Source organism: Chromobacterium sphagni (genome assembly GCF_001855575.1).
Classification (GTDB): Bacteria; Pseudomonadota; Gammaproteobacteria; order Burkholderiales; family Chromobacteriaceae; genus Chromobacterium; species Chromobacterium sphagni.
Genome location: NZ_MKCS01000001.1, coordinates 2,578,041 through 2,634,641 on the forward strand (window position 1 = coordinate 2,578,041; position 56,601 = coordinate 2,634,641).

Sequence of the window (56,601 nt, forward strand, 5' to 3'; positions counted from 1 at the left end):
CGGATTGCGGTAGCGAGTGTCAACATTTGCGTTTCCGAAAATGTCGAGAAATGTAAGTTTTTGTCGCGCTTCGATACATGAGGCCGGGAAAGGGCCGGAATTGCAGGCGTCCAGCATATGGTCATGTCTGGCGCGCGGCCGCCCCATAACGTGGCAGCTGTGCCACAATACGTTTTTTCCGTTTGCAGCAGGATGTCAGCACATGGACGCAGTCCGCCATATTCTTCCCGATCCACGCCAGTACCACCCGCAAGTTTCCCTGACCAATCGTCTGATCCATCATGCCCAATCGGTGCTGGATGCGCCCGATGCCGGCGAGCGCGACATGTGGCGCCAGGCGCTGGTCGCCGCCATGGATGAGATGCTGCAGCGCGGCGAGCTGCTGTCGATCTCGGTGGCGCTGGCGATGGTGCCGACGCAAGCCTGCTATCAGGTGGTATGGGACGGGCTGCGCCAGGCGGTGGAGGAAACCGGCGGCGCGCGCGCGCAGGTGTTCGCTATGCCGCTGGTGCTGGTGGCCGGCAGCCGCAGCGAAACGACGCTGCCGGGCGAGATCGCCGATGTGGCCGGTCTGAATGCGCTGCTGCGCCAGCATGGCGTGTTCGCCGCCGACGGCGATGTCGCCTTGTCCGGCGCATTGTTGCACCCCGACAGCGTGGTGGGGCTGGACGCCGCCACGCTGTACCAGCTGACCCGCAAGCACGAGGCGGCTCGGGATGCGCTGCCGCAGCAGGCGGCGCCGGTTACGGTAAAGGAGGAGGGGGTGTTCCTGCGCTACCTGATGGGCGTGGCGATCCAGCGGGACGGCGAGCCGTCGCCGCTGCGCCAGGGCGGCGCGGTGGGTGCCTGGGGGATGCCGGTGATGAAGTTGCTCGGCGAGCAGCTCAAGGCTGACGGCGTGACGCTGTTCCCTATCGCCCGCCCGCCGCTGCCTGTGATGCAGGCGCTGGTGGCCGGCAACTTCGCCCGCTTCGAGGTGGCGCTGCAGGTATTCGCCAGCAGCCAGATCCGCCGCCTGCGCGAGCTGGACAAGGAGCCGGTGGCCATCGTTTCCGCCCACGACAACGGCGAGCTGCATTTCACGCTGTCGGCCAGGGGCGACGAGCGCAACTGGGAAGCGTTCGTCTGGCCGCTGGCGTCCTTGGACAACGTCAAGCTGATCGAGGAGAACTTCCGCGAGCTGATGGCCGAGTGCCATGTGCGCGACGTGCATGCGATCGCCGAGCTGCAGCCGGAAAGCCGCGACGGTGTCCCGCTGTTTTTCACCGCCGACGATTTGTAAGATTTCGTCCGCCGTCCGCCCGCGCGAACCCGGCCCCGCAAGCGCGGGGCTTTATTTTTGCCTGCGCACGGCGCTGCTGGCTAGGCCTGGTCCGGGGCTGATTCCATGGCTTGGGCCCACGGCGCGCCGGCCAGGCGGATGGCCAGGTAGTCGATCAGCGCCTGCACCCGCGCCGGCCGGCTGCGGCCCGGCGGCGTCAGGATGTACAGGGCGATGGGATCGACCCGCCAATCCGTCATCGCGGTTTCCAACTGGCCCGACTGCAAATCCTGCCAGGCGAGGAACTCCGGCTGCAGCGCCAGTCCCAACCCGGCCCGCAAGGCCGGCGCCAGCGCCTCGGCGTTGTTGACCCGCAGCGGAGCGGGCATCTCCAGCGCAAACTCCCCCTGCTGTTCATGACGGAAGCTCCAGCAATGGCTGCTTGGCGAGTAGCTGTATTGCAAGGCGCGATGGCCGGCCAATTCTTTGGGGTGCCGCGGGCGGCCGTGGCGCTGGAAATACGCCGGCGCGCCAACCAGCAGGATGCGCACCGTGCATAGCCGCCTGGCCAGCAGGCTGGAGTCGGCCAGCGAGGCGATCCGCAGCGCGATGTCCAGCCGGTTCGCCAGCAGATCCACCTTTTCGTCGCTGAAGTGGAAGTCCAGCTCCACCTCGGGGTGCCGCGCCATGAACTCCGGCAGCAGCGGCGCCAGGTGGGAAATGCCGAAGGACATCGGCGCGGTGGCGCGCACCGGTCCGCGCAGGCTGCTGGATTGTTCGGCGATGTCGGCTTCCACCGCCTCGCCCTCCGCCAGGATGCGGGCGGCCCGCTCCAGCGCGGCGTCGCCGGCCTCGGTCAGCGTGATGCGCCGCGAGGTGCGGTGAAACAGCATGGTCTTCATCCGGGCTTCCAGCCGGGTGATGGCCTTGGACACCGTGGCTTGCGACAGGGTCAGCTCGGCGGCGGCTCGGGCGAAGGAACCGCACTCCGCCACCTTGGCGAAAATCGCCCAGGCTTCAAGATCGGGCAGTTTTTTCATATCGGTTCCGCAGGCAAAGCGATGAGATTGATTCCAATTTTATCATCATGGCAGTCTTGAGAGGGCTGATCATGTCAAAAGTGGAAAGGATACTATTCTTTATATCCCATTAACATGGTTTGGCGAGGCGTTTATAGTGGCTATATCCACTTAACGCCGTCAGGAGAACACCATGATTGAACACCGTCCATTTGCCAGCCTAGGCGGAGCCCATCATGGCTGGCTCGACGCCAAGCATCATTTTTCCTTCGCCGAATACTACGACCCGGCGCGCATGAGCTGGGGCGCGCTGCGGGTGTGGAACGACGACACCATCGCGCCTGGCAGCGGCTTCCCGCCGCATCCGCACGCCGATATGGAAATCGTCACTTATGTCCGCGAAGGCGCGATCACCCACCAGGACAATCTGGGCAACAAGGGCCGCACCGAGGCCGGCGATGTGCAAGTGATGAGCGCCGGCAGCGGCATCACGCATTCCGAATACAACCTGGAGTCGGGCGTCACCCGCATTTTCCAGATATGGATCATGCCGGACCGGCGCGGCGGCGAGCCGTCCTGGGGCGCCAAACCCTTTCCCAAGGCCGACCGCTCCGGCGCGTTCGTCGCGCTGGCCAGCGGCATGGACGGCGACGACAACGCCTTGCCTATCCGCTCCCATTCCCGCGTGCTCGGCGCCACCCTCAAGGCCGGGGAAGCGGCGGAGTACCGGCTGGGCGAGGGGCGGCGCGGCTATCTGGTGCTGGCAAGCGGTCTGGCGGAAATCAACGGCATTGCGCTGCAGGCCCGCGACGGCGCGGCCATCAAGGACCTGGAGCGGCTCCGCGTGGTCGCCAGCCAGGATGCGGAACTCATTCTGGTCGATACCCGCGGGTAAATACCGAGGCGGGCCTGCCCGCATTCCATCGCATGGTTTCACCTATTGTCCCAACCCTTCCCACATAAAAACGAGGATCACACCATGACCATCACCGCTGCCGCCACCGCTAGCCCGCTGCTGCTGACCCCGCGCGACCATACCCTGATCCTGATCGACTACCAGTCGCAGATGGCCTTCGCCACCCACTCCATCGACATCCCCACGCTGCGCAACAATGCCGGCCTGGTGGCCGCCGCCGCCGCGGGTTTCGGCGTCTCCACCATTCTCACCACCGTGGCCGAGAAAAGCTTCTCCGGGCCGATGTTCGACGAGGTGACCGCGCCGTTCCCGGATCAGCGGTTGCTGGACCGCACCTCGATGAACACCTGGGAGGACGCCGCGGTGATCGCCCAGGTCAACCGAATCGGCAAGCCGCGCATCGTGCTGGCCGGCTTGTGGACCAGCGTCTGCATCGTCGGCCCGGCGCTGTCCGCGCTGGCGCAGGGCTTTGAGGTTTACGTGATCACCGACGCCTGCGGCGACGTCTCCGTCGAGGCGCATGAGCGCGCGGTGCAGCGCATGCTGCAGGCCGGCGCGCAGCCGATGACCGCGCTGCAATACCTGTTGGAACTGCAACGCGACTGGGCGCGCACGGATACCTATGAGCTGACCACCGGCATCGCCAGGAAGCTGGGCGGCGGCTACGGCCTGGGCATAGGCTACGCCAAGGCCATGTTCGGCGCCGAGGAAGGCTGATCGTCGGCCGGTGCTGGCGCTCCCTCCGGCTGCGCCAGGCCGCCGCACCAACCGCATGATGGCCCGACAGCGACGCATCAGGAGACGCGACAATGAGCATCCGCACTGTAGCCGACGCGATTCTGCGCAACGGCCGCTTCACCACGCTGGACTCGCGCCGCCCCCGCGCCAGCGCCGTCGCCATCCATGACGGCAAGTTCCTGGCGGTGGGCGACGATCAGGAGATCATGGCGCTGGCGGGGCCCGCCACCCGCGTTGTCGATCTCAAGGGCCGCGGCGCATTGCCCGGCCTGATCGACAACCACACCCATATCGTGCGCGGCGGCCTCAACTTCAATCTGGAGCTGCGCTGGGACGGCGTGCGCTCGCTCGCCGACGCGATGGACATGCTGCGGCGGCAGGTGGCCGTCACTCCCGCGCCGCAATGGGTGCGGGTGGTGGGGGGCTTCACCGAGCACCAGTTCGTCGAAAAGCGCCTGCCCACGCTGGAGGAAATCAACGCCGCCGCCCCGGACACCCCGGTGTTCCTGCTGCACCTATACGACCGCGCGCTGCTCAATGGCGCGGCCTTGCGCGCCGTCGGCTATACCCGCGACACCCAGCCGCCGCCGGGCGGGGAAATCGTCCGCGACGCGAACGGCAACCCCACCGGCCTGCTGCTGGCCAAGCCCAATGCCGCCATCTTGTACGCCACGCTGGCCAAGGGCCCCAAGCTGCCGTTCGATTACCAGCTCAATTCCACGCGCCACTTCATGCGCGAACTGAACCGCTTGGGCGTGACCGGCGTCATCGACGCCGGCGGAGGCTTCCAGAACTATCCGGACGATTACGCGGTGATCCAGCAACTGGCCGACAGCGGCCAGATGACGGTGCGGCTGGCCTATAACCTGTTCACTCAAAAACCGCATCAGGAGAAAGAGGACTTTCTCGATTGGACCTCCAGCGTCAAATACAAGCAAGGAGACGACTACTTCCGCCACAACGGCGCCGGCGAGATGCTGGTGTTTTCCGCCGCCGATTTTGAGGACTTCCGCCAGCCGCGCCCGGACATGCCGCCGGAAATGGAGGGCGAGCTGGAAGAGGTGGTGCGCATCCTGGCGCAGAATCGCTGGCCGTGGCGGTTGCACGCCACCTATGACGAAACCATCGCCCGCGCGCTGGACGTGTTCGAGAAAGTGAACCAGGACATCCCGCTGCAGGGCCTCAACTGGTTCTTCGACCACGCCGAAACCATCTCCGAGCGCTCGATGGACCGCATCGCGGCGCTGGGCGGCGGCATCGCGGTCCAGCACCGGATGGCCTATCAGGGCGAGTACTTCGTCGAGCGCTACGGCGTGGCCGCGGCGGAAGCCACGCCGCCTATCGCCCGCATGCTGGCCAAGGGCGTCAAGGTGTCGGCTGGAACCGATGCCACCCGCGTCGCCTCCTACAACCCCTGGGTGTCGCTGTCTTGGATGATCACCGGCAAGACCGTTGGCGGCTTGCGGCTCTACCCGCAGCGCAACTGCCTGGACCGCGAAACCGCGCTGCGGATGTGGACCGAGAACGTGGCCTGGTTCGCCAACGAGGACGGCAAGCGCGGCCGCATCGCCGCCGGCCAGTTCGCCGACCTGATCGTGCCGGACCGGGATTTCTTCGCCTGCCCCGAGAACGACATTTCCTTCCTGACTTCCGAGCTCACCCTGGTAGGCGGCCGCATTGTCTACGCCGCCGGGGATTTCGCCGCGCTGGACGACAATCCGCTGCCGCCGGCGATGCCGGACTGGTCGCCGGCGCGGACTTTCAAGGGCTACGCCGCCTGGGGCGAGCCGGAGCGGGCGGGGCGCAATTCGCTGCAACGGCAGTCGGTCGCCGCCTGCGCTTGCGCCAGCGCCTGCGGCCTGCACGGCCATGACCACGCCCGCGCCTGGGCTTCCAGTCTGCCGGTGTCCGATGCGAAGGGCTTTTTCGGCGCGCTCGGATGCGCCTGCTGGGCGGTGTGATGTCGCAGGCAGGGCAGGGGCTTGGCCGGGGTGGATCCCGGCCAGCCGCGAAACCCGGCGGATAGCCGGATTTTTCCGTCAGGGAGGCGCGGCCAGACGCGCTCGCGCGCGGCCGCGGCCGCTGCTGGGCGCGCGCATGAGCCGCGTTTCGGCGGCGGCGGTTCCGGCATCTGGCGCGCCAAGAGGGGCCCGGCTTATTTGACGTCAAGATTTCATGCCGGGCATTTCGTGTAGAATGGCCCGATCGTTAACCCATTGATGGAAGAGCCAGACGATGTTTGCTGCCGACCAGACGATTGCCCAATTCGACCCCGAACTCGCCGCCGCGATTGCCGCCGAGTGCCAGCGCCAGGAAGATCATATTGAACTGATCGCCTCGGAGAACTACACCAGCCCGGCGGTGATGGAAGCCCAGGGCTCCCAGCTGACCAACAAGTACGCCGAAGGCTACCCCGGCAAGCGTTTCTACGGCGGCTGCGAGCATGTCGACGTGGTGGAGCAGCTGGCGATCGATCGCGTCAAGCAACTGTTCGGCGCCGAATACGCCAATGTGCAGCCGCACTCCGGCAGCCAGGCCAACCAGGCGGTGTACTTCTCCATTCTGAAGCCGGGCGACACCGTGATGGGCATGAACCTGGGCCACGGCGGCCACCTGACCCACGGCTCGCCGGCCAACCTGTCCGGCAAGATGTTCAACATCGTCGCCTACGGCCTGAACGACAAGGAAGAAATCGACTACGACGATATGGAACGCGTGGCGATGGAAACCAAGCCGAAACTGATCATCGGCGGCGCGTCCGCCTACGCGCTGCGCTTCGACTTCGAGCGCATGGGGCAGATCGCCAAGAAGGTCGGCGCCTACTTCATGGTGGACATGGCGCACTACGCCGGCCTGGTGGCCGCCGGCCTGTACCCGAATCCGGTGCCGCACGCCGACTTCGTCACCTCCACCACCCACAAGACGCTGCGCGGTCCGCGCGGCGGCATCATCCTCGCCCGCGCCGAGTTCGAGAAGAGCATCAACAGCAATGTGTTCCCGACCTTGCAGGGCGGCCCGCTGGAGCATGTGATCGCCGCCAAGGCCATCGCCTTCAAGGAAGCGCTGCAGCCGGAGTTCAAGGTTTATCAGGAACAAGTGCTGAAGAACGCCGCCATCATGGCCAAGACCCTGGCCGAGCGCGGCCTGCGCATCGTGTCCGGCCGCACCGAGAGCCACGTGTTCCTGGTCGACCTGCGCGCCAAGGGCCTGACCGGCAAGGCGGCCGACGCGCTGCTGGGCCGCGCCCACATCACCGTCAACAAGAACGCCATTCCCAACGATCCGGAAACGCCGTTCGTCACCTCCGGCATCCGCATCGGCTCGCCGGCCATCACCACCCGCGGCTTCAAGGAAGCCGAGGCGATCGAAGTCGCCAACCTGGTGGCCGATGTGCTGGACAATCCGAACGATGACGCGGTGATCGCCCGCGTAGCCGAACAGGCCACCGCTTTGTGTCACCGCTTCCCGGTGTATGCCAAGTAAGCTTGGCCGCGCAGGTGGAAAAGCCGCTCCCGGGAGCGGCTTTTTTTATCGCGCGCCGGCCCCGCTTCCTTGATGCGCTGGCAGCGCTCGAAATCAGGCTGGGCGCGGGCATCGCATGGAGTTTGATGGATGGCATGTCGGTCAGGGGGCGGTCTTAAGAAGCGGGAGGGCATGGCGACAGTCATGTTCGGCACGACGCTCGTCGCAGGCCTGGCCATAGTCGGCGCGCTTCCCGCCGGGATGGTTCAAGGCGATCTCGCCCATGCTTTGGGCGATGCCGCCTAGCCTTCCCTCACGCCGCAGCCTGGCGCGGATAAGCCGCTTGAGAACCTGGCGCGCTGCAAGCTGTCATATGAACGCCGATTTTATCGACATGTAAAATGACCATTGATTGATTTGGCGATATCCGGCGATGTCAGCGGCAGGCTTTGCTGATAACATTCAACTATTACAATCTTCAGGACTATTGGCATGAAATGCGCGTTTTGTGGCAACGCCGATACCCAGGTGATCGACTCCCGCGTCAGCGAGGATGGGACCAGCATACGCCGACGCCGGCGCTGCCCCGCCTGCGACAAGCGTTTCACGACTTTTGAAACGGCGGATGTGCGCATGCCGCAAGTGGTGAAAACCGCCGGTCATCGTTCTGAATTCGACATCGAGAAAGTGCGCACCAGCTTTTTGCGGGCGCTGCACAAGCGGCCGGTGTCGACCACGCTGGTGGACGAGGCGATAGACCGCATCTGCCACAAGCTGCTGCAACTGGGCGAGCGCGAGGTGAGCAGCCGCCAGATCGGCGAGATGGTGATGAACGAACTGGCGCGGCTGGATAAGGTGGCCTATGTTCGTTTCGCCTCGGTTTACCGCAGTTTTCAGGATATTTCCGAATTTACCGACGCTATCAAGGAAATCCAGAAGTCCTCGCATTGACAGTTTGGGAGAGGGCTGATTAGTCTGGCTATTTCTTTGTCATTTTAAAGATGCCATGACTACCCTCGCCCAGACACACCTTGCCCTGTTGCCGCCCGGCGTTGACCACGCCGAGCGGCTGTTCGCATTGATAGACGAGAGCCGCCAGACGCTGCGGGCCTGGCTGCCGTGGGTGGATGCCACCCGCAGCGTGGAAGACAGCCGGCAGTTTCTGGCCGGCATCGCCGATGGCCAGCGCAACGGCGCGGCCTGTACCACCTGGTTGATCGAATCTGACGGCTAGTTGGCCGGCTGCATCGATATCCATGGCGTCAGCGCGCTGCATCGTTCCGGCTGCCTGGGCTACTGGCTGGCCGACCGTTTTGTCGGCCGCGGCCTGATGCGCGGCGCGGTGGCGCAGGTGCTGGATATCGGATTCGGCGAACGGGGCCTGAACCGCATCGCCATCGTGGCGGGCGTGGAGAACGCGCGCAGCCGGGCGGTGGCCGAGCGTCTGGGGTTCAGCCTGGAAGGCGTGCAGCGCGACGGCCTGTATTTGCACGGTCGCTACCATGATGCCTGCCAGTACAGCCTGCTGGCCAGGGAGTGGAAAGGATTGCGATGCCCACGGTGACCATCCGGCCCGCCGATCCCGCTGCCGATGCGGCGGCGCTGTATGCCTTGATTGAAAGCTATCGCACCACGCTGAGCCAATGGATGGCCGGCATCGTCAAGCCGCAGTCGGCGGCGGATACCGCGGTTTTTCTGCGGCAGCAGGTTCAGGGCAATGCGGAAGGGCGCAGCGCCCACCGGTTGATCGAAGTGGACGGCGAGATCGCCGGCATCTGTTCATTGCACGGCATCAGCCAAGCGCATCGCTATGCGCGCATCGGTTATTGGCTGGCGGATTGTCATGTCGGCAAGGGCGTGATGCAGCAGGCGCTGCGGCAGCTATTGCGCCATGGGTTCGACGAGCTGGGCCTGCATCGAGTGGAATTGGGTTGCGCGCCGGAAAATGCCCGCAGCTGCAAGGTGGCGGAAAGCCTGGGCTTCCGGCTGGAAGGCGAGCTGCGCGACGCGCAGTATCTGAACGGCCGCTACTGGAATATGCGTTGTTACGGCCTATTGGCCGATGAATGGAAGAATCGAGCATGATGGATTACAGCGCCGACGATCACCTGTATATGCAGCGCGCGCTGCGGCTGGCCGAAGGCGCGACCCGCCGCGCCGCGCCCAATCCCGGCGTCGGCTGCGTGCTGGTGCGCGAAGGCAAGGTGATAGGCGAGGGCGCGACGCTGGCGGTGGGTTCCGATCACGCGGAAATCCAGGCCATCAAGGATTGCCTGGCGCGCGGCGATAGCCCGCGCGGTGCTACCGCCTACGTGACCTTGGAGCCGTGCAGCCACCATGGCCGCACCCCTCCGTGCGCGGAGAGGCTGATCGCCGAGGGCATCGACCGCGTCGTGGCGGCGATGGTCGATCCGTATCATGAGGTGGCAGGCCGCGGCATCGCCATGCTGCAGGCCGCCGGCATTTCCGCGGCGGCGGGCCTGATGGAGCCGGAGGCGCGCCGCGTGCACCGCGGCTTCCTGTCGCGCGTCGAGCGCGGTCGGCCGTGGGTGACCCTGAAAGCAGCGGCCACGCTGGACGGCAAGACCGCGCTGCTGAATGGCAGCAGCAAGTGGATCACCGGGCCGCAAGCCAGGCTGGACGTGCAGCGCCTGCGCGCCGCGCATTGCGCCATCCTCACCGGCAGCGGCACGGTGCTGGCGGATAATCCGCAACTCACGGTGCGCGAAGTGCCGGTGGCGGTCCAACCATGGAGGGTGGTGCTGGACGGCGCGTTGAAAACCGATCCATCCAGCCGTATCTACCAGGGCGGGCGCGTATTGCTGGCCAGCTGCGCCGCCGATCCGGCGCGCTTGGCCGCCTATCAGCGGCAGGGCGTCGAGGCGCTGATGCTGGCAAGAGGCGACGGCGGCGCCGATCTGACCGACCTGCTGAGGCAACTGGCGGCGCGCGGCGTCAATCAGCTGATGGTGGAAGCCGGCGCCGGCTTGAACGGCGCCTTGCTGCGGGCCGGGCTGGTGGACGAAATCGTGCTGTATCTGGCGCCGTCGCTGGCGGGCGATGCGGCGCGCGGTCTGTTCGCCTGGCCGGCGTTGACCGATCTGGCGGACAAGGTCAGGCTGGATATTGTCGATGTCGGCAAAGTTGGCGCCGATTTGCGCCTGATCCTGCGGCCTGGGCGCTGAAGGCTGGAGTTGCTTGTTGTTCCGGCCGCGCAAGGTTTGTATGCTGAAAGCTGGCGATGTGGAATGTCTGGTGTGTTGCCGGTTTGAGGCGGTTTCGGCCGGCTGGAGGGTGGGATGGCGGATGTGGCGGCTGCGCTGGAGGCGTATCTGCAGCTGATTGCCCGTCTGGGCGCGGCGCAGGAAGTGGTGGAGCAGAGGCGGGCGTTGCTGCTGCGTTTGCTGGCGCGCTTGTCGGGGCTGCCGCGCACTGTCGAAACCTATCAGGCGGTTGTCGAAGTTTTTGTCGCGGATTGCCCGCTCCAGGAGCGGGTGCTGGCGATGAGCTGTTGCCGCGAATTCTATTGCTTTTGGCTCAATGACATGAAGAAGGTGGTGGAGATCACCTCCCGCAGCGGCTTCTCCCTGTTCAACCCGGCGATTTTGCTCGCCGGCACCTTTGATGAGCTGGTGGATGTCATGCAGCGGCGGCGGTTTCGCCGGTTTCCTCCCTCGCTGGGCCTGTATTTGGGCAAGCTGTTCGAGGACGGCCATCCCGACGAGGTGATCCGCCAGCGTGGCATCCTGTTGAAGGCGCTGCTGTTTCTGCTGGATCCTCATCCATTTGATTCCACCAGCTACCGGATGGCGGTGGATGGCTTGCTGCTGCATCTGCAGGACCCTGCCGACCGGCAGTTGTTGCTGCCGGCGGTGCGTGAATATTTTCCCTATTGGCAGTCGTTTCCCTTTGCCCGGCAACGGGTGGGGACGGATAAGGGGGAATCAGCCTCTCCATAGGATTTTGAATGAGTAAAAATCATTAATTCTGGCTGGTGATCTGATTTTTTCTCTTGTTTTTCATATGATTTAATGAATTTTTTGCTTCTCATCTTATCTTGAATATCAATTATTCTCATGAGAGTATGTTTTCTTCACTATCAGGGAGAATCTCATGGGAAATCAGACGGCCTATCAGAGCCTGACCCGCACTTTTCAACGATTGCACCATTTTGGCCACCTGTCCGCCATCGCCAGCTGGGACCAGGCGGCCATGATGCCGAGCAAGGGCAATGAGGCGCGCGCCGCGGCCCAGGCTGAGTTGCAGGTGTTGATGCATCAGTTGATCACGGCGCCGGAACTGAAAACGCAGTTGGACGCCGCCGAGCAGGAGGCGCTGGACCCAAGCCAGCGCGCCAATCTGCGCGAAATTCGCCGCGACTGGCAGCTGGCCAATCTGCTGCCGGCGGAACTGATCGAAGCCAAGTCGCTGGCGGCGGCGCGCTGCGAGCACGCCTGGCGCAGCCAGCGGCGCGCCAACGACTGGCAGGGCTTTCTGCAGAACTTCCGCGAAGTATTGCGCTTGGCGCGCGAGGAGGCCGGCCTGCTGGCGCAAGCGCAAGGCGGCAGCGGCTACGATGCGCTGCTGGACAAATACGAGCCGGGCATGAAGAGCGCTGACATCGCGCGCATCTTCGGCGACGTGAAAACCTGGCTGCCGGGGCTGATTGCCAAGGCGCGCGACAAGCAGGCCGGCGAAAGCGTGATCCAGCCGCAGGGACCCTTCTCGGTGGAGAAGCAGCGCCAGCTGGGCCTTGAGGTGATGGGCCTGCTGGGATTCGATTTCGACGGCGGCCGGTTGGATGTCAGCAACCATCCTTTCTGCGGCGGCGTGCCGGAAGATGTGCGCATCACCACCCGCTACCGCGACGACGATTTCGTGCAGAGCCTGATGGGCATCATTCACGAAACCGGCCATGCCCGCTATGAGCAGAGCCTGCCGCGCGGGCTGTTGTCGCAGCCGGTGGCGCGCGCCCGTTCCATGGGCATTCATGAAAGCCAGAGCCTGTCGTTCGAAATGCAACTGGGGCGCAGCCGCGGCTTCCTGCAATTGATCGCGCCCTTGATCGGCAAGCATTTCGGCGAGCAGCCGGCTTTCGGCGCCGATAACCTGGCGCGGTTGTACACCCGGGTGGCGCCGGGTTATATCCGCGTCGATGCCGACGAGCTGTGCTACCCGGCGCATGTGATCCTGCGTTTCGAGATCGAGCGGGCGCTGATCGACGGCGAGATCGAGGCCGAGGATGTGCCGGCGCTGTGGGACGAGAAGATGATGGCTTATCTGGGGGTGGATACCCGCGGCAACTACCGCGACGGCTGCCTGCAGGACATTCACTGGACCGACACTTTCGGCTATTTCCCCAGCTATACCCTGGGGGCGATGTATGCGGCGCAGTATTTCGCCACCATCCGCCGGCAGGAGCCGCAGCTGGATGAAAAGATCGCCGCCGGCAATCTGGCTCCGGTATTCGATTGGCTGAACGCCAATATCTGGAGCCAGGGCAGCCGTTGGACCACCAATGAACTGGTGGAGCGCGCCACCGGCGAGACGCTGAATCCAGCTTACTACCGCGCGCACCTGCAGGCGCGCTACCTGGACTGAGTCCGCTTGCCGGCCGGACCGTTGGCGGTCCGGCCGGCCTATCGATGGCGGTAGATGATCGCGCCTGATCCCGCAAGTTCAGGCCGTCGTGTTGGCTTCAATGTTTTTTGCCAGCACACCCATCCCGCAGGCCGCGGCCAAGCTCAAATCCACCATCCGGCGTTTGAACTTGGCATGCACCCTCTTCCCTTCGCGGCACTCGGCCGGCTCCTTCGCCTGCTGGCAGGTCGCCAGGCGTCAAATCCCATCTACCGGTCGTGTCTTCCCAATCCTGCGCGCATTGCGTCCAGATTTTCCCATTTGTCGCGAAGAGTGCGGTCTGTCAGCGCTAGCCGCCAGCCATCGCAAGGCAGGCGGAGCGAGAGATTCCGCCATATTGCGAAAGCGCCGAGAGGATAGCGCGGGGGAGACTGCCGTGGCCTGAAGCATCGGTCTAGGCATGCCGGGATGGATGGTTGGCGCCGTGGCAGGGGGCGGGCATTCAGTCATTTGCATTGACTGATTATCCCGGTTTGTCCGGAGTGGCACGGAGGATAAATTGAATTAAAACAGTATATTTAAAATAAAAAATCATACCTTGTATTTGTATTTGCATTGACTATGTTTGCTTTAAACGTGTGCACAAAAATGACTGTTTTTGAGTGAATTGTTTAAACACTGATTGATATCTTGTTGATATTTGATGGCTTCTTGTTCAAATCTTGTTTGAACTACGTCGTTTGCATTTTAAATCTTTTTCCATATCGTACGGATGGCGGCCATGAACCTGGATCTTCCTGAAGTGACTGATGGTGCGAAGGCATGCACTGCGTTTCGCCTTGCGGGCAGGGCGTTGAATCTGAGGAGCATATGGAGCGGCGGGCTAGCTCGGGGTATTGTCATCGGCGCTGTGATTGGGCTAAGCGCACCCAGCGCGGCGTCGGCGGCGGGGGGCGTCGTGTACTTTTCGGGCGGGGTGCTTGAGCCGACTTGCGCCATGCAGGCCCGGGCGGCGACGGCCGGGGGCGTGTCTTTGCGGCTGCAATGCCAAGAGGCGGCTGCGCTGACTCGTACCGTGGATGCCAAGAATCCTGCCCAGTCGTTGAATCAACATGTTGCAAAAGCCAGTTTGCAAGCCGTGTCCAACGGCCAATCGGTGATGCTCATCGAGTATCGTTAGCCGCCGTCCCCAGTGGTACCTGTGCAAGGCCCGCCATGGCAACTGGCGGGCTTTTTCCATATCAGATTCCCTGTCGAATCGCTTGTCAGTGCAAGGCAGTTATCTATACCTATCTTCCGATTGAATTTCTTCTTCTCCCTCGATTTAAACCAGCATGCGGATTTTCCGGCAGATCATGTCAGGCCGCTTGATATGGCTTGTTTCTGCGCAGTGCAAGCCATGGACATGTTGCCTGGATGGGAAATGCCATGCCTAAATTGGCTGCAGCGCATCAATTTTACCGGATGATTTTGTTATGGTTATTGACCAATAAATAGCATGTCTGCCATGCGATAACGCTTTTGCCAGCATTGATGGTATGTGGCTTGGCGCACAGACTGTTATGTGTCGAAATCACTATGTTTCCCGATTGTCGCTACCGAATAAAGATAGAATTTTATCTCGCCTGCATCAGCAATGACATGGCGGGATTAGTGCTGCGCGCGTATCTGTTTTTTATGATTTTGTTTTCATTTTTTTGTTATTTTTGCCACTCTGATAGGAGTGGTTTTTTAATTTAAAAGCCAGGTTGTGTTGCCGGTTTTTTTGGTCATGTTGATTGATGGGTGGTTGATGTGAGTATGGTTTGTGATGTCTGGTGATGGTTTGGAAAATCCACCAGTATGTTAGCTAGCGCACAGAATCCACTGCTTTGCATTGATTACCTTCTTCTTGGTAGAGTGAGGGTATTCAATTCTTTAATTTTTGCTATTCATTATTATCTAGTGTTTGTTGATGTTTTCAGCGATCTTCTGGCTTGCTTGTTGATTTTTTAATTTTTCTGAAGCTATTTTTTAAGTGGCTAAGTGTTTTTCTTTGTGAGGATTGGCTGTTATTAATGGCAGTTTGATTGTTTTTTTTCTAACCTAGTCTGCATTTGTGTTCGTCTTGTTTTGTATGGCAGGAGGAGGGCCATTTTTTTCTGATGGCATTTTTAAATGCGGTGGCAGTATTGCCGCCGGTTATTTTTTGCTATGAGGTGACTTGAAATGAAGACGTTAATTCTCGCTTTGGGACTGGGCCTGGGTCTGCCGATTGCTGCTTATGCTTCGGATGGCACGATCAACATTTCCGGCACGATTTCCGCTAATACCTGCCAGATCAACGGCAATGCCGCTGGGTCTCCTACTGTCCTCAGTGTGGTTTTGCCTCAGGTATCCAAAACCGCCTTGGCGACAGCAGGCCAGACCGCTGCTCCGACCCCGTTCACGCTGAATCTGACCAACTGCACCGGCAGCACGGCGCAGACGCTGTTTGAACTGGGCACCACCGTCGACCAGACCACTGGCAATCTGATCAACCAGGGCAGCGCAGGCAATGTGGAAGTGGGCCTGCTGAACAACAATTTCCAACCGATTAACGTGGGACCCAATACCAATTCGCAGACTGTGTCGATCACCACCGGGACGGCTTCGTTGAGGTACTACGCGCAGTACGTGGCGACTGGCGTCGCCATCGCTGGGTCGGTAGCCACCAGCGTGCAATTCTCTCTGCTATACAACTAAGCCGCAAAGCGATGCCGGCGCCGCGCCGTTGCTGGCGCCGGCAGCTGGGTTCCCTGTCTGCAGCGGTTTGTGGCGGGGGTTTGCCTAAGTGCTGGACTCAAGCGGATGGAAAACAATGGGCACACAAATAATGAGGCTGGTTTTGGCTTTGGCGTGCTGGGGCGCGCTGGCGGCGGCCCATGCCAATGTAGTCGTTGCCGGCACCAGGGTGGTGTACAACGGCGGCGATCGCGAAGTGACGATCAAATTGAGCAATCCAGGCGATACTCCCGCCTTGGTGCAGGCCTGGGTGGACAAGGGCAATTCCAAATCCACTCCCGATACCGCGGATGCGCCATTTCTGATCATGCCGCCGATTTTCCGCATCGAACCAGGCAAGTCGCAAACGCTGCGCATGGTTTATACCGGCGATGGACCGTCGCCGGATAAGGAAACGGTGTACTGGCTGAACATCCTGGATGTGCCGCCTTTGCCGCAGGGCGATGAAGCGGGACGCAACTACCTGCAGATTGCCTTCCGCTCGCGGCTGAAAATATTCTTTCGGCCCGTTGGCTTGGCCGGCAATCCGGATGATGCCGCCGAGCAAGTGCGCTGGCAGCTGGTGCCGCAGGCCGCCGGCAAGGGCTATGCCTTGCGGGGGGCCAATGCCAGCGCGTTTTCCGTTTCTTTCAACATGACCATGCTGCAAGCGTCGGGACATGAATTCCGCAGCGATGGCGGCATGATTCCCGCCGGCGGCACGCAAGACTTCAATTTGAAAGACATGCGCCAGCTGCCGGCCGGTCCGGTGACTGTCCAGTATGAAACCATTAACGACTATGGCGCTCCGGTGGTCCATAGCGTGGTCTTGACTCCCTGACTTTTCCATTTTGCACCAGCCTGACACGGGTGAATTACGCCTGAATTCATGATGATTGAAAAATCATTCACCAAAATGAATGGCAAAGACATGAAAAAACCACAGCAACAGCGAGATGAACTGCAGACGCCGGACTTGGCCAGGCTAGTTGGTCTGTTATGGCTGGCTGTCTGTGGCGGCAAGCCGGCCTGGGCGGCGGATGCGGTTACGGTTCAGACGCCGGCAGCGCCGCCGGCCACGCAGCCGGCTCTTGCCGGGCAAGCGGTTGCGCCGCCGGCAGCCGCCGCGCCGCAGGATCTGTCGTTTAATCCGGCCTTCTTCGGCAAGACGTCGGAGGGTCTGACGGTGGACTTGTCCCGCTTCAACAGGGGGGATGTGACGACGCCCGGCGTCTATCGGGCCGATGTCTATGTCAACCAGGCCTGGCTGGGGCGGCGCGACGTGGTATTGCGCGAGACCAAGGGCAAGGTGCTGCCCTGCCTGGATCGTGGCATGCTGGAGCAGTTGGGCGTGGACTCCGTGCATCTGGCCGCCGCGGCGGCGCAGAACGCGACGGATGGCGCGTGCGTCGATGTGGCGACAGTCGTCCCTGGCTCGCAAGTGGGTTTCGATATGTCGGAACAGCGGCTGGATGTGACTATCCCGCAGCTTTATCTGCGCGCCAGCGCCCGCGGTTACGTCGATCCGCAGTATTGGGATGCGGGCATGCCGCTCGCCGGCTTCCTCAGCTACAACGCCAACGCTTACCGCTACAGAAATGACGGATCCAACAGCTCGCAGTATTTTGTCAGCACCAATACCGGGGTCAACGTGTCTGGCTGGCGCTTGCGCTACAACGGCTCGCTGGCGGTGCAGGACAGCGGCGGCGTCGGCGGCTATCACCGCAATTACGCCAGCAACGGCACCTATGCCCAACACGACCTGACCGACTGGAAGGCGCAGTTGACGGTGGGCGATACCTTCACGCCTTCGGATCTGCTCAGCAGCGTGCCGTTCCGCGGCGTGTTGATCAACTCCGATGACCGCATGCTGCCGGAGTCGCTGCAAGGCTATGCGCCGATTGTGCGCGGGGTGGCCGAGACCAATGCCAAAGTCAGCGTCAGCCAAAATGGCAAGATCATTTATGAAGGCATGGTGCCGCCAGGCGAGTTCAAGATCGACGACTTGTACAACACCGGTTACGCCGGAGACATGGTCGTCACGGTGACCGAGGCCGACGGCCGCACCAAGCAGTTCATCATGCCTTACGCCGCCGTCCCGCAACTGCTGCGGCAAGGCAGCTACCGGTTCAGCCTGCTGGCCGGACAATTGCAGGACGGCAGGCTGAGCAGCCTGCCGGACTTTGTCCAGGGCTCCTATCAGAGCGGCCTGACCAACAACCTTTCCCTGTATGGGGCGACCGTGCTGGCCGACCACTATCAGGAGCTGATGCTGGGGACGGCGTTCAACACCATAGTCGGCGCCTTCTCCACCGATATTACCCAGTCGGTCGCCTCCGACCTGTCGACATCGGTAGCGCCAAGCCGGGACATGAGCGGACGCAGCTACCGCATCAACTACAGCAAGATCTTGCCGGGAATCCGGACCAACTTTTCCGTGGCCTCGTATTTCTACTCGACCGAGGGTTATCTGGGGCTGACCGATTTCGCCGGCCTGCATAGCGGGTTCGCCGCCACCCTGCGGCCGCGCCGCAGCCTGCAGCTGAATGTTGATCAGCCGCTGTCCGAGCGTTTGGGGCGGGTGTTCCTGTCCGGTTCGGCGCAAAGCTATTGGAGCCAGAGCAGCAGTCAGATCCTGTTCCAGGGCGGCTATTCCAACTCTTTCAAATGGGGAGGTTTCTCGCTTTCGGCGGGGCGCACCAGAAACGGCGAGGGCCAAACGGTCACGCAGTACCTGCTGAGCGTGAACCTGCTATTGGGCAAGAGCCCCTACTCGCCGCAATTGGCCTCCACTACCACGGTCGACAGCCAGCACAATCAAAACGAGCAGCTCTCCATCAGCGGCACCACCGGCGAACAGCACAATCTCAGTTACAACGCATACGCCAGCTATCAGGACAATAAGGGCAGCGGCAGCACGACCGGCGGCGGCGCCAGCGTGCAATACGCCAACTCGGTGGCCACGCTCAACGCCAGCGCCAGCAGCCAGGGCTCAAACAGGCAGGAGGGCGCCGGCATCAGCGGCGCGTTAGTGTTCCATCCCGGCGGGGTGGTGGCGGCGCAATCGCTGGGGGACTCGATTGGGCTGGTACAGGCGGATGGAGCGGAAGGCGCGATTCTGAGCAACGCCAATGGCGTTTCCGTCAACCGTGGCGGTTATGCGGTGTTGCCGAATCTGGTGCCTTACCGCGTCAATGAGGTGACTCTCGATCCCAAGGGCATGTCGGATGCGGTGGAGTTGCAAACCACCTCCGCCGAGGTGGTGCCGCGGGCAGGCGCCATCGTGCTGCTCAAGTTCCCGACACAGAAGGGCCGGCCGGTGCTGGTAAGCATTCTGCCGGAAGGCGGCGCGGCGATACCGGTTGGCTCGGCGATTCTGGATGAAAAAGGCGGTCTGGTTGCCATGGTGGGGCAGGGCGGGAGAGCCTTTCTGCGCGGGCTGGATGGACAAAACCTCATCGTGAGATGGGGGGCGGGAAGCACGCGCGAATGCCAGTTCCGCTATCAGTTGCCTGTGCAGATTCCGGACAAGGGTTTTGTTCAGCTGCGCGCGCAGTGTCAGCCGCTGGCGACGGTGGCCGGCGATAAAGCTAATGACAAGGCGGGCGGCGGCAATTGATGCCAATGCAGAATTTCAGGGAGGCGGTTCCCATGCTTAATATTTGTTCCAAGCTCAATGTGCCCGCGGGGTTTCCTTGGCTATGCCTGCTGTTGTCGCCGACGGCGTGGGCCGCCGCTGATTGCCGGCTGATCAACGGTTTTACCGCTTTGTCGCCGGTGGTGGCGTTGTCCGGCCAATATGCGGTGCCGCGCAACGCGGCGGTGGGCTCGGTGATTGCCAGCTTCAGCTGGTTTGCGCCTAATCGCGACAACTACGCGGATTGCGCCGGCTATGGCAGCCGCAGCTGGACGTTGACCAGCACGCCCAAGCCGCTAGTGGGGGGGGGAATTTATGAAAGCGGGGTGCCTGGCGTCGGCATCCAGGTACTGAACCAGTTTCGCAGCGTCACCCCGGTTACCGACAGCGTGGCGCCCCATGCGAGCTATGCCTTTACCGCGCCGGCGCTGGTCTATCAGCTGGTAGTCACCGGCAAGGTGGGGGCGGGGGTGGTGTCGGGCGCGGCCTTGCCCGGCGTACGCTACCAATTGGACAATCTGCTGGTTTTTGACGCAAAGGCCGGCGGCAGCGCCATCATTGTCGCCTCGTCCTGCGCCACGCCAAGTGTCATCATCGATCTGGGCAAGCGCAGCCTGGGCGATTTCCAGGGCGTCAACAAGCCGATGAAGCCGGCCGCGGTGGGTTTCAATGTGGCGGTCAACGGTTGCCCGGCCGGTTTGGCGGGGATTCAGTACCGGATCGATCCGACCACCAGCATCTGGAGCGCCGGCAGCGGCGTGGTGGCGCTGGATGGCGGTTCTTCGGCTACCGGCGTGGGGATTCAGTTGCGCAGCGGCGACAGCGGCAGCGCGCTGCAGTTTTCCACCCAGTATCAGCTGTCGGCTTATAACCCTGCCACTGGCGGTTCTTATAGCATTCCGTTGCTGGCGACCTACTATCAGACCGATACTACGATCCGGCCGGGCATCGCCAGCACCTCGCTGACTTTTACCATGACTTACCAATAATGCCAGTAAGCGAGCCTGCAGCCGCCTTCCAGCGGCAGGCTCGCATCGGCTCGGCGCTGGCGGGAGCGGTTGCTGTCCATTACTTGTCCAAAAGGAAATTTTCCACCGCCGCGGCTAGTTCCACAGGTCTTTCCCACTGGATCATGTGGCCGGCATCGATCCGCACCTCACTCAGTTGCTTGAAGCAGGCGCGGCGCTCGTCCAGCGTGGCCATCACGCCGCTGACCATGGGATGGTCGAAGGCGCGCTCGCCCATCACCCACAGCACTGGAGCGCTGATGCGCTGCCAGCACGCCATGGCTTCCTCCAGCCGATACAGCACCGGGTTGATCATCTTGTGGCGGGGGTCTGCCCGGTAGATCACCTTGCCATCGGCTTGAGGCTGGGTGAGCTCCGCCGCCAGCCATTGCGCGTGTTCGTTCTTCAGCAGCGGATTGCGGCTGATCAGTTTGGCGCAGACCTGTTGCAAGTCTTCCAGCGCTTCAAATCCCATCTCCAGGCTGTTCTCGCGCAGCCAGCGGGCATAGCGCCCGGGGGCCTCGGCCGGTCGGGTGGCGTTCAGGCCGAATCCCTCCACCAGCACCAGCTTGGCGATGCGTTGCGGGCAAATCCCGGCATAGATGCCGGCAATCATCGAACCCATGCTGTGGCCCAGCAGCCTGACCGGCGCATCCGGCGACAACTGCTTCAGCAGGGCGTCGAGGTCGGCAAGGTAGTCGGGGAAGTAGTAGCTGCCCTCATTCCACTGGCTGTCGCCAAATCCGCGCCAATCCGGCGCAACGACCTGCCAGTCATGCGCAAAGGCGTCCACCAGGAATTGAAAGGTGGCGGAGCTGTCCATCCAGCCGTGCAACAGCACCAGCAGCGGCGCCTGCTCCGGTCCCCAGCGGCGGATATGGTAGCGGCGTTGGTTGAGGGTGAGATATTGGTCGCGGGAAGGCGTCATGGCGCTTGGGTTCTTGATGGTGCGAGGCCGACCAGTTTAAACGCGCGGAGATGAGGGTGGGTAGCGGCGATTGGGAATTCGACGCGTATTGACAGCGGTGGTTACTTCTTTGTCATTATTTTTTCGGTTTCATTTTGAATTTGGTGTTATTGTTAAGTTAAAAGTTTAAAATGTTATTAATTTGATGCATTAATACGACACATCACTTTCGCAAGAAAAATGAATTTATCGTGAATAAAATCCTTTTTTATCAAATTGTTGAGAGTATTGTTTGTTGAAATTTCAACGTGGGAACATATTGAAAGCTATGTCTTGTTTGCTTTAGTCTTGCGACTCCATCACATCTGACTGCGCTGCAAGAGGCTCTGATAAAGGTCCGTTCGCTAGGCAGACGTGATGAGAGTTGAGCATTGTCCAGCCATGGCATGGCCGCAGGAGCCCGTTTGCGCGATGTCCTGCCGCTGATCCTCAGGCCCCCATCGGCCTATTTTTTAAATCAAATTAAGATTTTCTTTAAATAAATTCAAACTAATTTGATGTTTTTTGTTGTATCTGATTTCGATATTGGTGATAAATTCTGAGGCCATAACGCCTGCAGGCTGGATGAGCCTGGCGCTGGCGGTTGTCGCAAGCGCCTTGATGTGTCGGACAACTCTTCAATTTCAGCCCATTTCGGGGCATGCAATCGGGCAGACGCACTGCCTGCAATTTCAACGGAGACTTTGTAATGAAACAGATCGTAACTGCAGCGCTGATTGGACTGGGTTTGTATTCTGCTGGCGCGATGGCCGCTGACGGCAAAATCACCGTCACTGGAAACATCGTGGCGCAGACCTGCACCATCGCCGGCACTGCCGGCCAGAACGTCACCGTAACCTTGCCGACCGTGGGCGCTTCCGCGCTGGCCAGCACCGGCCAGACCGCCGGTGCTACGCCGTTCGCCATCAATCTGAGCAATTGCCCTACCGGCCTCAAAAATGCCCAGACTCGCTTTGAAGTCGGCCCGACCATCAATCCGGCTTCCGGCAACCTGCTGAACAGCACTGGCTCGGGTTCCGCCACCAATGTGGAAGTTCAGCTGCTGAACAACAACTTCAATGCCATCAACCTCAACACCAACGCCAATTCGCAAGTGGTGCCGCTCAGCAGCGGTTCGGCCACCATGGGCTACTACGCACAGTACATCGCCACCGGCGCGGCTGGCGCAGGCTCGGTGAACACCAGCGTCCAGTACTCGATGACTTACCAGTAAATGGTGTCAGGCGGCTGGCGGCGCCGCTCGCGCCGCCAGCCGGTATCCCTTTCTTGGAGGCGGATTGGAAGATGAAACAAGCAGTATGGCGAGGGGCGGTCGCCCTGGCGGTTGCGGGCTCGGTATGGGCCAGCGGGGCCTTGGCGGGAGTGGTGATTTCCGGCACCCGCGTAGTGTACAAGGCTGAGGACCGGGAGGTGACCGTCAAGGTCAACAACCCCGGCAAGGAGCCTTCGCTGGTGCAGGTGTGGGCCGATAGCGGCAACGAGAAATCCGTGCCCGACACCGCGGACGCGCCTTTTTTGATCATGCCGCCGATTTTCCGCGTGGATCCCGCCAAAGGGCAGACTTTGCGGTTGACCTTCACCGGCGCCGACCTGCCCAAAAACCATGAGTCGGTATTCTGGCTGAACGTGCTGGATGTGCCGCCGCTGCCGAAGGCCAGCAGCGAACAGCGCAATTTCATGCAGGTGGCTTTCCGTTCCCGCATCAAGTTGTTTTACCGTCCGGCGGGCCTGCCGGGCTCGTCCGACGAGGCCGCCGACAAGCTGTCCTGGTCTTTGCTGCCGCAGGCCGGCGGCAAGGGCTATATGTTGCGGGCCTCCAGCCAGGCGGCCTATCACGTCTCGCTGAATCGAGCGGTCCTGCTGATGGGCAAGCATGAGTATGAAACCGATGGCGGCATGGTGCCGCCGGGCGGCAGCAAGGACTTTGCGCTGAAGGATGTGAAACTCAAGCCGGAAGGCGGCCTGAGGCTCAATTACGAGAGCATCAACGATTACGGCGCTCCGGTCATGCACAGCGTATCGCTGGCTCCCTGATAATTTTGCTTGCGCCAGCCCGGGCTGCGCGTTCCCGCAGGACTCAATCTAGCGATGAAGCACTTGATGACACGACCGCCCGATAGCCGCTGGGCGCTTAGCCCGCTCGGCTTGTTGATTTGCGGCTTGTTCGGCGGCCAGGCTGCCTTCGCGGATTCGCCTGCTGCGGGAAATGTCGCGCTCGACGATGTGCAGTTCAACCCGGTGTTCATCAATCAGAATGCAAATGGGCAAAAAGTTGATCTGTCGCGCTTCAATCAGACCGGCGCGGCCTTTCCCGGCAATTATCGGGCTGACGTCTATATCAACTCGGTCTGGCTGGGCCGCCGCGATGTGCTGATGAAGGAGCTGGCCGAGCGCAAGGTGCTGGCCTGTTTCAATCGGGCGATGCTGGATGACTTGGGCGTGGATGTCTCGCGTTTGCCGGAGATCGCCGGCGTGCCGGCCCGCGACGAGGCCAGCCGCTGCGTGGACATCGCCGCCGTGGTGCCCGGCGCGTTTTCCAGCTTCAACAGCACCGACTTGCGTCTCGATGTCAGCATTCCGCAGAAGTATCTGCGCGCCCAGGCGCGCGGCTATGTGGCGCCGGAGTACTGGGATGCCGGCGCCCCATTCGCCGGTTTTCTCAACTACAACGCCAATGCTTATCGCTATGACAATGGCGGCTCTGCCGGGACATCCACGCAGTATTACTTTGGCGCCAATGCCGGCCTCAACATCGGTTTGTGGCGGCTTCGCTATAACGGCACGCTGACGCAGCAGGATAACGGCAAGGGCCAGAGCCAGCGCACCTACCAGAATGCCTCGGCCTATACCCAGCGCGATATCACCGGCTGGCGCGCCGTGTTGACCATCGGCGATTATTTCACCCCGTCCGACTTGTTCGGCAGCGTGCCATTTCGCGGCGTGCAGCTCAGTTCCGACGACCGGATGCAGCCGGAGTCGCTGCAAGGCTATGCGCCAGTGGTGCGCGGCGTGGCCGAGACCAACGCCAAAGTGTCGATTCGCCAGAATGGCAACCTGATTTATGAAAATGTGGTGCCCCCGGGCGAGTTCAGCATCGACGACCTCTATAACACCGGTTTTGCCGGCGACCTGGACGTGACGGTTACCGAGGCGGACGGCCGCGTGCGCAAGTTTGTCGTCCCTTACGCGGCGGTGCCGCAGTTACTGCGCGAAGGCCAGTCGCGCTACGCCGTCACGGCGGGGCAGTGGCGCGATGGCGCGCTGAGCAAGCGGCCGAATTTTGCGCAGGCGACATACCAGCGCGGCATCAACAACAGCCTGACACTGTACGGCGGCCTGATTGCCGCCGATCACTACCAGTCCGCGCTGTTCGGTTCCGGCATCAATACGCCGCTGGGCGCGCTGGCGCTGGATGTGACGCAGTCATGGGCGAGCCAGCTGCCGTTCAATGCCAGCGGCAGCGATATGCAGGGGCAGAGTTACCGGGTGACTTACAGCAAGCTGCTGGAGGCGACGCGCACCAATTTCACGGTGGCCGCCTATCGCTTCTCGACCGCCGGTTTCCTCGAGCTGAGCGACTATACCAATCTGATCAATCAGGTCGGGGTGGTCTACCGAGCCAAGAATAAATTCCAGCTCAATGCCGATCAGCCTTTGGGCGACCGCTGGGGCCATGTGTTTCTCACCGGCTCGACCCAGGATTACTGGAACCAAGGCGGTCGCGACCTCACTTACCAGCTGGGCTATAGCAACAGCTTCAAGTCGGTGAGCTTCAATCTGTCCGCCGGCCGCACGCATGACGCGAGCGGGAACAACATCAACCAATACATGCTGAGCGTTTCCATGCCGCTGGGCCGCGAGTCGTACTCCCCGCTGCTGAGCGCCAGCGCAAGCAGCAGCAGCGACCGCAGCGCCGGCGCACAGGTCAATCTGAGCGGCACGACGGGCGAGCTGCGCAACCTCAGCTACAACGTTTACGCCAACATCAATCGCGACAGCGCGGGCGGCAATACCAGCGGCGGAGGAGGCAGCGTGCAGTATTCCACTTCGGTTGCCACGCTCACTGCCGGCGCCAGCGCCAGCGGCAAGACATCGCAGGCCAACCTCGGCGCGAACGGGGCGCTGGTGTTCCATCCGGGAGGCGTGACGCCGGCGCAGTCGCTGGGCGAATCCTTCGCCATCGTCGAGGCGCCTGGGGCGGAAGGCGCCGCGGTCAGCAACACCAACGGCGTGCGCGTCAGCCAGAGCGGCTATGCGGTGGTGTCGTCGTTGATGCCGTACCGCCAGAATGAAATCACGCTGGATCCCAAAGGCATGAACCAGGACGTGGAATTGCAGGAAACGAGCATGCAGGACGCGCCACGCGCCGGAGCCATCGTCATGCTGAAATTCAATACCCAGCAGGGCAAACCGGTCATCGTGAGGCTGACGCGGCCGGACGGCAACCATTTGCCGGTGGGCGCCACGATCAGCAGAGGCGAAGATTTCCTCTCCATGGTGGGCCAGGGCGGACGCGCCTTCCTGCGCGGCATGGAAGGCAAGCCGTTGACGGCAAGCTGGGGCGGCGGTCCGGACCAGCAATGCCGTTTCAGCTACCAACTGCCGCAAAAGACCGGCGGGCCGGCATATTTGCAGACGGATGCCGTTTGCGCGCCGCAGTGACGATCAAGACCAGCCATCGGCAACGACGGGAAAGCGATAGGAAAATGAAGAAACTGATTTGCCGAGGATTGCCGGGATGGATGCTGGCATTGCTGATGGCCATGCCGTTGACCAGCCATGCGCTGGGTTGCTGGAACGGAAACAATAGTTCCGGCAGCGTCACCTCGACCTTGAACCTGCCCGGCAATTTATATGTTTCCGCCAATGCGCCGGCAGGAACGATAATCTGGCAATCGTCATTGCAGAGCCTCAGCCTGTATTGCGCGCAGAGCATAGGCGAAAACGTGTATTTCTGGGTGAATCCGAAGAAGTTGACGCTGGCGCCAGGCTTGCAGATCGGCATCATTTTCAACGGCCAGACCTATACCCAGAACAGCGGCGCGATCAATAGCAACATCTACGTGCCGAGGAATGGTTCGGTCAGCACCAACTTGCCGTATTCCATCGTGCTGTTGAAGACGACTGGCGCGCCTTCCAGCGGCTCTTCCACCGTCAGCCAGTACCCGGTGTTCCAACTGGATGGCATCGGCGGGCTGAATGCGCAGCAAGGCATCAATTTCAATCAGATGATCAATGGCACGGTCACCTTCACGCCCGGAGGGACGTGCGATCTGAGCGCGAACGGCCAGTACACGATCAACCTGCCGACTGTCGCCAGCGGCCTGTTTACCTCGGTGGGCAGCGCCTTGGCCCGCAATAGTTTCACCATCAGCGCCAGCAATTGCTCGACCGGCGTCAGGACCGCGACGTTCCGTTTTTCCGGGAAGGCGGATGCGACCAATCCGGTGCTGTTCGCCAATACCGGCGGTTCGGCGCAAGGGGTCGCCATCAACCTTGGCAGTTCCGCCGACGGGGCCAATATCGGCGCCAACAGCAGCAACAATACCAGGGTGGTGAATGTGCAGTCCCAGGCGGCTCAGCTGGGATTGTTCGTGGAGTACATGCGGACCGCGGATGTGGTGGCGGGCAGCCTGCAAACGGCGGTCACGATAGACATGCTGTACCAGTAGGCGATCCGTCTTCGCCCAAAATGCGAAAAGCCTTCGGCCGTTTTGGTCGAAGGCTTTTTTTGTTGCGAGCGGTCAGTTGTAGACGACGGTAACCAGCTGTCCGCTGCTGTAGGTAGTGGCGCCAGTCATATTGATAGCAGAGATGCTCAGGGACTGGGTGTTGTCGATGCCGGAGCAGGAGCGGCTGGACGCCACTTTGCGGGCAGCCTGGTATTGACGGGGATTCATCGCGTAATTCAGCAGATTGCTGCCGGTCTCGGCGCAGGGTTCCCTGACGATGGAGCCGTTTAGGCTGACAGTGCCGCCGTCGGAGGCCAGAGTCAAGCCAGATTGCAGAGCTGCCAGCGCTGCCAGAGTAAGAATGACTTTTTTCATTTGAGCCTCCCGTTTGATGAACCCGCTTAAGGCTGGCTTTTGCTGATTCTTTAAACAAATAATTTAAATTTATTCGATTTATATGTAACTATCTTTGTTAAGCCAAGTATAGGCGGCATGATTGTAAACAGCAATGTCTGTTTTTATTGAATTATTAGTAACAAATATTTAAATATGTAGGGCAGTGACGCACAAGCCGCGGCGGTTACCGGGAAGTCTGGCTTTAGCGCCCGCTGATGGTATTTTCTCGATCAGGATAGTTTTAAGTTATTGTATTTTCGAGGTTGCATGGTTTTGTGGCCAGGGGCGGGGCGCGTTTGCGGACGGGACGCGGAAATGGGCCAGGGTTGCTGGGCCGATGCGCGCTAAATTCGGATGCGGCGACGCGGAGTGCCGGATGAGAAATAAAAAGCCCCCGCTCCGGGCGGGGGCTGTTGCCGATGGCGCTGTCAGTGGCGATGTACGTCGTTGTGGAAGGTTTCGCGCAGGAATACCAGGCTCACGACCAGGCTGACGCCGTAGACGATGATCGGATACCACAGGCCGTACAGGATGTCGCCGGTGTACACCACCAGCGAAAAGGCCACGGTGGGCATCAGGCCGCCGATCCAGCCGTTGCCCAGGTGGTAGGGCAGCGACATCGAGGTGTAGCGGATGCGGGTGGGGAACAGTTCCACCATCATCGCCGCCAGCGGGCCGTAGGTCAGCGCCGAGATCACCGACAGCAGCACCAGCACCAGAATCACCATGATGTGGTTGATCTTGGCCGGGTCGGCCTTGTCCGGGTAGCCGGCCCGCTTCAGGCCGTCCTGCAGCGCCTTCTTGTCAAAGCCTTGCAATACCGTGGCGCCAATGTGGATTTCGGTGGTGCCGGGCTGCGTTGCCGCCTGCTGCTGGTACGGCACGCCGTTCTTCGCCAGCAGCGCCTTGGCCTGGTCGCAGGGCGTATTCAGCTTGGCCTTGCCTATGGGGTCGAACTGGAAATGGCAGCTGGATCGGTCTGCCACCACCAGCACCGGCGCGCTGCGCTGCGCGGCGGCGACGTCGGGGTTGGCGTAGTCGGTCAGCCAGCGGAAGGCCGGGAAGGTGAGAAGCAGGCCCAGCGCCAAGCCGGCGATCAGCACCGGCTTGCGGCCGACGCGGTCGGACAGGTGGCCGAAGTACAGGAACAAGGGTGTGGTGAGGATCAAGGAGGCGATCAGCATCAGGTTGGCGGTCTGCGGGTCCACCTTGAGGATCTGCGTCAGGAAGAACAGCGAGTAGAACTGCGCGCAGTAGAAGGTGACCGCCTGGCCGCCGTTGAAGCCGAACAGCGAGATCAGTACCAGCTTGAGGTTGTCCCAGTTGCCGAAGGCCTCTGTCAGCGGCGCTTTCGACTGTTTGCCCTCCGCCTTCATTTTCAGGAAGGCGGGAGATTCCTGCATCGACAACCGGATCCAGGTGGAGATCGCCAGCAGGATGATGGACAAGAGGAAGGGCAGGCGCCAGCCCCATTCATTGAAGGCATCTCCGGTCAGCTTGCGGCAGGCCAGGATTACCAGCAGCGACAGCAAGAGGCCGGCTCCGGCGGTGGTCTGGATCCAGCTGGTGTAGCCACCGCGCTTGTTGTCCGGCGCGTGCTCGGCCACATAGATGGCCGCGCCGCCGTATTCGCCGCCTATCGCCAGGCCCTGCAGCATGCGCAGGGAAACCAGGATCAGCGGCGCGGCGATGCCCAGCGTGGCGTAGCCAGGCAGCACGCCTACCAGGAAGGTGGACAGGCCCATGATGACGATGGTGGCGAGGAAGGTGTACTTGCGGCCCACCATGTCGCCCAGCCGGCCGAACACCAGCGCGCCGAAGGGCCGCACCAGGAAGCCGGCGGCGAAGGTCATCAGAGCGAAGATGAAGGCGGTGGTCTCGTTGACGCCGGTGAAGAACTGCTTGCCGATGATGGCGGCCATCGCGCCGTACAGGAAGAAGTCGTACCACTCGAAAACCGTGCCGAGCGACGAGGCCAGAATCACCTTGCGCTCGGCTCGGCTGATGCCGGCGGCTGACGCCGTCGACGATGCGATGCTGTTGCTCATGTCCAAGTCTCCTTTGCTGGGTGGGCCGGTGTCGCGATCGGACCCGGCTGTTTGTTGTCTTGCGCGATCATCTGCGCCGCCTTGGCGGCGATCATCAAGGTGGGGCTGTTGGTGTTGCCGGAAATCAGCGTCGGCATGATGGAGGCGTCGGCCACCCTGAGGCCGGCAATGCCATGCAGCCGCAGCCGGGCGTCCACCACCGCGTGCGCGTCGCGGCCCATTTTGCAGGTGCCCACCGGATGGAAGATGGTGGTGCCGATCAGTCCGGCGGCTTCTATCAGCTCGTCTTCCGATTGAAATTGCAGACCGGGTCGGTATTCCTGCGGCAGGTAGCGGGCCAAGGCCGGTGATGCGGCGATGCGGCGGGTCAAGCGGATGGCGACTGCGGCAACGCGCAGGTCCGCGGGATGGCTGAGGTAGTTGGGCTGGATCTGCGGCGGCGCATCCGGATGGGCGCCGCCGATCGCCACATGGCCGCGGCTTTGCGGCCTAAGATGGCAGACTGAGGCGGTGAAGGCGGGGAAGCGGTGCAGTGGCTCGCCGAAGCGTTCCAGCGACAAGGGCTGCACGTGGTATTCCAGGTCCGGCCATGCCACTTCCGGTGCGCTGCGGGCGAAGGCGCCCAGCTGGCTGGGGGCCATCGACATCGGGCCGCTGCGCCGCCACAGGTATTCCCAGGCCATGGCCAGCTTGCCGCTCCAGCCGGCGGCGCGCTGGTTCAGCGTGAGCGCGTTTTGCACCTTGAACACCAGCCGCAGCTGCAGATGGTCCTGCAGATTGGCGCCGACGCCGGGTAAGATGTGCTGCGGCGTGATGCCGTGTTCGGCCAAGAGGCCGGCCGGTCCGATTCCGCTGCGTTGCAGCAAAAGCGGGCTGCCGATGGCGCCGGCGGCTAGGATGATTTCGCCGCGGCAGCTCGCTTCCAGCCGGCGGCCGTGTTGCAGGAATGCAATAGAACGGGCGCGGCCATGCTCCAGCGTCAGTTTTTCCGCCTCGGCGCCGGTCAGCACCGTCAGGTTGCGGCGTTCGGCCACCGGGTGCAGGAAGGCGCGCGCGCTGCTCCAGCGCAGGCCGTTTTTCTGGTTCACCTCGAAATAGCCGCAGCCGGCGTTGTCGCCGGTGTTGAAGTCGTCGACGGGGGAGATGCCCTGCTCGGCGGCTGCGGCGCGGAAGGCGTCCAGTATCTCCCACGACAGCCGCTGTTTTTCCACCCTCCATTCGCCGCCATGGCCGTGCAGTCTGCGGGACGGGTCGAAGTGATCTTCCATGGCGATGAAGTGGGGGAGGACGTCGCGCCAGCCCCAGCCGGGATTGCCCAGCGCTTCCCAATGGTCGTAGTCGGCAGCCTGGCCGCGCATGTAGATCATGCCGTTGATCGACGAGCTGCCGCCCAGCACCTTGCCGCGCGGGTAGCCTAGCGCGCGGCCGTCCAGCGCGCTTTGCGCCGTGGTGCGGTAGCACCAGTCGGTGCGCGGATTGCCGATGCAGTACAGATATCCCACCGGGATGTGTATCCACGGGTAGTTGTCCTTGCCGCCGGCCTCCAGCAGCAGCACCCGTTTGTCGGCATCGGCGGACAGCCGGTTGGCCAGCAGGCAGCCGGCGCTGCCGGCGCCGACGATGATGTAATCGTACTCTCCGTTCAGCATGCCGCGGCGCCGATCATGTCGTTGTCGTAGCCGCCATCTAAACCGAAGCGGGCTTGGCTGGGAATAGCCAGCGGGAAACAGCATGTGTTAGTTTTTGAACAGCGGAATGCTGTTGGCTTGCTGTTTTCGTGTGCATATGCACAATCGCCGGCCGGTTTGGAATGGGGGAGACATGTTCGACTGGAATGATGTGCGCTTTTTCCTGGCACTGCAGCGCTGCGGAAAATTGCTCGGCGCGGCGCGCCAGCTGGGCACCACCCACGCTACGGTGGCACGGCATATCGCCGCGCTGGAGGCCGAGCTGGGCCAGCCCTTGTTCGTGCAGCAGGCCGACGGCTACATGTTGACCGCCGCCGGCCGCAATCTGTTGCCGCTGGCGGAGTCGCTGGAGAACACCGCCTCGCAGATGCTGGACCACGCCCGGCGCGGCCATGCCGAGGTGAGCGGGCTGGTGCGGGTGGGCGCGCCGGAGGGACTGGGGGCGCTATTCCTGGCCAAGCATCTGCCGGTCCTGATGGCGCGTTATCCGGGGCTGGAGATCGATCTGGTGGCGGTGCCGCGCTTCGTCAGCATCACCAGCCGCGAGGTGGACATCGCCATCGCGCTGGAGCGGCCGCAGGCCAATCTGGTGGTGACGCGCAAGCTCACCGACTACTGCCTGGGCCTGTACGCCACGCCGGCCTACCTGGCCGCGCACCCGCCCATCGTTGAGAGGGAAGACCTGAATGGCCACGCGATACTGGCTTATGTCGACGATTTGCTGTTCTCGCGCGAACTGATGTTCCACCACGGCCTGTGCCGCAATCCCAGCATGCCGTTGCGCAGCACCAGCGTGGTGGCGCAGCGCGAGGCGGCGCTGGCCGACGGCGGCATCGTGGTGCTGCCGTATTACATGACTTTCGACGACGCCCGGCTGGCGCAGATCCTGCCGGAGCTGCGCATCGTCCGCTCTTACTGGATCAGCGCGCGCAGCAATATCCGCCGCACCCTGCGTTACCGGGTGGTGTGGGATTACGTGGTGGAGTTGTGCCAGAACAATCAATGGCTGCTGTTGCAGCAGCCAAGTCCGCAAAATGAATCAATTACCCTGAGATAAGCTGAACGTCATGAGAACGCCTTATCGCAATAGCGGCCTGGATTCGCCGTACCTGAGACGGATGCTGAAGGCGCTGGACTATTTGTGGCGGCATCTGGATGCATCGGTGTCGCTGGAGCGCCTGGCCGAGGAGGCCTGCCTGTCGCCCTATCATTTTCATCGGGTGTATCACGCCCTGATGGCCGAAACGGTGGGGGAAACCCGGCAGCGCTTGTTGTTGCACCGCGCGGCGGGGGAGTTGGGCGGCAGCCCGCTTCCCTTGTTGCGGGTGGCTGCGCGCGCCGGCTATGGCAGCGCTGCCGCATTTATCCGCGCGTTTTCCCAGGCATATGGCGAAAGTCCGGGCCGTTATCGCAAGCGCAGGGCGTTCATTGTTCGACAAAACCGGGAGAGCCTAATGCACGAAGTGAGCATGTTGAAGCAACAACAAGGTCTGAGGGTGCTGATGCGCCGCAATCGGGGCTCTTATATGGAAATCGGACAGGCGTTCGGCGCTTTGCAGGCAATCAGTGCCGGGCATGAGGCGGGGGAGGCGCCAGGCCGGGTGTTCGCGATGTTTCTCGACGACCCGGAGCAGATTTCTGCCGCCGAGTTGCGTTCCATCGCCTGCGTGACCGCGCCGGCCGGCTGGGAGGATAAGGCCTTGCCGGAGGGATTCGAGTGGGGGGAGATCCCGGCCGGAGAGTACGCCTGCGCAATGCATTTGGGGCCTTACGCCGAATTGAAAACTACCTGGGACTGGTTGTATCGCCATTGGCTGCCGGACAGTGGCCAGGTGCCGGGCGATGTGCCGTGCATAGAGGAGTATCTGAATTCGCCGTATGACACCGCGCCCAAGGATTTGCGGACGCGGCTGATGCTGTCGCTGGCCTGAGCGCGGCGGCGGATGTAACAAAGCCCGCGTTCTGCAACGCGGGCTTTAGTTCTTCCGTGAAGACCGGTTTAGCGGTCGACGTGGTAGTTCGGCGCTTCCTTGGTGATCTGCACGTCGTGGACGTGGGATTCGCGGATGCCGGCCGAGGTGATCTCGACGAACTGCGCCTTCTCGTGCATGTCGGCGATGGTCGGGCAGCCCAGGTAGCCCATCGACGAACGCAGGCCGCCCACCAGCTGGTGGATCACCTGGCCGATGGAACCCTTGTACGGCACGCGGCCTTCGATGCCTTCCGGCACCAGCTTTTCCACATTGCCTTCATTGTCCTGGAAGTAGCGATCGGACGAGCCCTGGCTCATCGCGCCCAGCGAACCCATGCCGCGGTAGGATTTGTACGAGCGGCCCTGGAACAGTTCCACTTCGCCCGGGGCTTCCTCAGTGCCGGCGAACATGCCGCCCAGCATCACGCAGTTGCCGCCGGCGGCCAGCGCCTTGGAGATGTCGCCGGAGAAGCGGATGCCGCCATCTGCGATCATCGGCACACCGGTGCCTTTCAGCGCTTCGGACACGTTGTGGATGGCGGTCAGCTGCGGCACGCCGACGCCGGCCACGATGCGGGTGGTACAGATGGAGCCGGGGCCGATGCCGACCTTGACGCCGTCGGCGCCGGCCTCGACCAGCGCCCTGGCGGCGGCGGCGGTGGCGATATTGCCGCCGATCACGTCCACATGAGGGAAGCAGGTCTTCACCCAGCGCACGCGCTCCAGCACGCCCTGGCTGTGGCCGTGGGCGGTATCCACCACGATCACGTCCACGCCTGCCGCCACCAGCGCCTTGACGCGCTCCTCGGTGTCGCCGCCGGTGCCGACTGCCGCGCCTACGCGCAGGCGGCCCTGAGTATCTTTGTTCGCATTCGGGTGTTCGCTGGTCTTGATGATGTCCTTGACCGTGATCAGGCCCTTCAGCTCCCAGGCGTCGTTGATCACCAGCACGCGCTCCAGGCGGTGGGTGTGCATCAACTCGCGGGCCTCATCGATGCTGGCACCTTCCTTGACGGTGATCAGACGCTCGCGCGGGGTCATGATGGAACCGACGGTCTGGTCCAGGCGGGTTTCGAAGCGCAGGTCGCGGTTGGTGACGATGCCCACCACCTTGCCGGCTTCGATCACCGGCAGGCCGGAAATCTTGTATTGGCGGGTCAACAGCACCAGATCGCGCACCAGCATGTCCGGAGCGATGGTGATGGGGTCCTTCACCACGCCGCTTTCATGGCGTTTCACCTTGGAAACCTCGGCGGCCTGCTTTTCCGGGCTCATGTTCTTGTGCACGATGCCGATGCCGCCTTCCTGAGCCATGGCGATGGCGAGACGGGCTTCGGTCACGGTGTCCATGGCGGCGGAAACCAGAGGCAGGTTCAGGGTGATGTTGCGGGTGAGGCGCGTGGCGAGCGATACGTCGCGCGGCAGGACTTCCGAGTGGGCTGGGACGAGGAGAACGTCGTCGAAAGTATAGGCTTTCTCGATGATACGCATCTTCGCGTTTCCTTAGGCGGCAAAGCGGCATTATACCGAATCATGCAACCCACTGCAAAAATACCGCGGGGTTTCGCGTATTTTGCGCGACACCGGGCCAGGCTTTACAATCGGCGGCACTGGATAAGAGGTTGGGACGTCAGCCATGAAATCATCACCTTTAGTATGGACGCTTTTGCTGGCGTTGCTATTGCCGGGTATCGCCGCAGCCGAGGTCTACACCTGGACCGACGCCAACGGCAAGACGGTGTTTTCCGATCAGCCGCCGCCCAATGTCAACGCCCGCAGGATGAATGTGCGCGCCCAGCCGTCGGCGGCCGCGTCGGTGCCCAAGGCTGAGAAGAAGGCCGATGGCAGGCCCGCCGCCAACAAGCAGGTGGCGTCCGACAATGCCGGCATCGCCGCCGCCAACGCCAAGGTGAAGGCGCAGAACTGCAGCGCCGCGCAGGCCAATCTGGCCACCTTGCAGCAGAACGGCCGCATCCGCATGCCCGGTTCCAACGGCCTTGCCACCGATGCCCAGCGCAACGAGCTGATCCGTCAGGCGCAGAAGGATGTGCAGACCTGGTGCGGCAAATAGTGGACAAAGCCGTTTTCGACTACCAGAACGTATTGCAGAACCTGCCGTCGCTGCCCGGCGTCTACCGGATGCTGGATGCCGGGGGCAAGGTGCTGTATGTCGGCAAGGCGATAGACCTCAAACGCCGCGTCAGCTCCTATTTCCAGAAGAATGACCTGTCGCCGCGCATCCGGCTGATGGTCAAGCAGATCGCCAATATCGAAACCACGGTCACCCGCTCAGAGGCCGAGGCGCTGATTCTGGAAAACAACCTTATCAAGGCGCTGGCGCCGCGTTACAACATCTTGTTCCGCGACGATAAATCCTATCCCTATCTGATGCTGAGCGGGCACGACTTCCCGCAGATGGCTTATTACCGTGGCGAGCCCCGGAAGCCCAATCAGTATTTCGGCCCCTATCCCAACGGCTACGCGGTGCGCGAGAGCATCCAGATTCTGCAGAAGGTGTTCCGCCTGCGCACCTGCGAGGACGCGGTGTTTGCCAACCGCTCCCGTCCCTGCCTGCTGTACCAGATCAAGCGCTGCTCCGGTCCCTGCGTCGGGCATATCTCCAAACAGGAGTACGCGGCGGATGCCGCCAGCGCGGTGGCTTTCCTGCAGGGCAGGCAAAGCGAGCTGATAGACGAATTGAACCGACGCATGATGGCGGCGGCCGAGGCGATGGAGTTCGAGCAGGCCGCCGAGTTGCGCGACCAGATTCAGGCGCTGACCCGGGTGCAGGAGAAGCAGTTCGTCTCCAGCAACCAGAGCCAGCAGGATTGCGACGTGGTGGCGGCGGCGCTGAAGGATGGTCTGCCTTGCGTCAACCTGGTGATGGTGCGAGGCGGCCGCCACCTGGGCGACAAGAGCCATTTCCCGGTGGGCGGAGAGGCGGATACCGCGCAGGAGATTCTGGAGGCCTTTCTGGCCCAGCATTATCTGACCGCCGGCGTGCCTGCCGCGCTGATCGTCAATGGCCAGTTGAGCGCGGCGTTGCGCGAGTTCCTGCAGCAGCAGGCTGGGCGCAAGCTGGCGATCGCGAGCAATCCGATAGGTGAACGCCGGGTATGGTTGGAAATGGCGGAAAAGAACGCCGAATTGGCCATTTTGCAGAAGCAGGGCAGCAGGGCGACGCAGACGCAGCGGCTGGCCAAGCTGAACGAGGCGCTGGAGTTGGAGGACGCCGGCCGTTTTGAATGTTTCGACATCAGCCACACCATGGGCGAAGCCACGGTGGCCTCCTGTGTGGTATACGACAAGGGGGCGATGCAGCCATCGGAATACCGCCGCTTCAATATCACCACCGCCGCGCCGGGCGACGATTACGCGGCGATGCGCGAAGTCCTGTCACGTCGCTACGGCAAACTGGCGGACGAGGAGGGCAAGCTGCCGGACGCGGTATTCATCGATGGCGGCAAGGGCCAGGTGGGTGTGGCGCTGGAAGTGATGGCGGAACTGGGGCTGACCCTGCCCATCGTCGGCATCGCCAAGGGTGAGGAGCGCAAACCCGGTCTGGAAACGCTGATCCTGCCGTATCTGGAAAAGACGCTACAATTGCGCCAGGATCATCCGGCTCTGCATCTGATCCAGACGGTGCGCGACGAGGCGCACCGCTTCGCCATCACGGGCCACCGCGCGCGGCGCGCCAAGGCGCGCACCGCCTCCACGCTGGAGGATATTCCCGGCATCGGGGCCAAGCGCAGGCAGCAGCTGCTGATGCGCTTTGGCGGACTGCGCGGCGTGGCGGCGGCGAATGTCGACGACCTTTGCCAAGTGGAAGGGATCAGCCGTACGTTGGCGGAAAAGATTTACAATGCGCTGCATTGACTGAACGCGGCAAGCGTCCCTGATTCAGGCTCGGGATGCTTGCCGGCGGTGTTTACGAGCCTGATTGCGACAAGACCAAGACCAATGCCCTTCAATTTGCCGATATTCCTGACTTGGCTCAGGGTCGCCCTGATCCCGATCTGCGTGGCGGTGTTCTTCCTGCCGGACTCCATCTTGCTGCTGGCCAGCCGCAATATCGTGGGGGCCGGCATTTTTGCATTGGCGGCCGCCACCGATTGGCTGGACGGTTATCTGGCGCGCAAGCTGGGGCAGACTTCGGCTTTCGGCGCCTTCCTGGACCCGGTGGCGGACAAGCTGATCGTCGCCGCCGCGCTGATCCTGCTGGTTCAGCTGGGACGCACCGAGGGCTGGATGGCGATGATCATCATCGGCCGCGAGATCACCATCTCGGCCTTGCGTGAATGGATGGCGGGCATGGGCACCCGCAGCAGCGTCGCCGTGGCCTATATCGGCAAGCTGAAAACCGCCGCTCAAATGTTGGCCATTACCCTGCTGCTGTACGATGGCAGGCTGATGTTTGGCGTGGATGCGCGGATGGCGGGAAATTTTTCCATGTATGTCGCGGTGGTTTTGACTTTATGGTCAATGGTTTACTACTTGCGCATGGCGGCGAAAGAGTTTGCCGGTAAAAAAATTGATGTATGAAGTGTTGACAGGTTTGGATAAGTCTCTATAATTCGCAGTCTCTCGCCGCTACTGACGAAGCAGCAGCGAGATGCAGCAGAAAGTGTTGCAAGTTTTAAGCGGTGCGGGAATAGCTCAGTTGGTAGAGCGCAACCTTGCCAAGGTTGAGGTCGCGAGTTCGAGCCTCGTTTCCCGCTCCAAAAAAACTTGTTAATGATGTGCGATGCGGGAATAGCTCAGTTGGTAGAGCGCAACCTTGCCAAGGTTGAGGTCGCGAGTTCGAGCCTCGTTTCCCGCTCCATACCTTTCTTTTGCTGATTGTTTATGCGATGCGGGAATAGCTCAGTTGGTAGAGCGCAACCTTGCCAAGGTTGAGGTCGCGAGTTCGAGCCTCGTTTCCCGCTCCACTTGAAAACAGTCCAGGTTTTACCCATGCGGGAATAGCTCAGTTGGTAGAGCGCAACCTTGCCAAGGTTGAGGTCGCGAGTTCGAGCCTCGTTTCCCGCTCCAAATTTTGTTGACCAATTTATGCTAATTGGTAATAGTTTCAGATGGCGGGGTAGCAAAGTGGTTATGCAGCGGATTGCAAATCCGTCTACGCCGGTTCGATTCCGACCCCCGCCTCCAGATAAAAGCCCGTAAATCCAAGGATTTACGGGCTTTTTGCTATTTTTTTCACCAGCTTGCGATAATTGCAAATCTATACTTTTCCCGCCATTTTTCGCCTCTAATCGCTGGATAAGCCCAACACGGGAATTTCGAGATCTATGCCGGTTGCCATGCCATCCTGGCCGCATGGGCTTAGCCGGCGAGATGGGTTTGTTTTCATTTCAGTGGTTCACTGCTTGGGCCGGTTGGCGTCGTTGCGGGGAGGCGCGACCGGCGTTTGCATACGCTCTTGATCGCTAGCCTCGCCGTGTCGGGCTGCTGAAGCATTTACGCGGCCTCCACTACCAGCAGCAATCGAGGCTGTCCCGGCTCATTTTCGCTTGGCAATAACTGGTAATGGTTGTCCGCTGTCGGGGGCGCCGGTGGCTCCACTGCGCACTCCAGCACATTGCAAATATATAGCAGTACGGTTTTTTTCAATGGCTGCAACTCGTCGGTGAGCTGCAGCAGGATATAAGGCCTGTAGTCGCCGTCGGCCTGCGCGCAGGCCTTCAGGCCGGCCTTGAACAGTTGGCCGGCGATATGGTCGGCCCGCTGTATGGTTTTCTGTTGCGCGTAGATGGCATCCAGCTGGGTGCGGTACTGGTCGGCGGCTTTCTTTACCAGTTCGGCGTAGAGGCTCATCGTCATGTTCCCTGGTTAGTGATGGAGAGGATGTCGCGTAGTCCGCCTGTGGAAGATGGGGCGGCTGGTTTGCAGGGTCTTTAGCTAGGTGTAGCTGTTAAAGCGCGTCCGATGGATTGACCGGTTGGCCAGTTTTATCGACAAGCAGCGGGCGGATGGCTGATCAAATGGACAAACGGCGGCAGCAGCTGCCGGCTTGCATCTTCGGATTGCCGCGGTGGCGGCCTGGTGGCCGCTTCGCGCACACCTCTTTTGCTCTGGCCTCTGGGCGATACCTAGGTGTCACCTTGCTACGAAGCAAGCTGGTATTTGGAGCTGGGTAGTTCTGTGTGCAATCCCGGTTTTTGCATGGCCTCAAGCAAGCTATGGATAATTCTTTACAAAAGCGGCGCTGGTGATTTTTTTTGTTTGATTGTCGATCAAAATGCATGATGGGCATGGCGTGCCGGTGCGATAGGCATGTGCATCTACGGCATGCGGATGGACAAATCAAGGGGTGATCGTGAGGGTATGGCGTTGAGTCGGTTTTCTATGCTCATGGTATTGGCTGGGATGCTTGCGGATTCTCATCAGGTTTCTTTTGTAAGATATGGATTCGATAGAATTTTATTTTACGTTTTGAGATGTTTTCCTAGGTCTATGCGCTATGGAGAAGAGGGAAAGGGTATCTTTTAGAGAGCGGTTCATTTACCTTAACCGGCCGCTGAGGTGGTTGCTTTTTATCTGATTGACATGAGTTGTGGCATTTTGAATTTAACGGATGACTGCTTATCGATAAAACGTCGTTATGTGGCGATAAAGCCAGTGGATCAACTCATTTATCCGGTCTGCCTATATTATTTCCTATTAATAAGGTGATTTTATGTCTAAGGCATTGGTCGGCACCCGGCCTGGACGATGGGGCTGTCGTTGACAGCGTTTTGCTTTGTCGCTAAAGTGCTGCACTTTCCGCTGTTGGCTGGTGCTTTAAAATCAAGCGCTTGTCGTCTGCGGGATATAGCAGTCAGCGGCGGGGGCCTTAACAGGCACTCATTGGCTCGCCGAATCCGCCCTGGCTATACGCAGTTCTTCTGATTTGTCAGAGACTTGCATTATTTAAAATGCATTGTCAGCATGGGCCCCCTGGGCTACAATTGCCCGCTCTGTTGGCCCCGGTGGTGAAATTGGTAGACACAAGGGACTTAAAATCCCTCGGCTTCGGCTGTGCCGGTTCGATTCCGGCCCGGGGCACCATCAATAGGTTGAGGGCGTGGTGTGTTTTCTGTCGGCAAGGCAGATGGCGGCGCCAATCTCGCTGTATTAAAATGACATTCAAGCGACGCCTGTCGTCTAACTGGACAAGTGGCCGGTTGCATCACGCCTCTTGATTGGGCAGCATTCGCTGTCTTTGCATCAATGGATCTAGATAGAAGTTCATGAAGCCAAATACTGAAACAGCACTCGGTGCTGCTCTCAAGTCTGCTGTTCAAAGCTTGTCCAAGAAAAAGCAGACCGAGATGATCGCGGATCACATTTACAGCAAGTTCGACGTGTTTCGCCAGTTCCGACCGCTGGCTCTGGGCATTCACGAGAGTCTGATCGCGGCCTTGTCGCAGTTCGAGCCGGCGCTGATCTCGCGCGTCGTGGCCAACCACTGCCGCAAGCCGCGCTATCTGAAGTCGCTGGCTCGCGGCGGCAAGCGCTTCGACCTCAGCGGCAAGCCGCAAGGCGAAGTCAGCGCCGAGGAGAAGCGCGCGGCGGAGCTGCAGATGCAGCCCAAGACCGTTCCGGCCGCGGATGCCGCAGTCGACGCCGTCGAGGCGCCCATCGAGGCGGTAGCCGCATCGGTGGAAGAGGGCAAGGCCGAATCCTGATCGGTCCGGACCCGGCAAAGCCCTGCATCATTGCAGGGCTTTTTGCATTTCGGCACTTGAAAATGTTCGGCCAGCCACCACTTGTCCGTCATTGCCAACCTCTTTTCATTGCCGACCATGAGTGCACAGAAAGAAACCCTGGGTTTTCAGACCGAAGTCAAACAACTGCTCAAGTTGATGATCCACTCCTTGTATTCCAACAAGGAAATCTTCCTGCGTGAATTGATCTCCAATGCCTCCGACGCCGCCGACAAGCTGCGTTTCGAGGGCCTGGCCAAGCCGGAGCTGTTCGAGAACGACGCGGAACTGAAGATACGCATCGGCTTCGACAAGGACGCCCGCACGATCACCATCGCCGACAACGGCATAGGCATGAGCCGCGACGAGGTGGTGGCCAATATCGGCACCATCGCCAAATCCGGCACCAAGGCTTTCTTCGAACAGCTGTCCGGCGACGAGAAGAAAGACGCCAACCTGATCGGCCAGTTCGGCGTGGGCTTCTACTCCGCCTTCATCGTCGCCGACAAGGTGACGCTGACTTCCCGCCGCGCCGGCGAAGCCGCCGCCACCCGCTGGGAATCGCATGGCGAAGGCGAGTACACGCTGGAGCAGGTGGAGCGGGCGGAGCGCGGCACCGAGATCGTGCTGCATCTGAAGGAAGGCGAAGACGAGCTGCTGAACGACTGGAAGCTGAAAGGCATCGTCCGCAAGTATTCCGACCACATCTCCATCCCTATCGAGATGAAGAAGGGCAATAGCTACGGCGAGAACGGCGAAGTGATCGTCAGCGACGATATGGAAGCCGTCAATTCGGCATCCGCGCTGTGGACGCGCAGCAAGAGCGACATCAGCGACGAGCAGTACCACGAGTTCTACAAGCACGTCGCCCACGATTTCACCGAGCCGCTGGCCTGGAGCCATGCCCGCGTCGAAGGCCGCCAGGAGTACACCGAACTGCTGTACATCCCGTCGCGCGCGCCGTTCGATATGTACGACCGCGAGCGCAAGCAGGGCGTCAAGCTGTACGTGCGCCGGGTCTTCATCATGGAAGACACCGAGAAGCTGATGCCGCACTACCTGCGCTTTGTGCGCGGGGTGATCGACAGCAACGACCTGCCGCTGAACGTGTCGCGCGAAATTCTGCAAGAAAGCAAGGATATCGACGCCATCCGCGCCGGCTGCGTGAAGAAGGTGCTGAGCCTGCTGGAAGACCTGTCCGCCAACCAGCCGGAAAAGTATGCCGCGTTCTGGAAGGAATTTGGCCAAGTGCTTAAGGAAGGCGTAGGTGAAGACCACACCAACAAGGAACGCATCGCCAAGCTGCTGCGCTTCACCTCCACCGCGGCTGAAGGCGCCGAGCCGACCGTAGCGCTGGCCGACTATATCGGCCGGATGAAGGAAGGCCAGGACAAGATCTACTACATCACCGCCGACACCCTGGCCGCCGCCAAGAACAGCCCGCACCTGGAAGTGTTCAAGAAGAAGGGCGTGGAAGTGCTGCTGCTGGTCGACCGTGTCGACGAGTGGGTGACCGGCTCGCTGTTCGAGTTCGACGGCAAGGCGCTGCAATCGGTCGCCAAGGGCGCGCTGGATCTGGGCGCGTTGGAAGACGAAGCCGACAAGGAAGCGCAGAAGCAGGTTGAAGAGGCGTCCAAGCCGGTGGTGGAAAAAGTGCAGAAGGCGCTCGGCGAACAGGTGAAGGAAGTGCGCGCCACCGCCCGCCTGACAGAGAGCCCGGCCTGCCTGGTGGCGGGCGAGCACGACATGAGTGCCCACCTGGAGCGCATGCTGAAGGCCGCCGGCCAGAAGATTGAAGGCAGCAAGCCGACGCTGGAAATCAACCCGGAACATGTGCTGGTGAAAAAGTTGGCCGGCGAAACCGACGAGGCCCGCGCCGCCGACTTGGCCCAGGTGCTGTACGACCAGGCGCTGCTGGCCGAGGGCGGCAAGCTGGAAGACCCGGCCTCCTTCGTCAAGCGCATCAACAAGCTGATGCTGGAGCTGTCAGCCTGACAGCCAGGCGTTTCATGTGTGGAGCAAGCCGCCCTTTCGCAGGGCGGTTTTTTATTGCCATTGTCCTACAGGTAAGACTTCCCGGTACTGATCCAAGGAAGATGAGATAAGCGAGACGAGAGTGCTGCCCGGCGTGTATCCATCCCTGTGCTACGACGATGCGGTGGCGGCGATGGAATGGCTGGAGCGGGCGTTCGGTTTCGAGCGCCGCTTCGCGGTGATCGAGGATGGCCGGGTGCATCATTCGGAACTGAGCCTGGGCAACGCGGTGATCATGGTGTCCAGCCCCCAGCCGGAGCGGCAATGGGGCGGCGCGGGCGGCCTGTCCGGGCTGGCGCAGGCCTTGTTGATTCATGTGGCGGACCCGTACGCGGATTAGGAGCGCGCCAGGGCACAGGGCGCCGAGATCGTGCGAACGCGGGTGGCTGGAGTTTGTGGTGGCCGGCGTCAGCACCAGCAACTCGGTCGAGGCGACGGTGCGGATGGCCGGCAATCTGGGCTTTGCGGTCAGCCTGGTCGAGGATGGCTGCTTCGCCTTCGACAAGATCGACTGGCAGGGAAGGCCGCGCCGCACCGAGGAGGTGCATGCGATGAGCCTGGCCAATCTGCATGGCGAATACTGCCGGGTATGCGCCAGCGCCGATGTATTGGCGGCGCTTGGTAATAATGCCGATCAAGCGCGGTCGCAAGCGACATGATCAGGCGCTAAGATGCGCCATTCTAGCCGATTGTCATGATCATCATGTTGAAACTGACTGTTTCCCACGATTTCGCTGGCGGCGCCGGGCAAGCGCTGGCGCCGCAGGCTTTGATCGACGAGTTGAGATTGCTGTCCGGCCTGAATGTCGCCGAGGAGGCGGAAAAACTGTTGTCGCTGCTGATCAGGTTGGAGGACCGTCCGATGAGCCTGGCCGATCGCCAGGCCGGCTTGCGCATCCTCAATGACGCTTGTTGCGTTTTGCAGCGGCGCGGCGATGCGGCGGGAGGCAGCCACGGCGCCGCCTTGCGCCGGCTGTGGCGGCGTCTGCACGAGGACTGCAAGTTGCTGGCGCGGGCCGGCAGCGGGCAGTCGTTCGGCCTGTTTGGCAACAGCAAGCCGCAGCAGGAGGCGCTGGCGCTGGCCATGTCCAGTGGCTGGCACCTGCTGCGTGTCCACACTCTGAGCTATGCCCCCTTGTTTGCCGGCTTCTGGCTGGATTGCCACCAGCTGTTTGCCGAGGTGAGGGGCCGCGGCTGGGAGCACCGTGCTCCGGGCGGAGACCAGGTGGCGCTGGGCGCCTGGTACCGGCGCTTGCTGCTGTTGGGGATGAGTTCCAGCAATCGTTTGGACCCCTTGCGCCAGCGCCTGCTGCTGGACTGGACCGGTGAGCATGGCCAGGCATTGCGGCTGGAGGCGCTGGCGCGCCGGCCGGACGAGGTTCCCTGTTGGTTGGTGATGGCTGATGCCGACAGTCCCGGGCGGTTTGCCGATTCCCAGGCGGACGCCGGGGGCCTGGGGTGGCTGGCGGATGCCTCTCCCGTGCTGGATCGATTGCGGGAGCGCGCCCGCGGTCGGCAGCGGCAAATGACCGCCGCCGAGTGGCAGATGCTGGCGCGGCTGGAGGTGGAGTGGCGCAGCCCGCCGCAACGCAAGCATCACCGGCTTAATCAACGCAATGGCCAGCGCGTGATGCTGTTGGCGGGTTTCGAATGCTGCTGGCGTCTGGCGCGGGCCGGCTCGCCGCCGGATGACGCCGAACCGGCCCAGCTGCTGCTGGCGAACCTCAGCGCTTCCGGCATGCGTTTGTGCGGCGATTTCGGCCGCCAGGCGGTGCAGGCGGGAGCCATCGTGATGTTCAAGCGGCATGGCTTTGGCTGGCAGTTGGGCCTGGTGCGCTGGATCAGCCTGCCCGGCGGCGCGGAGCCGGCCGAGTGCGGCGTCGAGTTTGTCGGCAAGCGGCCGCTGGCGGTGGAGGCGGCGGCGCAGACCAGCCATCCGGATGGCGTGATGGAAAAGGGCTTGCTGTTGTACGGCGAGCGCCAGTTTCGTCAGCGCGGGGTGTTGGTGCTGGCGGGCAGGCAATACCAGGCGCTGCGGCAGTTCACGCTGCGCGGAGACGACGGCGGATGGCTGGTGCGGGCGCAACGGCTGCTGCAGCAGACCAGTCTGTGCCAGATAATGGATGTCAGGCTGGTCGAGGCGGCGGAGTCGGCGGGATCCGCCGCCTCATCATGACCAGATCCTCCTCCGGTGCGGATGGCATGCCTGGCTGTCCGCGCTGCGGGGATGGCAATGGATGCTGATGATCCTGCCGTTGGCGAGGTCGGCCTGCACGGTGAACGCGATGTCTTCGCTTGCCAGGCCCAGCGGCTTGCGCTGGACGCCCATCAGGCGGAAACGGTAACTGCGCTCGTCTAGGCTGTCATCATCGGCGGCAAGGCGCAGCGGATCCTGGTAGCCCAGCTCTTTCTCTATGATGCGCCGGCTGACTTCTTCGATTTCCCGTTTGCGCCAGAAGTGGCGGTTGTCCGCTCCGGTTTTGCGTGGCGGGCCGGCGGAGGCTTCGGTTGCTGACGGCGCGGAGCCGGCATTGCAGCCGGCAAGCAGGCCCAGCATCAACAGCAGACTGGGCAGGAGAGGCGGTTTGGGTAGCGGCACGCTGGCGTTGTCTGGAGGAAAAGCCTGTTTGTGCGCCGCGGCCGGCAAAAGTTCAACCGCCGCGCCGGCGGCGAACTGGTATCCTTGTCGGCATGAATGCCGCGCCAGATACGCCACGTCCCGATTCCCTCGCCGATTTCCAGCTGACCGCGCCCGAGCTGCCGCCCAGCGTGCCGATTGCCCATGTGTTCGGCCAGCCGGTGCTGGAGGTGCCGCAGGACCTGTTCATTCCGCCCGATGCGCTGCAAGTGATCCTGGAGAGCTTCGAAGGGCCACTTGACCTGTTGCTCTACCTGATCCGCAAGCAGAATCTCGACGTGCTCAACATCCCAATGGCGGCCATCACCGTTCAGTACATGTCCTACATCGACGTGATGCAGCAGGGCCGGCTGGAACTGGCGGCGGAATATTTACTGATGGCGGCGCTGCTGATCGAGATCAAGTCGCGGCTGTTGCTGCCGCGACCGCAATTGGACGAGGACGGCGAGCCGGATGACCCGCGCGCCGAACTGGTGCGCCGTTTGCTGGAGTACGAGCAGATGAAGTTGGCGGCGCTGGAGCTGGACAGGATTCCGCAGGCCGACCGCGATTTCGCCTGGCTGGCGGTGCTGGTGGAGCAGTCGGCCGAGCAGCGGCTGCCCGATGTCAGCGCCGGTGACCTGCGCCAGGCCTGGATGGCCATCCTGTCGCGCGCCAAACATCACCGCCATCACAAGGTGGAAAAGGACGAGCTGTCGGTGCGCGAGCAGATGAGCTGGATTCTGCGTTATCTGGACGGCCGCGAGTATGTGCCGTTTGAGGAGTTGTTCGACATCGCCAAGGGCGTGGCCCATCTGGTGGTCAACTTCATCGCCGTGCTGGAGCTGGTGAAAGAAGGCCTGGTCAAGGTGAGCCAGGACGCGCCTTATCAGCCGATCTATGTGCGGATCGCGCTGGCATGAGCCAGTTCCTGCAATTGGCGCTGGCGCAATGCGGTCCGCCGCGCGATGCCGGACAGCTGCCGGCCGCGCTGGAGCGCCTGTGCGCGCAGGCTGCGCGACAGGGCGCTGAGCTGTTGCTGCTGCCGGAGCTGTGGCCCATAGCCTACGACAGCGCCAGAATGACGGCCGCTCATGCCTGGGACGACAGCCATCCGGTGCTGGCGCAATTGCCGCGGCTGGCGCGCCGCCATGGTCTGGCGTTGGGCTTCACCTATCTGGCCGTTTGCGATGGCCGACTGCGCAACCGCTTGCGGCTGCACGGCGCCGATGGCGGCATAGCCTTTGACTACGACAAGGTCCATATCTGCAACTTCACCGGCGGCACCGAGACGGCGCTGCAGCCGGGCGGGTGTTTTCCCTGCGCCGATCTGCTGCTGCGGGGGCAGACCGTGCGCGTCGGCGCGATGATCTGTTTCGACCGGGAGTTTCCGGAAGCCGCCCGGACGTTGATGAAGCAGGGCGCCGAACTGATCCTGGTGCCGAATGCCTGCCCCATGCTCAGCGACGCGGAGCTGGGCGACGCCAGGCTGCAACAGCTGCGCGGACGGGCGTTGGAAAACCGCTGCGCCATCGCCTTGTGCAACTATCCGGCGCCGCTGCATGACGGTGGCAGCTGTCTGATCGACGCGGCAGGACGCATCCAGGCGCAGGCCGATGAGCGGGAGCAACTGCTGCCGGCGCGGCTGGATTTGACCGGGCTGAGGCGGTGGCGGCGGGAGCAGGACGAGGTGTGGGGCCTGGCTGCGTTGCGGCCGCAGTGCTATTGAGAGTTGCCATCCACTTGGGTTGAAGCTTGCCGGCGCGCGGGATGCGCCTCGCTCCATGCCGATGGTATGGTTTGCTGCTTGGCCGACACAATGGAGCGAGGACGGATGGCAAGTCATCAGATGGAGGTGGAATGGCGGCGCGGCGAGCAGGATTTTCTCGACCGCCGCTACAGCCGGCGCCATGTGTGGCGTTTTGACGGCGGCGCCGAGGTGGCGGGCTCTTCGTCGCCGAATGTGGTGCGCGCGCCGTATTCCGACCCGGCGGCGGTGGACCCGGAGGAGGCGTTCATCGCCTCGCTGTCCAGCTGCCACATGCTGTGGTTTCTCGATCTGGCCGCGCGCCAGGGGCTGGTGGTCGACTACTATCAGGACCTGGCCGAGGGCGAAATGGCCAGGAACGAAGCCGGAAAGTTCTGGATCAGCCGGGTGACGCTGCGGCCGCTGGCGCGGTTTTGCGGCGAACGCGCGCCCAGCCTGGCCGAAATCGAGGCGCTGCACCATGCCGCCCATGAAGAATGCTTCATCGCCCTGTCGGTGAAGTCCGAAGTGCTGTGCCAGCCGCGGCTGGCCTGATAATCATTTTTTTGGAGTGCATCCCATGCGAAAATTTTTGATCTTGCTGTCGCTGCTGCTGTCCACCGCCGCGCTGGCGGCGCCCAAGCCCTACGACGAAAACGCCGACGCCAAGGCCGAGCTGCGGCAGACGCTGCAGGCGGCCAGGCAGAACCATCTGCCGGTGCTGCTGATCCTGGGAGCCAACTGGTGCGAGGATTGCCGCGCGCTGGATACGGCGCTGAAAAGCGGCAAAAGCGCCGAATTGATCTCCCGCGCCTTCAAGGTGGTGAAAGTGGATGTCGGCAATTTCGATCATAACCTGGACATCGACGCCGCCTATGGCCATCCGATAGCCAAGGGCATCCCGGCGGCGGTGGTGCTGTCGCCGGACAACCAGGTGATCTACGCCACTCGCGCCGGAGAATTGGCCGACGCGCGACGGATGAGCGAAACCGGCATCTACGAGTTTTTCGAGCGGGTCAGCCGCGAGACTGCCAAGCAGTAAGACAGTGGCGTTTGACGACTGTTTCCGTCTTAGCGCCCATGTGGTGATCACCGACGCGGCCGGGGCGGTGCTGTTGCTGAAGGCCACGTATGGGTCGCTGGACTGGGGGCTGCCCGGCGGCGCGCTGGAGCCTGGCGAAACCATACACGAGTGCATCGCGCGCGAGTGCCGTGAGGAATTGGGCTGCGATGTGGCCGTCGCGTATCTGAGCGGCGTCTACTACCACCGCGCCTATAACTCCCAGGCCTTCATCTTTCGTTGCAGCCTGCCGGACCACGCCGCATTGCGGCTCAGCGACGAGCATTCGGCGTTCCGCTATTTCGCTCTGGACGAACTGGGCCGCGTGCAGCGGCGGCGGGTGGACGACTGCCTGTCTTTCCAGGGCGTGGTCGCCAGCGCCTGCTTTTGACCGGCTCACGCGCTCCAGTCGACCAAGCCGCTCCACCAGCTGCCCAGCACCAGCAGTCCGAAACCGATGCGGTACCAGGCGAAGGCGATGAAGCTGTGGCTGGCGATGAAGCGCAGCAGCGCGCGGATGGCGAGGAAGGCGAAGACGAAAGAGGCAATGAAGCCGACGGCGAATACGCCGATGTCGTCGGCGCTCAGCGCCGCGCGGTGCTTGTACAGGCTGTAGAGCGAGGCCGCTCCCAGCGTGGGAATGCCGAGGAAGAACGAGAACTCGGTGGCGGCCTTGCGCGACAGTCCGAAGAACAGACCGCCGATGATGGTGGCGCCTGAGCGGCTGGTGCCGGGAATCAGCGCCAGGCACTGGCACAGACCCACTTTCAGCGCGTCCCTCAGGCTCAGTTGATCCACCGTTTCCACCCGCACCGCGTGCTGGCGCTTCTCCGCCCACAGGATGATCAGTCCGCCGACGATGAAGGCTGTCGCCACGCATACTGGGTTGAACAGCGCGGCCTTGATGCTTTCGGAAAACAGCTTGCCGAGGATGGCCGCCGGGATGAAGGCGATGCTGATGCCCAGCAGAAGGTTGCGCTCCTTGCCGGCCCGGCCCGCGCCGGCGAGGGTGGATGCTATCTTGCGGCGGTACTCCCATACCACGGCCAGCATCGCGCCCAACTGGATGAAGATCTCGTAGACGTCGCGTTTTTCCTTGTCGAGGAAGTTCAGCAGATCGCCGGCGAGGATCAGGTGGCCGGTGGAGGAGATGGGCAGGAATTCGGTGATGCCTTCAATCAGCCCCATGATCAGGGAGTGGAATAGCAGGATGGGGTCCATTGCGCGCTCGCGGAGGTGGAAATGGGCGCGATTATAAAATATTTTGACGGTTGACGTCGGATGGCGGCGGAAAACGACTGAAATATTGCGTTGAAAACAAGGCCGTGCCCGGGGGCACGGCAAGGCTGGATCGAGGAGAGGAAAGCCTACAGCCTGAAACGGGTGGTCACGTTTTGCAGATTGCTGGACAGGGTGCTCAGCTGGCTGGAGGTGGTGGCCAGCTCCTGCACGGTGGCATTGTTTTCCTCGGCCATCCGCGATACTTTCTCCATATCCTGCGCCAGACTCAGGCTGGTGCTGCGCTGTTCGGTCAGCGCGCCGGTGATGCTGTGGATGGTGCGCATGATGGTGTCGGCGCTGTTTTCTATTTCGCGCATCGAATTGGAGGCCTGCTCGGCGGTGCCGGATACCCCTTCCACGCAGTTGAGGCTCTGTCCCATGCTGTGCACCACCTTGCCGACGCCTTGCTGGATCGATCCTATCATGGTGGTGATTTCCTGCGCCGAGGTGGTGGTGCGCTCCGCCAGCTTGCGCACTTCGTCCGCCACCACTGCGAAGCCGCGGCCCATCTCGCCAGCGCGGGCGGCCTCGATGGCGGCGTTCAGCGCCAGCAGATTGGTCTGGTCGGCCACGTCGCGGATCACCGTGACGATATTGCCGATCTGCTGCACTTCCTTGGTCAGGCTGTTCATCTGCTTGGAGGTGTCATCGACCGATGTGGTGACGAAGCGGATCTTGCCCACCGATTCCAGCACTTCGGTGCCGCCGCGATTGGCCAGCTGGCCGGCGGTCTGCGCCTGCTCCGAAGCCTCGCTGGAGTTGTCGGCCACCTGGTTGATGCTGACGGTCAATTGCTCGATCGAGGCGGCGGCGGAGGTGGTCGCCTCTGCCTGGGTCTGGGCGCCGTTGGCCACCTGCTGTGCCATGCCGGACAACGCCCGGGCGGAGTCCGATACCTGATGGGCGTTTTCCTGGATGCTCAGCACCACTTCGCGCAGGCCCTGGCGCATTTCCTGGATGTCGCGGGCGATGCCCATCACTTCGTCGCGGGCCGGCGGAATCGGCTCGGAAACGCCTGACAGGTCGCCCTCGCGTATCTGGTGCACGAGCAGGGCGGATTTGCGCAGGGTAGTGGTGATCGTGCCGGAGATCAACAGCGCGACGGCGATGGCCAGCACCAACGAGACCAGCGCGGTGCCCAGCAAGATGATGATGGCCTGCTGGCTGGATTCAAGCGCGGCGACCATCGAGTTTTCCAGCCGCCTCTGCTGCCGTTCGCGCAGCGATTGCAGCGCCGCAATGAACGCATTGTTGGCCGGGGCGAAGCGCTTGTCGAGGAATTCGCTGGCGGCGTCGATCTGGTGGTTGCGCATCAGCGCATACATCGGGTCGAACAGCGGGCGTTGCTGGTTTTGGGCATCGCGGACCTTGGCGAATAGGGCGCGGCCTTCCGGTTGCGCCAGCAGCGGTTCCATTTTGTCCAGATCGGCCTGGTTGCCGGCGCGTATGGCGTCGACATTGCGGATGTGGCGTTCCGCGGTTTGCGGATCGCGGGCGAGCACGCCGTCGCGGACTTCGCGGCTGATGTTGAGCAGATTCAGCGAAATTTGCTGCGCCAGCACGATCTTGGGGTAACGGTCCTCGCGGATCTCGCGGATATTGTCCTGGATGGTATGCAGTTTGTTGTAAGCGACGAAGACGACCCCGCAAAGCAGCAGGATCAGCAGGGCGAAGCCGCCCAGGAGTTTTTGCCTGACGGTAAGCAGGTGCAGCATGCGTATCTCCTGGATGGTATTGCGGGTCTACATATAAATAGTTCTAGTTCATGAAATAGTGGAAATTCATACGCATAAATGCGTACCCAGCCGGATGGACGGCGGGACTGGGCCGGCAGAGCCGGCCCGCCGCCGTTCAGGCCAGCGAGGCCTGCAGGCTGGCGGCGTAATCCGCCACCTGTTGCAGCAGTTGCTGTTGGACTGAGGGCAGATCGGCGGCCTGCAAGGCCGACAACTCGTCCTGGAAGGCCGGGGCGGAGCGCTCCAGCCGGGCGCGGCACCATTGCCGCCAGCGGTTTTGCTCTTCGCCAGACAAGGTTGTCGGGAAATTGCGGGCGCGGTAGCGGAACAGCAGTTCCGCCAGTTGCGGGTCTTCGAACAGGCCCATTTCTCCGGCCAGCTGCAGCGCCGACAGCCGGCGCATTTTCTGCAGCGCTTTCCTGTCGTTGTTGGAGACGAAGCCGCCATACAGGTTTTCATCGACGTCCTGCGGCGCGCCGGCTTCGCGCTGGTAGACGCTGCGCCATAACGACGAGAGCTCGGGCAGCGCGCGCGCCGTTTCGGCATGGCGGGCGACGGCATCCAGATCCAGGCTCCAGTGCGCGGCGCGCTCCGCGCTCAGCACCTTGAGATTAGCCACCACGAACGGCGACTTGTTGATGTGTATGGTCTTGATCGGCAGCCTCTCCACGCCCGCCGGCAGATCTTCGCCGCGGCTGAACATGCGCTGGCGGATGACGTCGGCGCTCAGGCCGCGCAACTGCGCCGGGTTGTGCGTCAGGTCCCAGACGATGACTTCGTTGGCATTGGTCGGGTGGGCCGCCAGCGGCCAGACCATGGCCAGATTGCCGCGCTCCACGCCGTACATGCCGGAGATGTGCAGCACCGGCTTGGGATCGTGCAGCGACAGTTGCACCTTGACCGCGTCTTTCTTGCGCAGGGTCAGATAGTAGTCGAACAGCTTGGGCTGCTTGTCGCGGATCAGGCGGGCCAGCGCGATGGTGGCGCGCACGTCGGACAGCGCGTCGTGGGCCGATTCGTGGGCCAGACCATTGGCCGCCGACAGGTGCTCCAGCTTGAAGCTGGTTCTGCCGTCCTCATGCTTGGGCCAGACGATGCCGTCCGGGCGCAGCGCGTAGGTGGCGCGCACCAGGTCCAGCAGATCCCAGCGGCCGCAATGGTTCTGCCATTCGCGGGCGTAGGGATCGATCAGATTGCGCCAGAACAGGAAGCGGGTGACTTCGTCGTCGAAGCGCAGCGAATTGTAGCCGACGCCTATGGTGCCGGGGGTGGCCAGCTCGCGTTCTATCACGCCGGCGAATTCATGCTCGGCCACGCCGCGTTGCTGGCACAGCTGCGGAGTGATGCCGGTGAGCAGGCAGGCCTGCAGCGTGGGAAGATAGTCGGGCGCCTGCCGGCAGTAGAGCATCACCGGCTCGCCGATCTCGTTGAGTTCGGCGTCGGTGCGGATGCCGGCGAATTGCGAAGGCCTATCCTGGCGCGGCACTGCGCCGAAGGTTTCGTAGTCGTGCCAGAAGAATGTGTGGTTGGACATGGGCTGGGAGGCAAACGTTAGACGCGGCTATTGTCGCATTGGCCCGCCGCTTGGGCCAGCCGGCCGCGGCTTATTCCATCCAGCCGGGCTTACGCATTTCGATCAGGGCGAGTATGCCTTCCCGTCCTTCGTCGCTCATCCGCACCGCCAGGCTGTGCTCTATGCATTGCTGCATCACTTGCGGCGTGATGTTGTGCTGGCCGATCTCGCCTATCAGGTGCTTGGCCGCGCGCATCGCCGCCGGGCTGTTGAGCAGCAGTTGGCCCTGCATGTGCTCTACCGCCGCGTCCAGCTCGTCGTTTTCCACCACCTGGTGGATCAGGCCCAGGCGTTTGGCCTTGCCGGCGTTGAAACGCTCGGCGCTGATGCAGTAGCGCCGGGTGGAGCGCTCGCCGATGGCGCGGATCAGGTAGGGGGCCGCCAGCGCCGGGATCTGGCCGAAGCGGACGTCGGACAAGCTGAATAGCGCTTCCGACACGCTGATGGAGATGTCGCAACAGGCCACCAGCGCCATGCCCAGGCCGAAGGTCGAGCCTTGCACCCTGGCCAGCGTGGGTTTGGGCAGGGTGTCCAGAGTGTGCAGCAGGCGGGCGGTCTGTTGCGCGTAGCGGTTCAGCTCGCTGGCGGAGAACTGCGACAGTCGGCGCAGCCAGTCGGGATCGTGTCCGGCGGAGAAGCTGATGCCGCTGCCGGTCAGTACCACCGCGCGGACATCGTTGTCTTCGGCCAGGGTTTCCAGCGTGGCGGCCAAGAGGCTGATGGTTTCATCGTCCAGCGCGTTGTGCAGGTCGGCGCGGTTCAGCGTGACGGTGGCCACGCCTTGTTTGTTGACGTTCAGCAATACGGCTTGGGTGCTCATGAGACTCCCCCTGGTGGATGCCGCTTCAGCGCGGGCTGAATTGAATGATGCCGCGGGCAAAGGCCTCGACGGCTTCGATGTGCAGTACGTGGCCGGCGCCGGGCAGGATTTCCAACCCGGCGTCCGGGATCAGGCTGTGCAGCAGCCTGGCCTGGTATAGCGGCGTCAGCCGGTCTTCGTCTCCGACCAGGATATGCACCGGTAGTTGCAATTCCGGCAGCCAGGTGCGGGCGTCGTGCTGGCGCACGCCATTGATCAGCCGGACCACCGCATCCCAGTCCACCATGCCGGCCAGCATTTTCAGATCGTCCAGCATCGCGGCGTTGCTGGCCAGGAAACGGCTGGAAAACAGCCAGGGGATGCTCACCTGGTAGCGCAGATCCAGCCCGCCCTGGCTGTTGGCGGCTATCCAGCTGTCGCCGATGTGGCCGTTGACGCTGTCGGCCCAGGCCAGCGTCCCGGCGAGGAACAGCCGGCTGGCGCGGCCGGGATGGCGGTGGACGAAGTGCTGCGCCACCATGCCGCCATAGGACAGGCCCACCAGATAGGCCTGTTCGATCTGCAACTGGTCGAGCAGGCCGCAGGCGAGGTCGGCCTGTTCTGCCAGATGGTACAGCTCCGCCGGCGGATGATCGCTCTGTCCCTGGCCGAGGAAGTCCATCCGCAACAGGCGGAAGTATGGCTCCAGCTGCGGCAGCATCAGCGTCCAGCCCACCGTGGACATGGTGATGCCGTTGAGCAGCAGCAACGTCTGGCCGCCATGACCACTTTCCTCGTAGTAGATCTGGTGCCCGGCTATCTGAGCATACGGCATGGCAAGCTCCTGTTTCTGGCTGCGGTGTCATTCATTCTAGGACCCGCCGGGTGTCGCTGAACAGATGGGGCGGGCAAATAGCGCAATGTAATGTCGCTGACATTTTTCTGGCTTAGATTAGCGGGGTTTAACGAAATCAGGCAGTTTTTTCAAGATCATGCAAACTTGCGTCGAGCCGTCCCTGTCGCACGGGCCGGTGGGCTGGTGTCAGGAGCTGGAGGAAATCATAGGCCGGCGCAAGCTGCAGCCGGTGTTCCAGCCCATTGTCGATCTGGATGCGGGCAGCATACTGGGCTACGAGGGCCTGATACGCGGTCCGTCCGACAGCACGCTGCATTCGCCGATGATGCTGTTCGAGGCGGCGGAGCGCTGCCAGATGACGCTGTCGCTGGATCAGGCCTGCCTGCGGGCTTGCGCCGAACGCTTCGTCGAACTGGCGCTGCCGGGGCTGCTGTTCGTCAACACCAGCCCGGAGACCTTGCTGCTGCAAGGGCAGAAACCAGCCGCCATCCTGGGTTTCTTCGGCCAGATCGGCCTGGACAGCAAGCGCGTGATTCTCGAGTTGACCGAAACCCGGCCCAATGGCGGCTATCTGGCCTTGCGCGAAGTCACTGGCGTTTGCCGCCAGGGCGGTCTGCGCATTGCGCTGGACGATCTGGGCGAGGGGTTTTCCAATCTGCGGCTGTGGTCGGAGCTGCGTCCCGATTTCGTCAAGCTGGACAAGCATTTCGTGCAGAACATCCACCTCGATCCCTTGAAGGAGCAATTCGTTCGCTCGATGGTGGACATTGCCCGCCAATCCGGCGCCATGCTGGTGGCGGAGGGGATTGAGGCGGCGGCGGAGCTGCGCACGCTGTGCCGGCTGGGCGTGCGCTACGGCCAGGGCTATCTGTTGGCCCGGCCCCAGGCCAATCCCGCGCACGAGTTGCCGCTGCAGACCGACGCGCTGCCTTGGGCCGGCAGCCGCCGCCACGGCCTGCGCAATCAGCCCTTGGCGCGCGACCTGCTGCTGGAAGTGATGCCGCTGGATGCCAAGGTGCCCAACGAAACCGCTTATCGCCGCTTCGCCGATCATCCAGAATGCTTCGCCATCCCGGTGGTGGAGGACGGGGTGCCGGTGGGTCTGCTGCGGCGCCATCACCTGCTGGAAAGCTTCGCCAAGCCGTTCAACCGCGAGCTGTACGGCAAAAAGCCTTGTCATCTGATGATGGACAAGCAGCCGCTGGTGGTGAGCGCCGACATGAATGTGCATGAATTGTCCAGCCTGGTGGTGGCGGCGGAGCAGCGCTATCTGGTGGACGGCTTCATCATCACCGAAAGCGGCCGCTATCTGGGCATGGGCACTGGCTTCGCGCTGATGCGCAAGATCACAGAGCTGCAGTTGTCGGCCGCCCGCTACGCCAATCCGCTGACCGGCCTGCCCGGCAATGTGCCGATCAACGAGACCATAGACCGCCTGCTGGGAATGAAGACGCCTTTCGTGGTGGCCTATGCCGACCTGGATCACTTCAAGCCGTTTAATGATTTATACGGTTATGCCGCCGGCGATAGCCTGATCGAGCTGGTGGCCCACCTGCTGCTGGAGCATGCCGATCCGGAGCGCGACTTCGTCGGCCATGTCGGCGGCGACGATTTCGTGGTGCTGATGCAGGCGGACGATTGGGAGGCGCGTCTGCAATGCGTGCTGGAAGTATTTGGCCGGCAGGCGGCGCAGCATTTCTCCGAGTGCCACCGCGAGGCGGGCGGTTTCGAGGTGACGGCGCGCAACGGCGAGATCATGTTCCTGCCGTTGACCACGCTGTCGCTGGGCGTGGTCAGGGTGAGGCCGGGGCAGTTCGGCAACCACTACGAGATCGGCGCGGTGACGGCGGAGGCGAAGAAGCAGGCCAAGAAAATGCCGGGCAACAGCCTGTTCGTCGAAAGGCGGCAGCCGGCCGCAGCGGTGGCGGCGTGTCGTTGCGGGCAGGCGTAACCGAGGTCTCTGCGGCGGGAAAACGACAGCGCGGGCTACCGCTCGCGTCGTCCCTTACCGCGACGCTTGTCAAATTTATTAAACATGGCATAGGCTGTCCCCAAAAGCCGCCGCGACCGACGACGGCTGCGCTGTCCGCCGGACGGCAGATGAAGAG

General features: G+C 62.2%; 50 protein-coding genes and 6 tRNA genes. 43 read left to right on the plus strand and 13 right to left on the minus strand.

What is annotated here, in order from left to right; translation table 11 throughout:
• Positions 1-202 precede the first annotated feature (202 nt).
• Positions 203-1,282: a hypothetical protein gene (locus BI347_RS12170; RefSeq protein WP_071115962.1), complete on the plus strand. Its 1,080-nt coding sequence runs from the start codon at positions 203-205 to the stop codon at positions 1,280-1,282.
• Positions 1,283-1,362: 80 nt separating this feature from the next.
• On the opposite strand, the gene BI347_RS12175 is transcribed toward BI347_RS12170, so the two are convergent.
• Entirely contained in the window at positions 1,363-2,301 is a 939-nt protein-coding gene (locus BI347_RS12175) for a LysR family transcriptional regulator (RefSeq protein WP_071112804.1), read from the minus strand.
• A gap of 172 nt (positions 2,302-2,473) precedes the next feature.
• Here BI347_RS12175 and BI347_RS12180 point away from each other — a divergent pair, with 172 nt between their 5' ends.
• The 16 genes from BI347_RS12180 (at position 2,474) to BI347_RS12250 (ending at position 20,344) form a co-directional block, all read left to right on the plus strand.
• Positions 2,474-3,175 (plus strand): pirin family protein, encoded by a 702-nt coding sequence (locus BI347_RS12180; RefSeq protein WP_071112805.1) that lies wholly within the window; start codon positions 2,474-2,476, stop codon positions 3,173-3,175.
• Between the two features lie 84 nt (positions 3,176-3,259).
• On the plus strand, positions 3,260-3,913 hold the full coding sequence (locus BI347_RS12185) for a hydrolase (RefSeq protein ID WP_071112806.1): 654 nt from the start codon (positions 3,260-3,262) through the stop codon (positions 3,911-3,913).
• A gap of 92 nt (positions 3,914-4,005) precedes the next feature.
• The gene (locus BI347_RS12190; protein ID WP_071115963.1) at positions 4,006-5,895 is read left to right on the plus strand and encodes an amidohydrolase; all 1,890 of its coding nucleotides are present in this window, start codon (positions 4,006-4,008) and stop codon (positions 5,893-5,895) included.
• Positions 5,896-6,169: 274 nt separating this feature from the next.
• Entirely contained in the window at positions 6,170-7,417 is a 1,248-nt protein-coding gene (gene glyA, locus BI347_RS12195) for a serine hydroxymethyltransferase (RefSeq protein ID WP_071115964.1), read from the plus strand.
• Positions 7,418-7,888: 471 nt separating this feature from the next.
• Positions 7,889-8,347: a transcriptional regulator NrdR gene (gene nrdR, locus BI347_RS12200; protein WP_071115965.1), complete on the plus strand. Its 459-nt coding sequence runs from the start codon at positions 7,889-7,891 to the stop codon at positions 8,345-8,347.
• Between the two features lie 55 nt (positions 8,348-8,402).
• Positions 8,403-8,630, plus strand: a complete 228-nt coding sequence (locus BI347_RS22685) for a hypothetical protein (RefSeq protein ID WP_139167212.1) — start codon at positions 8,403-8,405, stop codon at positions 8,628-8,630.
• Entirely contained in the window at positions 8,631-8,960 is a 330-nt protein-coding gene (locus BI347_RS22690; RefSeq protein ID WP_083338844.1) for a GNAT family N-acetyltransferase, read from the plus strand.
• Complete coding sequence (locus tag BI347_RS12210) at positions 8,948-9,481, plus strand: GNAT family N-acetyltransferase (RefSeq protein WP_071115966.1); 534 nt, start codon at positions 8,948-8,950, stop codon at positions 9,479-9,481. Before BI347_RS22690 ends, BI347_RS12210 begins: the two co-directional genes overlap by 13 nt.
• A complete protein-coding gene (gene ribD, locus BI347_RS12215) occupies positions 9,478-10,581 on the plus strand; it encodes a bifunctional diaminohydroxyphosphoribosylaminopyrimidine deaminase/5-amino-6-(5-phosphoribosylamino)uracil reductase RibD (RefSeq protein WP_204378036.1) in 1,104 nt (367 codons plus the stop codon). The genes BI347_RS12210 and ribD overlap by 4 nt, the downstream gene beginning before the upstream one ends.
• Before the next feature lie 114 nt (positions 10,582-10,695).
• Positions 10,696-11,355, plus strand: coding sequence for a hypothetical protein (locus tag BI347_RS12220; protein WP_071112813.1), 660 nt, complete (start codon positions 10,696-10,698; stop codon positions 11,353-11,355).
• A 154-nt stretch (positions 11,356-11,509) separates the two neighbouring features.
• Entirely contained in the window at positions 11,510-12,997 is a 1,488-nt protein-coding gene (locus BI347_RS12225) for a carboxypeptidase M32 (RefSeq protein ID WP_071115967.1), read from the plus strand.
• Positions 12,998-13,757: 760 nt separating this feature from the next.
• Entirely contained in the window at positions 13,758-14,156 is a 399-nt protein-coding gene (locus tag BI347_RS12230; protein WP_139166943.1) for a hypothetical protein, read from the plus strand.
• A gap of 1,028 nt (positions 14,157-15,184) precedes the next feature.
• A complete protein-coding gene (locus tag BI347_RS12235) occupies positions 15,185-15,700 on the plus strand; it encodes a fimbrial protein (RefSeq protein ID WP_071112816.1) in 516 nt (171 codons plus the stop codon).
• A gap of 115 nt (positions 15,701-15,815) precedes the next feature.
• The gene (locus tag BI347_RS12240; protein WP_071112817.1) at positions 15,816-16,559 is read left to right on the plus strand and encodes a fimbrial biogenesis chaperone; all 744 of its coding nucleotides are present in this window, start codon (positions 15,816-15,818) and stop codon (positions 16,557-16,559) included.
• Between the two features lie 90 nt (positions 16,560-16,649).
• Positions 16,650-19,337, plus strand: coding sequence for a fimbria/pilus outer membrane usher protein (locus BI347_RS12245; protein WP_139167213.1), 2,688 nt, complete (start codon positions 16,650-16,652; stop codon positions 19,335-19,337).
• Between the two features lie 32 nt (positions 19,338-19,369).
• Positions 19,370-20,344, plus strand: coding sequence for a fimbrial protein (locus BI347_RS12250; RefSeq protein ID WP_158020774.1), 975 nt, complete (start codon positions 19,370-19,372; stop codon positions 20,342-20,344).
• Between the two features lie 79 nt (positions 20,345-20,423).
• On the opposite strand, the gene BI347_RS12255 is transcribed toward BI347_RS12250, so the two are convergent.
• Positions 20,424-21,290 (minus strand): alpha/beta fold hydrolase, encoded by an 867-nt coding sequence (locus BI347_RS12255; RefSeq protein WP_071115969.1) that lies wholly within the window; start codon positions 21,288-21,290, stop codon positions 20,424-20,426.
• Positions 21,291-22,017: 727 nt separating this feature from the next.
• On the opposite strand from BI347_RS12255, the gene BI347_RS12260 reads away from it, so the two are divergent.
• The 4 genes from BI347_RS12260 to BI347_RS12275 all read left to right on the plus strand — a co-directional run bounded on the left by BI347_RS12260 (position 22,018) and on the right by BI347_RS12275 (position 27,001).
• Positions 22,018-22,542, plus strand: coding sequence for a fimbrial protein (locus tag BI347_RS12260; RefSeq protein WP_071115970.1), 525 nt, complete (start codon positions 22,018-22,020; stop codon positions 22,540-22,542).
• 71 nt (positions 22,543-22,613) lie between these two features.
• Entirely contained in the window at positions 22,614-23,363 is a 750-nt protein-coding gene (locus BI347_RS12265) for a fimbrial biogenesis chaperone (RefSeq protein WP_071112821.1), read from the plus strand.
• Between the two features lie 66 nt (positions 23,364-23,429).
• Positions 23,430-25,991: a fimbria/pilus outer membrane usher protein gene (locus BI347_RS12270; protein ID WP_158020776.1), complete on the plus strand. Its 2,562-nt coding sequence runs from the start codon at positions 23,430-23,432 to the stop codon at positions 25,989-25,991.
• Between the two features lie 44 nt (positions 25,992-26,035).
• Positions 26,036-27,001 carry a fimbrial protein gene (locus tag BI347_RS12275; RefSeq protein ID WP_139166945.1) on the plus strand — a complete coding sequence of 322 codons (966 nt, stop codon included), beginning with the start codon at positions 26,036-26,038 and terminating at the stop codon, positions 26,999-27,001.
• A gap of 72 nt (positions 27,002-27,073) precedes the next feature.
• Here BI347_RS12275 and BI347_RS12280 read toward each other — a convergent pair whose 3' ends face one another.
• From BI347_RS12280 to BI347_RS12290, 3 genes are all read right to left on the minus strand, one after another.
• Positions 27,074-27,376, minus strand: coding sequence for a hypothetical protein (locus tag BI347_RS12280; protein WP_071112823.1), 303 nt, complete (start codon positions 27,374-27,376; stop codon positions 27,074-27,076).
• Between the two features lie 449 nt (positions 27,377-27,825).
• A complete protein-coding gene (locus BI347_RS12285) occupies positions 27,826-29,445 on the minus strand; it encodes an MFS transporter (RefSeq protein WP_071112824.1) in 1,620 nt (539 codons plus the stop codon).
• Complete coding sequence (locus BI347_RS12290) at positions 29,442-31,094, minus strand: GMC family oxidoreductase (RefSeq protein ID WP_071112825.1); 1,653 nt, start codon at positions 31,092-31,094, stop codon at positions 29,442-29,444. The genes BI347_RS12285 and BI347_RS12290 overlap by 4 nt, the downstream gene beginning before the upstream one ends.
• 172 nt (positions 31,095-31,266) lie before the next feature.
• Here BI347_RS12290 and BI347_RS12295 point away from each other — a divergent pair, with 172 nt between their 5' ends.
• Both BI347_RS12295 and BI347_RS12300 read left to right on the plus strand, forming a co-directional pair.
• A complete protein-coding gene (locus tag BI347_RS12295) occupies positions 31,267-32,190 on the plus strand; it encodes a LysR family transcriptional regulator (RefSeq protein WP_071112826.1) in 924 nt (307 codons plus the stop codon).
• A 10-nt stretch (positions 32,191-32,200) separates the two neighbouring features.
• Positions 32,201-33,064: an AraC family transcriptional regulator gene (locus BI347_RS12300; RefSeq protein WP_071115971.1), complete on the plus strand. Its 864-nt coding sequence runs from the start codon at positions 32,201-32,203 to the stop codon at positions 33,062-33,064.
• Between the two features lie 68 nt (positions 33,065-33,132).
• On the opposite strand, the gene guaB is transcribed toward BI347_RS12300, so the two are convergent.
• Positions 33,133-34,596, minus strand: a complete 1,464-nt coding sequence (gene guaB, locus BI347_RS12305) for an IMP dehydrogenase (RefSeq protein ID WP_071112828.1) — start codon at positions 34,594-34,596, stop codon at positions 33,133-33,135.
• Between the two features lie 145 nt (positions 34,597-34,741).
• Here guaB and BI347_RS12310 point away from each other — a divergent pair, with 145 nt between their 5' ends.
• The 8 genes from BI347_RS12310 (at position 34,742) to BI347_RS12345 (ending at position 38,253) form a co-directional block, all read left to right on the plus strand.
• The gene (locus tag BI347_RS12310; RefSeq protein WP_071112829.1) at positions 34,742-35,176 is read left to right on the plus strand and encodes a DUF4124 domain-containing protein; all 435 of its coding nucleotides are present in this window, start codon (positions 34,742-34,744) and stop codon (positions 35,174-35,176) included.
• Positions 35,176-36,981: an excinuclease ABC subunit UvrC gene (gene uvrC / locus BI347_RS12315; RefSeq protein ID WP_071116409.1), complete on the plus strand. Its 1,806-nt coding sequence runs from the start codon at positions 35,176-35,178 to the stop codon at positions 36,979-36,981. The genes BI347_RS12310 and uvrC overlap by 1 nt, the downstream gene beginning before the upstream one ends.
• Before the next feature lie 84 nt (positions 36,982-37,065).
• Complete coding sequence (pgsA, locus tag BI347_RS12320) at positions 37,066-37,647, plus strand: CDP-diacylglycerol--glycerol-3-phosphate 3-phosphatidyltransferase (protein ID WP_071112831.1); 582 nt, start codon at positions 37,066-37,068, stop codon at positions 37,645-37,647.
• A gap of 103 nt (positions 37,648-37,750) precedes the next feature.
• Positions 37,751-37,826, plus strand: a tRNA-Gly gene (locus BI347_RS12325).
• 25 nt (positions 37,827-37,851) lie between these two features.
• Positions 37,852-37,927, plus strand: a tRNA-Gly gene (locus BI347_RS12330).
• A 30-nt stretch (positions 37,928-37,957) separates the two neighbouring features.
• Positions 37,958-38,033, plus strand: a tRNA-Gly gene (locus tag BI347_RS12335).
• 27 nt (positions 38,034-38,060) lie between these two features.
• A tRNA-Gly gene (locus BI347_RS12340) sits at positions 38,061-38,136 on the plus strand.
• Positions 38,137-38,179: 43 nt separating this feature from the next.
• Positions 38,180-38,253, plus strand: a tRNA-Cys gene (locus tag BI347_RS12345).
• A gap of 309 nt (positions 38,254-38,562) precedes the next feature.
• Here the strand turns inward: BI347_RS12345 and BI347_RS12350 are convergent.
• Entirely contained in the window at positions 38,563-38,919 is a 357-nt protein-coding gene (locus BI347_RS12350; protein ID WP_071112874.1) for a hypothetical protein, read from the minus strand.
• A gap of 1,148 nt (positions 38,920-40,067) precedes the next feature.
• On the opposite strand from BI347_RS12350, the gene BI347_RS12355 reads away from it, so the two are divergent.
• From BI347_RS12355 to BI347_RS12380, 6 genes are all read left to right on the plus strand, one after another.
• Positions 40,068-40,152, plus strand: a tRNA-Leu gene (locus BI347_RS12355).
• Between the two features lie 182 nt (positions 40,153-40,334).
• Complete coding sequence (locus BI347_RS12360; protein WP_071112875.1) at positions 40,335-40,772, plus strand: ProQ/FINO family protein; 438 nt, start codon at positions 40,335-40,337, stop codon at positions 40,770-40,772.
• A gap of 117 nt (positions 40,773-40,889) precedes the next feature.
• On the plus strand, positions 40,890-42,785 hold the full coding sequence (htpG, locus tag BI347_RS12365; protein WP_071116410.1) for a molecular chaperone HtpG: 1,896 nt from the start codon (positions 40,890-40,892) through the stop codon (positions 42,783-42,785).
• Positions 42,786-42,918: 133 nt separating this feature from the next.
• A complete protein-coding gene (locus tag BI347_RS12370) occupies positions 42,919-43,164 on the plus strand; it encodes a VOC family protein (protein ID WP_139167214.1) in 246 nt (81 codons plus the stop codon).
• A complete protein-coding gene (locus BI347_RS12375; protein WP_275637798.1) occupies positions 43,139-43,483 on the plus strand; it encodes an isochorismatase family protein in 345 nt (114 codons plus the stop codon). The genes BI347_RS12370 and BI347_RS12375 overlap by 26 nt, the downstream gene beginning before the upstream one ends.
• 44 nt (positions 43,484-43,527) lie before the next feature.
• The gene (locus BI347_RS12380) at positions 43,528-45,000 is read left to right on the plus strand and encodes a hypothetical protein (RefSeq protein WP_158020778.1); all 1,473 of its coding nucleotides are present in this window, start codon (positions 43,528-43,530) and stop codon (positions 44,998-45,000) included.
• On the opposite strand, the gene BI347_RS12385 is transcribed toward BI347_RS12380, so the two are convergent.
• Positions 44,995-45,423 carry a hypothetical protein gene (locus BI347_RS12385; protein WP_139167215.1) on the minus strand — a complete coding sequence of 143 codons (429 nt, stop codon included), beginning with the start codon at positions 45,421-45,423 and terminating at the stop codon, positions 44,995-44,997. The two genes, BI347_RS12380 and BI347_RS12385, sit on opposite strands and share 6 nt — an antisense overlap.
• 92 nt (positions 45,424-45,515) lie before the next feature.
• Between BI347_RS12385 and BI347_RS12390 the strand changes: the two genes are divergently transcribed.
• The 5 genes from BI347_RS12390 to BI347_RS12410 all read left to right on the plus strand — a co-directional run bounded on the left by BI347_RS12390 (position 45,516) and on the right by BI347_RS12410 (position 48,639).
• Entirely contained in the window at positions 45,516-46,364 is an 849-nt protein-coding gene (locus tag BI347_RS12390; protein ID WP_083338848.1) for a segregation and condensation protein A, read from the plus strand.
• On the plus strand, positions 46,361-47,170 hold the full coding sequence (locus BI347_RS12395; protein ID WP_071112879.1) for a carbon-nitrogen hydrolase family protein: 810 nt from the start codon (positions 46,361-46,363) through the stop codon (positions 47,168-47,170). Before BI347_RS12390 ends, BI347_RS12395 begins: the two co-directional genes overlap by 4 nt.
• Positions 47,171-47,275: 105 nt before the next feature.
• Positions 47,276-47,743 carry an OsmC family protein gene (locus BI347_RS12400; RefSeq protein WP_071115975.1) on the plus strand — a complete coding sequence of 156 codons (468 nt, stop codon included), beginning with the start codon at positions 47,276-47,278 and terminating at the stop codon, positions 47,741-47,743.
• A gap of 25 nt (positions 47,744-47,768) precedes the next feature.
• Positions 47,769-48,230, plus strand: coding sequence for a thioredoxin family protein (locus tag BI347_RS12405; protein WP_071115976.1), 462 nt, complete (start codon positions 47,769-47,771; stop codon positions 48,228-48,230).
• Positions 48,231-48,234: 4 nt separating this feature from the next.
• On the plus strand, positions 48,235-48,639 hold the full coding sequence (locus BI347_RS12410; protein ID WP_071115977.1) for an NUDIX domain-containing protein: 405 nt from the start codon (positions 48,235-48,237) through the stop codon (positions 48,637-48,639).
• Between the two features lie 5 nt (positions 48,640-48,644).
• On the opposite strand, the gene BI347_RS12415 is transcribed toward BI347_RS12410, so the two are convergent.
• The 5 genes from BI347_RS12415 to BI347_RS12435 form a co-directional block, all read right to left on the minus strand.
• Positions 48,645-49,469 carry an undecaprenyl-diphosphate phosphatase gene (locus BI347_RS12415; RefSeq protein WP_071115978.1) on the minus strand — a complete coding sequence of 275 codons (825 nt, stop codon included), beginning with the start codon at positions 49,467-49,469 and terminating at the stop codon, positions 48,645-48,647.
• Between the two features lie 146 nt (positions 49,470-49,615).
• The gene (locus tag BI347_RS12420; RefSeq protein WP_071115979.1) at positions 49,616-51,244 is read right to left on the minus strand and encodes a methyl-accepting chemotaxis protein; all 1,629 of its coding nucleotides are present in this window, start codon (positions 51,242-51,244) and stop codon (positions 49,616-49,618) included.
• A gap of 136 nt (positions 51,245-51,380) precedes the next feature.
• Entirely contained in the window at positions 51,381-52,799 is a 1,419-nt protein-coding gene (gene sbcB / locus BI347_RS12425) for an exodeoxyribonuclease I (RefSeq protein ID WP_071112885.1), read from the minus strand.
• Between the two features lie 70 nt (positions 52,800-52,869).
• Positions 52,870-53,658, minus strand: coding sequence for an enoyl-CoA hydratase-related protein (locus BI347_RS12430; protein ID WP_071112886.1), 789 nt, complete (start codon positions 53,656-53,658; stop codon positions 52,870-52,872).
• Positions 53,659-53,683: 25 nt separating this feature from the next.
• A complete protein-coding gene (locus tag BI347_RS12435; RefSeq protein WP_071112887.1) occupies positions 53,684-54,472 on the minus strand; it encodes an alpha/beta fold hydrolase in 789 nt (262 codons plus the stop codon).
• Positions 54,473-54,629: 157 nt separating this feature from the next.
• Between BI347_RS12435 and BI347_RS12440 the strand changes: the two genes are divergently transcribed.
• Positions 54,630-56,444, plus strand: coding sequence for a GGDEF domain-containing protein (locus tag BI347_RS12440; protein ID WP_071112888.1), 1,815 nt, complete (start codon positions 54,630-54,632; stop codon positions 56,442-56,444).
• The last annotated feature ends 157 nt before the right edge of the window (positions 56,445-56,601 follow it).

What these genes read in the sequence shown, in the direction of transcription:
- BI347_RS12170 (WP_071115962.1), top strand. Translation starts at nt 203, where the DNA reads ATGGACGCAGTCCGCCATATTCTTCCCGATCCACGCCAGTACCACCCG.
- BI347_RS12175 (WP_071112804.1), bottom strand. Translation starts at nt 2,301, where the DNA reads ATGAAAAAACTGCCCGATCTTGAAGCCTGGGCGATTTTCGCCAAGGTG.
- BI347_RS12180 (WP_071112805.1), top strand. Translation starts at nt 2,474, where the DNA reads ATGATTGAACACCGTCCATTTGCCAGCCTAGGCGGAGCCCATCATGGC.
- BI347_RS12185 (WP_071112806.1), top strand. Translation starts at nt 3,260, where the DNA reads ATGACCATCACCGCTGCCGCCACCGCTAGCCCGCTGCTGCTGACCCCG.
- BI347_RS12190 (WP_071115963.1), top strand. Translation starts at nt 4,006, where the DNA reads ATGAGCATCCGCACTGTAGCCGACGCGATTCTGCGCAACGGCCGCTTC.
- glyA (WP_071115964.1), top strand. Translation starts at nt 6,170, where the DNA reads ATGTTTGCTGCCGACCAGACGATTGCCCAATTCGACCCCGAACTCGCC.
- nrdR (WP_071115965.1), top strand. Translation starts at nt 7,889, where the DNA reads ATGAAATGCGCGTTTTGTGGCAACGCCGATACCCAGGTGATCGACTCC.
- BI347_RS22685 (WP_139167212.1), top strand. Translation starts at nt 8,403, where the DNA reads ATGACTACCCTCGCCCAGACACACCTTGCCCTGTTGCCGCCCGGCGTT.
- BI347_RS12210 (WP_071115966.1), top strand. Translation starts at nt 8,948, where the DNA reads ATGCCCACGGTGACCATCCGGCCCGCCGATCCCGCTGCCGATGCGGCG.
- ribD (WP_204378036.1), top strand. Translation starts at nt 9,478, where the DNA reads ATGATGGATTACAGCGCCGACGATCACCTGTATATGCAGCGCGCGCTG.
- BI347_RS12220 (WP_071112813.1), top strand. Translation starts at nt 10,696, where the DNA reads ATGGCGGATGTGGCGGCTGCGCTGGAGGCGTATCTGCAGCTGATTGCC.
- BI347_RS12225 (WP_071115967.1), top strand. Translation starts at nt 11,510, where the DNA reads ATGGGAAATCAGACGGCCTATCAGAGCCTGACCCGCACTTTTCAACGA.
- BI347_RS12230 (WP_139166943.1), top strand. Translation starts at nt 13,758, where the DNA reads ATGAACCTGGATCTTCCTGAAGTGACTGATGGTGCGAAGGCATGCACT.
- BI347_RS12235 (WP_071112816.1), top strand. Translation starts at nt 15,185, where the DNA reads ATGAAGACGTTAATTCTCGCTTTGGGACTGGGCCTGGGTCTGCCGATT.
- BI347_RS12240 (WP_071112817.1), top strand. Translation starts at nt 15,816, where the DNA reads ATGGGCACACAAATAATGAGGCTGGTTTTGGCTTTGGCGTGCTGGGGC.
- BI347_RS12245 (WP_139167213.1), top strand. Translation starts at nt 16,650, where the DNA reads ATGAAAAAACCACAGCAACAGCGAGATGAACTGCAGACGCCGGACTTG.
- BI347_RS12250 (WP_158020774.1), top strand. Translation starts at nt 19,370, where the DNA reads ATGCTTAATATTTGTTCCAAGCTCAATGTGCCCGCGGGGTTTCCTTGG.
- BI347_RS12255 (WP_071115969.1), bottom strand. Translation starts at nt 21,290, where the DNA reads ATGACGCCTTCCCGCGACCAATATCTCACCCTCAACCAACGCCGCTAC.
- BI347_RS12260 (WP_071115970.1), top strand. Translation starts at nt 22,018, where the DNA reads ATGAAACAGATCGTAACTGCAGCGCTGATTGGACTGGGTTTGTATTCT.
- BI347_RS12265 (WP_071112821.1), top strand. Translation starts at nt 22,614, where the DNA reads ATGAAACAAGCAGTATGGCGAGGGGCGGTCGCCCTGGCGGTTGCGGGC.
- BI347_RS12270 (WP_158020776.1), top strand. Translation starts at nt 23,430, where the DNA reads ATGACACGACCGCCCGATAGCCGCTGGGCGCTTAGCCCGCTCGGCTTG.
- BI347_RS12275 (WP_139166945.1), top strand. Translation starts at nt 26,036, where the DNA reads ATGAAGAAACTGATTTGCCGAGGATTGCCGGGATGGATGCTGGCATTG.
- BI347_RS12280 (WP_071112823.1), bottom strand. Translation starts at nt 27,376, where the DNA reads ATGAAAAAAGTCATTCTTACTCTGGCAGCGCTGGCAGCTCTGCAATCT.
- BI347_RS12285 (WP_071112824.1), bottom strand. Translation starts at nt 29,445, where the DNA reads ATGAGCAACAGCATCGCATCGTCGACGGCGTCAGCCGCCGGCATCAGC.
- BI347_RS12290 (WP_071112825.1), bottom strand. Translation starts at nt 31,094, where the DNA reads ATGCTGAACGGAGAGTACGATTACATCATCGTCGGCGCCGGCAGCGCC.
- BI347_RS12295 (WP_071112826.1), top strand. Translation starts at nt 31,267, where the DNA reads ATGTTCGACTGGAATGATGTGCGCTTTTTCCTGGCACTGCAGCGCTGC.
- BI347_RS12300 (WP_071115971.1), top strand. Translation starts at nt 32,201, where the DNA reads ATGAGAACGCCTTATCGCAATAGCGGCCTGGATTCGCCGTACCTGAGA.
- guaB (WP_071112828.1), bottom strand. Translation starts at nt 34,596, where the DNA reads ATGCGTATCATCGAGAAAGCCTATACTTTCGACGACGTTCTCCTCGTC.
- BI347_RS12310 (WP_071112829.1), top strand. Translation starts at nt 34,742, where the DNA reads ATGAAATCATCACCTTTAGTATGGACGCTTTTGCTGGCGTTGCTATTG.
- pgsA (WP_071112831.1), top strand. Translation starts at nt 37,066, where the DNA reads ATGCCCTTCAATTTGCCGATATTCCTGACTTGGCTCAGGGTCGCCCTG.
- BI347_RS12350 (WP_071112874.1), bottom strand. Translation starts at nt 38,919, where the DNA reads ATGAGCCTCTACGCCGAACTGGTAAAGAAAGCCGCCGACCAGTACCGC.
- BI347_RS12360 (WP_071112875.1), top strand. Translation starts at nt 40,335, where the DNA reads ATGAAGCCAAATACTGAAACAGCACTCGGTGCTGCTCTCAAGTCTGCT.
- htpG (WP_071116410.1), top strand. Translation starts at nt 40,890, where the DNA reads ATGAGTGCACAGAAAGAAACCCTGGGTTTTCAGACCGAAGTCAAACAA.
- BI347_RS12375 (WP_275637798.1), top strand. Translation starts at nt 43,139, where the DNA reads ATGTGGCGGACCCGTACGCGGATTAGGAGCGCGCCAGGGCACAGGGCG.
- BI347_RS12380 (WP_158020778.1), top strand. Translation starts at nt 43,528, where the DNA reads ATGTTGAAACTGACTGTTTCCCACGATTTCGCTGGCGGCGCCGGGCAA.
- BI347_RS12390 (WP_083338848.1), top strand. Translation starts at nt 45,516, where the DNA reads ATGAATGCCGCGCCAGATACGCCACGTCCCGATTCCCTCGCCGATTTC.
- BI347_RS12395 (WP_071112879.1), top strand. Translation starts at nt 46,361, where the DNA reads ATGAGCCAGTTCCTGCAATTGGCGCTGGCGCAATGCGGTCCGCCGCGC.
- BI347_RS12400 (WP_071115975.1), top strand. Translation starts at nt 47,276, where the DNA reads ATGGCAAGTCATCAGATGGAGGTGGAATGGCGGCGCGGCGAGCAGGAT.
- BI347_RS12405 (WP_071115976.1), top strand. Translation starts at nt 47,769, where the DNA reads ATGCGAAAATTTTTGATCTTGCTGTCGCTGCTGCTGTCCACCGCCGCG.
- BI347_RS12415 (WP_071115978.1), bottom strand. Translation starts at nt 49,469, where the DNA reads ATGGACCCCATCCTGCTATTCCACTCCCTGATCATGGGGCTGATTGAA.
- BI347_RS12420 (WP_071115979.1), bottom strand. Translation starts at nt 51,244, where the DNA reads ATGCTGCACCTGCTTACCGTCAGGCAAAAACTCCTGGGCGGCTTCGCC.
- sbcB (WP_071112885.1), bottom strand. Translation starts at nt 52,799, where the DNA reads ATGTCCAACCACACATTCTTCTGGCACGACTACGAAACCTTCGGCGCA.
- BI347_RS12430 (WP_071112886.1), bottom strand. Translation starts at nt 53,658, where the DNA reads ATGAGCACCCAAGCCGTATTGCTGAACGTCAACAAACAAGGCGTGGCC.
- BI347_RS12435 (WP_071112887.1), bottom strand. Translation starts at nt 54,472, where the DNA reads ATGCCGTATGCTCAGATAGCCGGGCACCAGATCTACTACGAGGAAAGT.
- BI347_RS12440 (WP_071112888.1), top strand. Translation starts at nt 54,630, where the DNA reads ATGCAAACTTGCGTCGAGCCGTCCCTGTCGCACGGGCCGGTGGGCTGG.